General features: G+C 32.8%; 56 protein-coding genes (1 of these 56 running past the window's edge). 33 read left to right on the forward strand and 23 right to left on the reverse strand.

What is annotated here, in order from left to right:
- Positions 1-1,597: hypothetical protein (locus tag A8975_RS14015; protein WP_166667479.1), on the reverse strand; the 1,597-nt coding region annotated here is incomplete at its 3' end.
- Positions 1,598-1,993: 396 nt separating this feature from the next.
- Positions 1,994-3,505 (reverse strand): histidine ammonia-lyase, encoded by a 1,512-nt coding sequence (gene hutH / locus A8975_RS14020; RefSeq protein WP_134201283.1) that lies wholly within the window; start codon positions 3,503-3,505, stop codon positions 1,994-1,996.
- Positions 3,506-3,631: 126 nt separating this feature from the next.
- Here hutH and A8975_RS14025 point away from each other — a divergent pair, with 126 nt between their 5' ends.
- A complete protein-coding gene (locus tag A8975_RS14025) occupies positions 3,632-4,990 on the forward strand; it encodes a TlpA family protein disulfide reductase (protein ID WP_134201285.1) in 1,359 nt (452 codons plus the stop codon).
- 45 nt (positions 4,991-5,035) lie between these two features.
- Here A8975_RS14025 and A8975_RS14030 read toward each other — a convergent pair whose 3' ends face one another.
- Entirely contained in the window at positions 5,036-6,592 is a 1,557-nt protein-coding gene (locus A8975_RS14030) for an NAD(P)H-hydrate dehydratase (RefSeq protein ID WP_134201287.1), read from the reverse strand.
- Between the two features lie 278 nt (positions 6,593-6,870).
- Here A8975_RS14030 and thrA point away from each other — a divergent pair, with 278 nt between their 5' ends.
- The 4 genes from thrA to A8975_RS14050 all read left to right on the forward strand — a co-directional run bounded on the left by thrA (position 6,871) and on the right by A8975_RS14050 (position 11,906).
- Positions 6,871-9,312 carry a bifunctional aspartate kinase/homoserine dehydrogenase I gene (thrA, locus tag A8975_RS14035; RefSeq protein WP_134201289.1) on the forward strand — a complete coding sequence of 814 codons (2,442 nt, stop codon included), beginning with the start codon at positions 6,871-6,873 and terminating at the stop codon, positions 9,310-9,312.
- A 1-nt stretch (position 9,313) separates the two neighbouring features.
- Entirely contained in the window at positions 9,314-10,237 is a 924-nt protein-coding gene (locus tag A8975_RS14040) for a homoserine kinase (RefSeq protein ID WP_134201291.1), read from the forward strand.
- Positions 10,234-11,523 carry a threonine synthase gene (gene thrC / locus A8975_RS14045; protein ID WP_134201293.1) on the forward strand — a complete coding sequence of 430 codons (1,290 nt, stop codon included), beginning with the start codon at positions 10,234-10,236 and terminating at the stop codon, positions 11,521-11,523. The genes A8975_RS14040 and thrC overlap by 4 nt, the downstream gene beginning before the upstream one ends.
- Positions 11,524-11,639: 116 nt before the next feature.
- On the forward strand, positions 11,640-11,906 hold the full coding sequence (locus tag A8975_RS14050; RefSeq protein WP_134201295.1) for a DUF202 domain-containing protein: 267 nt from the start codon (positions 11,640-11,642) through the stop codon (positions 11,904-11,906).
- On the opposite strand, the gene A8975_RS14055 is transcribed toward A8975_RS14050, so the two are convergent.
- Positions 11,903-13,381, reverse strand: a complete 1,479-nt coding sequence (locus A8975_RS14055) for an aminopeptidase P N-terminal domain-containing protein (protein WP_134201297.1) — start codon at positions 13,379-13,381, stop codon at positions 11,903-11,905. The two genes, A8975_RS14050 and A8975_RS14055, sit on opposite strands and share 4 nt — an antisense overlap.
- A gap of 302 nt (positions 13,382-13,683) precedes the next feature.
- Here A8975_RS14055 and gcvT point away from each other — a divergent pair, with 302 nt between their 5' ends.
- The 5 genes from gcvT to A8975_RS14080 all read left to right on the forward strand — a co-directional run bounded on the left by gcvT (position 13,684) and on the right by A8975_RS14080 (position 17,859).
- A complete protein-coding gene (gene gcvT / locus A8975_RS14060) occupies positions 13,684-14,766 on the forward strand; it encodes a glycine cleavage system aminomethyltransferase GcvT (RefSeq protein WP_134201299.1) in 1,083 nt (360 codons plus the stop codon).
- A gap of 3 nt (positions 14,767-14,769) precedes the next feature.
- Positions 14,770-15,684 carry a glutaminase gene (locus A8975_RS14065; RefSeq protein ID WP_134201301.1) on the forward strand — a complete coding sequence of 305 codons (915 nt, stop codon included), beginning with the start codon at positions 14,770-14,772 and terminating at the stop codon, positions 15,682-15,684.
- Between the two features lie 22 nt (positions 15,685-15,706).
- Positions 15,707-16,549, forward strand: coding sequence for a sugar nucleotide-binding protein (locus A8975_RS14070; protein ID WP_134201303.1), 843 nt, complete (start codon positions 15,707-15,709; stop codon positions 16,547-16,549).
- 210 nt (positions 16,550-16,759) lie between these two features.
- Positions 16,760-17,050, forward strand: a complete 291-nt coding sequence (locus tag A8975_RS14075; RefSeq protein ID WP_134201305.1) for a 4a-hydroxytetrahydrobiopterin dehydratase — start codon at positions 16,760-16,762, stop codon at positions 17,048-17,050.
- 62 nt (positions 17,051-17,112) lie between these two features.
- Positions 17,113-17,859 carry a YebC/PmpR family DNA-binding transcriptional regulator gene (locus A8975_RS14080; RefSeq protein ID WP_129761865.1) on the forward strand — a complete coding sequence of 249 codons (747 nt, stop codon included), beginning with the start codon at positions 17,113-17,115 and terminating at the stop codon, positions 17,857-17,859.
- Positions 17,860-17,910: 51 nt separating this feature from the next.
- On the opposite strand, the gene A8975_RS14085 is transcribed toward A8975_RS14080, so the two are convergent.
- Entirely contained in the window at positions 17,911-18,744 is an 834-nt protein-coding gene (locus A8975_RS14085) for a tyrosine-type recombinase/integrase (protein WP_134201307.1), read from the reverse strand.
- A gap of 133 nt (positions 18,745-18,877) precedes the next feature.
- Between A8975_RS14085 and A8975_RS14090 the strand changes: the two genes are divergently transcribed.
- From A8975_RS14090 to A8975_RS14140, 11 genes are all read left to right on the forward strand, one after another.
- Positions 18,878-19,159 carry a hypothetical protein gene (locus A8975_RS14090; RefSeq protein ID WP_134201309.1) on the forward strand — a complete coding sequence of 94 codons (282 nt, stop codon included), beginning with the start codon at positions 18,878-18,880 and terminating at the stop codon, positions 19,157-19,159.
- 317 nt (positions 19,160-19,476) lie between these two features.
- On the forward strand, positions 19,477-20,061 hold the full coding sequence (locus A8975_RS14095; RefSeq protein WP_134201311.1) for a Crp/Fnr family transcriptional regulator: 585 nt from the start codon (positions 19,477-19,479) through the stop codon (positions 20,059-20,061).
- Between the two features lie 91 nt (positions 20,062-20,152).
- A complete protein-coding gene (locus tag A8975_RS14100; protein ID WP_134201313.1) occupies positions 20,153-20,506 on the forward strand; it encodes a SnoaL-like domain-containing protein in 354 nt (117 codons plus the stop codon).
- 11 nt (positions 20,507-20,517) lie between these two features.
- Positions 20,518-20,964 (forward strand): DoxX family protein, encoded by a 447-nt coding sequence (locus A8975_RS14105; RefSeq protein ID WP_134201315.1) that lies wholly within the window; start codon positions 20,518-20,520, stop codon positions 20,962-20,964.
- A 182-nt stretch (positions 20,965-21,146) separates the two neighbouring features.
- On the forward strand, positions 21,147-21,512 hold the full coding sequence (locus tag A8975_RS14110; protein WP_243832994.1) for a VOC family protein: 366 nt from the start codon (positions 21,147-21,149) through the stop codon (positions 21,510-21,512).
- Positions 21,513-21,751: 239 nt separating this feature from the next.
- Complete coding sequence (locus A8975_RS14115) at positions 21,752-22,477, forward strand: hypothetical protein (protein WP_134201317.1); 726 nt, start codon at positions 21,752-21,754, stop codon at positions 22,475-22,477.
- Positions 22,478-22,742: 265 nt separating this feature from the next.
- Positions 22,743-24,389 carry a serine hydrolase domain-containing protein gene (locus tag A8975_RS14120; protein WP_134201319.1) on the forward strand — a complete coding sequence of 549 codons (1,647 nt, stop codon included), beginning with the start codon at positions 22,743-22,745 and terminating at the stop codon, positions 24,387-24,389.
- A gap of 163 nt (positions 24,390-24,552) precedes the next feature.
- A complete protein-coding gene (locus tag A8975_RS14125; RefSeq protein WP_134201321.1) occupies positions 24,553-25,764 on the forward strand; it encodes a WG repeat-containing protein in 1,212 nt (403 codons plus the stop codon).
- A 202-nt stretch (positions 25,765-25,966) separates the two neighbouring features.
- Positions 25,967-26,416, forward strand: coding sequence for a hypothetical protein (locus tag A8975_RS14130; protein ID WP_134201323.1), 450 nt, complete (start codon positions 25,967-25,969; stop codon positions 26,414-26,416).
- Between the two features lie 72 nt (positions 26,417-26,488).
- On the forward strand, positions 26,489-27,178 hold the full coding sequence (locus A8975_RS14135; RefSeq protein ID WP_134201325.1) for a hypothetical protein: 690 nt from the start codon (positions 26,489-26,491) through the stop codon (positions 27,176-27,178).
- A 55-nt stretch (positions 27,179-27,233) separates the two neighbouring features.
- Positions 27,234-27,869 carry a hypothetical protein gene (locus tag A8975_RS14140; protein ID WP_134201327.1) on the forward strand — a complete coding sequence of 212 codons (636 nt, stop codon included), beginning with the start codon at positions 27,234-27,236 and terminating at the stop codon, positions 27,867-27,869.
- A gap of 124 nt (positions 27,870-27,993) precedes the next feature.
- Here A8975_RS14140 and guaB read toward each other — a convergent pair whose 3' ends face one another.
- The gene (gene guaB / locus A8975_RS14145) at positions 27,994-29,466 is read right to left on the reverse strand and encodes an IMP dehydrogenase (RefSeq protein WP_134201329.1); all 1,473 of its coding nucleotides are present in this window, start codon (positions 29,464-29,466) and stop codon (positions 27,994-27,996) included.
- A gap of 235 nt (positions 29,467-29,701) precedes the next feature.
- Here guaB and A8975_RS14150 point away from each other — a divergent pair, with 235 nt between their 5' ends.
- On the forward strand, positions 29,702-31,933 hold the full coding sequence (locus A8975_RS14150) for a TonB-dependent receptor family protein (protein ID WP_134201331.1): 2,232 nt from the start codon (positions 29,702-29,704) through the stop codon (positions 31,931-31,933).
- A gap of 57 nt (positions 31,934-31,990) precedes the next feature.
- Here the strand turns inward: A8975_RS14150 and A8975_RS14155 are convergent, their stop codons facing one another.
- Entirely contained in the window at positions 31,991-32,854 is an 864-nt protein-coding gene (locus tag A8975_RS14155) for a hydroxymethylglutaryl-CoA lyase (protein ID WP_134201333.1), read from the reverse strand.
- Between the two features lie 132 nt (positions 32,855-32,986).
- Here A8975_RS14155 and A8975_RS14160 point away from each other — a divergent pair, with 132 nt between their 5' ends.
- Positions 32,987-33,889 carry a spondin domain-containing protein gene (locus tag A8975_RS14160; RefSeq protein WP_134201335.1) on the forward strand — a complete coding sequence of 301 codons (903 nt, stop codon included), beginning with the start codon at positions 32,987-32,989 and terminating at the stop codon, positions 33,887-33,889.
- On the opposite strand, the gene A8975_RS14165 is transcribed toward A8975_RS14160, so the two are convergent.
- Positions 33,875-34,891 (reverse strand): quinone-dependent dihydroorotate dehydrogenase, encoded by a 1,017-nt coding sequence (locus tag A8975_RS14165; protein WP_134201337.1) that lies wholly within the window; start codon positions 34,889-34,891, stop codon positions 33,875-33,877. The two genes, A8975_RS14160 and A8975_RS14165, sit on opposite strands and share 15 nt — an antisense overlap.
- 96 nt (positions 34,892-34,987) lie before the next feature.
- Between A8975_RS14165 and pepT the strand changes: the two genes are divergently transcribed.
- The 4 genes from pepT to A8975_RS14185 are packed head-to-tail and all read left to right on the forward strand — an operon-like array spanning position 34,988 to position 38,432.
- A complete protein-coding gene (gene pepT, locus A8975_RS14170; RefSeq protein ID WP_131506574.1) occupies positions 34,988-36,229 on the forward strand; it encodes a peptidase T in 1,242 nt (413 codons plus the stop codon).
- Between the two features lie 9 nt (positions 36,230-36,238).
- On the forward strand, positions 36,239-37,129 hold the full coding sequence (locus A8975_RS14175; protein WP_134201339.1) for a hypothetical protein: 891 nt from the start codon (positions 36,239-36,241) through the stop codon (positions 37,127-37,129).
- Positions 37,130-37,181: 52 nt separating this feature from the next.
- Complete coding sequence (locus tag A8975_RS14180; protein ID WP_134201341.1) at positions 37,182-37,832, forward strand: hypothetical protein; 651 nt, start codon at positions 37,182-37,184, stop codon at positions 37,830-37,832.
- 3 nt (positions 37,833-37,835) lie between these two features.
- On the forward strand, positions 37,836-38,432 hold the full coding sequence (locus A8975_RS14185; protein ID WP_134201343.1) for a YdeI/OmpD-associated family protein: 597 nt from the start codon (positions 37,836-37,838) through the stop codon (positions 38,430-38,432).
- A 126-nt stretch (positions 38,433-38,558) separates the two neighbouring features.
- Here A8975_RS14185 and yajC read toward each other — a convergent pair whose 3' ends face one another.
- From yajC to A8975_RS14205, 4 genes are all read right to left on the reverse strand, one after another.
- Entirely contained in the window at positions 38,559-38,849 is a 291-nt protein-coding gene (gene yajC, locus A8975_RS14190; protein WP_129761827.1) for a preprotein translocase subunit YajC, read from the reverse strand.
- Between the two features lie 6 nt (positions 38,850-38,855).
- Positions 38,856-39,353: a DUF1573 domain-containing protein gene (locus A8975_RS14195; RefSeq protein WP_129761826.1), complete on the reverse strand. Its 498-nt coding sequence runs from the start codon at positions 39,351-39,353 to the stop codon at positions 38,856-38,858.
- A 74-nt stretch (positions 39,354-39,427) separates the two neighbouring features.
- Positions 39,428-40,372: a transcription antitermination factor NusB gene (gene nusB, locus A8975_RS14200; RefSeq protein WP_243832995.1), complete on the reverse strand. Its 945-nt coding sequence runs from the start codon at positions 40,370-40,372 to the stop codon at positions 39,428-39,430.
- 105 nt (positions 40,373-40,477) lie between these two features.
- Positions 40,478-41,581 (reverse strand): Glu/Leu/Phe/Val family dehydrogenase, encoded by a 1,104-nt coding sequence (locus A8975_RS14205; RefSeq protein WP_134201345.1) that lies wholly within the window; start codon positions 41,579-41,581, stop codon positions 40,478-40,480.
- A gap of 135 nt (positions 41,582-41,716) precedes the next feature.
- On the opposite strand from A8975_RS14205, the gene A8975_RS14210 reads away from it, so the two are divergent.
- The 3 genes from A8975_RS14210 (at position 41,717) to A8975_RS14220 (ending at position 46,532) form a co-directional block, all read left to right on the forward strand.
- A complete protein-coding gene (locus A8975_RS14210) occupies positions 41,717-43,477 on the forward strand; it encodes an ABC transporter ATP-binding protein (RefSeq protein WP_131506565.1) in 1,761 nt (586 codons plus the stop codon).
- Between the two features lie 71 nt (positions 43,478-43,548).
- Positions 43,549-43,947 carry a PUR family DNA/RNA-binding protein gene (locus tag A8975_RS14215; protein WP_131506564.1) on the forward strand — a complete coding sequence of 133 codons (399 nt, stop codon included), beginning with the start codon at positions 43,549-43,551 and terminating at the stop codon, positions 43,945-43,947.
- Positions 43,948-44,030: 83 nt separating this feature from the next.
- Positions 44,031-46,532 carry a M14 family metallopeptidase gene (locus tag A8975_RS14220; protein ID WP_134201347.1) on the forward strand — a complete coding sequence of 834 codons (2,502 nt, stop codon included), beginning with the start codon at positions 44,031-44,033 and terminating at the stop codon, positions 46,530-46,532.
- Here A8975_RS14220 and A8975_RS14225 read toward each other — a convergent pair.
- From A8975_RS14225 to A8975_RS14235, 3 genes are read right to left on the reverse strand one after another with little or no spacing between them, the layout of a single operon-like run.
- Positions 46,527-47,555, reverse strand: coding sequence for a 1-acyl-sn-glycerol-3-phosphate acyltransferase (locus A8975_RS14225; RefSeq protein ID WP_243832997.1), 1,029 nt, complete (start codon positions 47,553-47,555; stop codon positions 46,527-46,529). The genes A8975_RS14220 and A8975_RS14225 overlap by 6 nt on opposite strands.
- Positions 47,552-48,466 (reverse strand): bile acid:sodium symporter family protein, encoded by a 915-nt coding sequence (locus A8975_RS14230; RefSeq protein WP_134201349.1) that lies wholly within the window; start codon positions 48,464-48,466, stop codon positions 47,552-47,554. The genes A8975_RS14225 and A8975_RS14230 overlap by 4 nt, the downstream gene beginning before the upstream one ends.
- A gap of 1 nt (position 48,467) precedes the next feature.
- Positions 48,468-48,806, reverse strand: a complete 339-nt coding sequence (locus tag A8975_RS14235) for a tRNA-binding protein (protein ID WP_129761820.1) — start codon at positions 48,804-48,806, stop codon at positions 48,468-48,470.
- A 38-nt stretch (positions 48,807-48,844) separates the two neighbouring features.
- Here A8975_RS14235 and A8975_RS14240 point away from each other — a divergent pair, with 38 nt between their 5' ends.
- Complete coding sequence (locus A8975_RS14240) at positions 48,845-49,399, forward strand: thioredoxin family protein (protein WP_134201361.1); 555 nt, start codon at positions 48,845-48,847, stop codon at positions 49,397-49,399.
- A gap of 98 nt (positions 49,400-49,497) precedes the next feature.
- Here A8975_RS14240 and A8975_RS14245 read toward each other — a convergent pair whose 3' ends face one another.
- On the reverse strand, positions 49,498-50,532 hold the full coding sequence (locus A8975_RS14245) for a hypothetical protein (RefSeq protein WP_134201363.1): 1,035 nt from the start codon (positions 50,530-50,532) through the stop codon (positions 49,498-49,500).
- 110 nt (positions 50,533-50,642) lie between these two features.
- Here A8975_RS14245 and A8975_RS14250 point away from each other — a divergent pair, with 110 nt between their 5' ends.
- Complete coding sequence (locus A8975_RS14250; protein WP_129761817.1) at positions 50,643-51,110, forward strand: nuclear transport factor 2 family protein; 468 nt, start codon at positions 50,643-50,645, stop codon at positions 51,108-51,110.
- A gap of 133 nt (positions 51,111-51,243) precedes the next feature.
- Here the strand turns inward: A8975_RS14250 and A8975_RS14255 are convergent, their stop codons facing one another.
- The 7 genes from A8975_RS14255 to A8975_RS14285 are packed head-to-tail and all read right to left on the reverse strand — an operon-like array spanning position 51,244 to position 57,041.
- The gene (locus tag A8975_RS14255) at positions 51,244-51,792 is read right to left on the reverse strand and encodes a 1-acyl-sn-glycerol-3-phosphate acyltransferase (protein ID WP_134201365.1); all 549 of its coding nucleotides are present in this window, start codon (positions 51,790-51,792) and stop codon (positions 51,244-51,246) included.
- A gap of 1 nt (position 51,793) precedes the next feature.
- Positions 51,794-52,876, reverse strand: coding sequence for an iron-containing alcohol dehydrogenase family protein (locus A8975_RS14260; RefSeq protein ID WP_166667480.1), 1,083 nt, complete (start codon positions 52,874-52,876; stop codon positions 51,794-51,796).
- Positions 52,877-52,921: 45 nt separating this feature from the next.
- Positions 52,922-53,539 (reverse strand): CatA-like O-acetyltransferase, encoded by a 618-nt coding sequence (locus A8975_RS14265; RefSeq protein ID WP_134201367.1) that lies wholly within the window; start codon positions 53,537-53,539, stop codon positions 52,922-52,924.
- On the reverse strand, positions 53,540-54,241 hold the full coding sequence (locus tag A8975_RS14270) for an HAD family hydrolase (RefSeq protein ID WP_134201369.1): 702 nt from the start codon (positions 54,239-54,241) through the stop codon (positions 53,540-53,542).
- Positions 54,232-54,960 carry a 3-deoxy-manno-octulosonate cytidylyltransferase gene (gene kdsB, locus A8975_RS14275; protein WP_129761813.1) on the reverse strand — a complete coding sequence of 243 codons (729 nt, stop codon included), beginning with the start codon at positions 54,958-54,960 and terminating at the stop codon, positions 54,232-54,234. The genes A8975_RS14270 and kdsB overlap by 10 nt, the downstream gene beginning before the upstream one ends.
- A gap of 48 nt (positions 54,961-55,008) precedes the next feature.
- Complete coding sequence (locus A8975_RS14280) at positions 55,009-55,575, reverse strand: DUF4126 domain-containing protein (protein ID WP_134201371.1); 567 nt, start codon at positions 55,573-55,575, stop codon at positions 55,009-55,011.
- Positions 55,576-55,616: 41 nt separating this feature from the next.
- On the reverse strand, positions 55,617-57,041 hold the full coding sequence (locus tag A8975_RS14285; protein WP_131506555.1) for an ATP-dependent RecD-like DNA helicase: 1,425 nt from the start codon (positions 57,039-57,041) through the stop codon (positions 55,617-55,619).
- Positions 57,042-57,240: 199 nt separating this feature from the next.
- Here A8975_RS14285 and A8975_RS14290 point away from each other — a divergent pair, with 199 nt between their 5' ends.
- A protein-coding gene (locus A8975_RS14290; protein WP_238155778.1) for a hypothetical protein crosses the window boundary here: on the forward strand, positions 57,241-57,671 show its 5' portion. It continues 298 nt past the right edge of the window; the window shows 431 of its 729 coding nt (coding positions 1-431); the start codon lies at positions 57,241-57,243; its stop codon lies off the right edge, out of view.

Consider the following 57,671-nt stretch of genomic DNA (forward strand, 5'->3'; position numbering starts at 1 on the left):
CTATTAACTCTCCACCACATTCTGTGTAGCTTCCTGTAATTACTCCTTTTACTTTTCCTGAAATGTAGCAAGCGTCTGTTTCTGCTCCATTATTATATGTTAAGAATCCAGCTGAATAAGTTGCCGCTTCATCACAAGTGATTTCTTCGTCCTCTACTGGTGCAAATTCTGCAACTGGTGCTGGTAATACTGTTATTGTTTTTGTAGCTGTAATTTCTCTCTGGCAATCGTCCATAAACGTCCAAGTTACCATTAGCTCTCCACCACATTCTGTATAGCTTCCACTTAATTCTCCTTCAACTTCACCTGCTATTAAGCATGCTTCAGTCTCAGCATCATTAGTATAAGCTAAGTATCCTGCTTCATAAGATGCCGCTTCATCACAAGTAATTTCTTCATCAGATACTGACTCAAAAGCTGCCATTGGTGCAGGCTCAACAGTGATATCTTGAACATAGGTAATCTCTCTTTCACATTCATCTGTATATGACCAAGTTACTTTAAGGTATCCACCACACTCTGTATAGTTTCCACTTAATTCTCCTGCAACTTCACCATTTATAGCACAAGCTCCAGAGTCAACACCATTTGTATAAGCTAAACTTGAAGGTTGGTAACTACCAGCCTCATCACAACTTATACTTATGTTATCAGGAGTGTTTAAGAAATATGTTTCAGGTGTTGGCTCAACAGTTATTGTTTGAGACATACTTACAGTATGATCACACTCATCTGTTACAGTCCAAGTTCTAACTAATGTTCCACCATCACAAAAAGTTCCAAGGTTTGAATCGTCTTCCTCTAATGTTACTACCAAGTTGTCTGCACAATTATCTGTAGCAGTTACTTGTGGAGCATCCGGAATTTCATCAATACAACTTACAGTTTCATCTTCAGGAACTCCAACTAACACAGGGTCTTCTGTGTCGCCTCCACTATATGAAATATCAATAGGGCTAGCAGTATTTCCACATTCATCAGTGATTTCGTACTTATAAGTTACACTCCAAGCACAATCACTACCTGTTGGCTCTCCAGACTTTACAACAATTACATCTCCACAGTTATCAGAAAAAAGATCTCTAATATCTGACTCAGATGGTCCTTCTGGAATTTCGTCAAAACAAACGTTTAAGTCTGATCCACCTGAAGGAATAACAGCATCTTCATTTAAAGTTGGAGCTGTTTGATCTCCTCCTGTGTAGTGAATTTTAAACTGCTCTTCAAAATCTCCACAAACAATATCATAAGTGTGGATGATTTCCCAATCACAGTCTGTTGACGGTTGAACCCAAGCTGAAGATTTAGTTACAGTTGGCGTAATTCCGTCACATATTTCGACGTACACTCCACCCATTTCTGCAGCGGTTGGTCCTACAGGAGCTTCATCCATACATCTATTTAAGTATGTACTTCGCTCCATCAGTTCGTTAGATTGCCCTAACATTGAGCCTGAACTAAACACAAAAAGCATGATAAAAGCCAAAGCCTTCATGCTCTTAAAATGCCTAGTAAAAAAGTCAATGCTACAACACCATAAATTTGTAGTAGGTCGCCATTTTATAGCTGAACCTCTACTACGGGTAAAATTGCTCATAAACATAACATTTGGTATTAAAATTAAAATTATCTATACATTTATTTCTTGGCAAAATTGCCAACATAACATAGATGGAGGTTAATAGTTAAAATGTTAGGTTTGGGACCTAAATGATTAAGCTATTCAGTATCGCATAAATGAAATACAGAGTAACTTTTCCTTGAATGTAAACATTCAAAAAATCAATAAATGTGCTAATAATCAATTGTTCTGCTATTAAACAATTTTAGGTAAGATGCGTAAAATTTTCTTGTAAAAAGGGCTTATATTACGCTAAATAAACGATATGAAATACCATCTATTTACTTTCAAAAGTATATTTTATAATAGTGACTCACAAATAAAATTTGTTTTTTTTTAACAAATAAACAGTTAAACATTTCTTTTTTGCAGTTAATCGAAAAGCAGTTCATTTTCAATGCAAAAATCATCGATAAAATGCACAGACTTTTTTATCATTTCATGAAAAATTTGATCATGATCAACAAAATCCACTTCCTTTCTATAGGCTTTTAGGAATGCCTCAATTAAGCTAGATGATTTTTTAGGTTTTCTAAAAAACAGTGCTTGTGAAGCGTTGAAAAGTTCAATTGCCAAAATCCTTCCTACATTATCAACTAATGTATATGCTTGAGTTGCTGCGTTTGCTCCCATGCTTACATGATCTTCTTGACCATTACTAGAAACTATACTATCAATACTAGCTGGTGTTGCTAATTGCTTGTTTGCACTAACAATACTAGCTGCTGTATATTGTGGAATCATAAACCCAGAATTTAATCCAGGATTGTCAACTAAAAATGTTGGTAAACCTCTTAAACCAGATACAAGTTGAAATGTTCTTCGCTCTGAGATATTACCTAACTCTGACATTGCTATTTTTAGGTTATCAAAAGCTAATGCTAGTGGTTGACCATGAAAATTTCCTCCTGATATAATTTGATCTTCACCAATAAAAATATTTGGGTTATCTGTTACTGAGTTTATTTCAGTCTTAAATACTTTATGTACATACTCCAATGCATCTTTAGTTGCACCATGAACTTGCGGTATACACCTAAATGAATATGGATCTTGTACATGTTGCTTCTTTTGTTTTATCAGTTCACTATCCTCAAGAAATTCTCTAACTCTTTCAGCAGTTTTTAATTGTCCATTATGAGGTCTTATTAAATGAACCAATTCACTAAATGGCTCTATTCTACCATCAAAAGCGTCAATTGAGATACTACCTATTAAATCGGCTAAATATGAAATTTTATAAGATTTAATAAGGACATGTATTCCATAAGCACTCATAAATTGTGTACCATTTAAAAGCGCTAAACCTTCTTTTGACTGTAATTGAATTGGTTTCCAATTAAAATCTGAAAGCACTTTTTTAGAAGCTACTATGCTACCTTTATAATAAACCTCACCTTTTCCAAGTAAAGGCAATGCCAAATGTGCTAAAGGTGCTAAATCGCCAGAAGCTCCTAACGAGCCTTGAGTATATACTATTGGTAAAATATCATTATTATAAAAATCTACCAATCGGTTTACAGTTTCCAATTGCACACCACTAAAACCGTAGCTTAAAGATTGAATTTTCAAAAAGAGCATAAGTTTTACAACTTCATTTGGTACTTGTTCTCCAATACCACAAGCATGAGACATCACAAGGTTTTCTTGTAACTGCGTTAACTTATCTTTAGAAATTTTTACATTATATAGCGAACCAAATCCAGTATTAATACCATAAATAGGTTCGTCTTGTAAAGACATTCTATCATTTAAGTAGGTTCTGCATTTAGAAATTTTATCGATTGCTTCTTTAGAGAGTTCAATCTTTTTATGTAATTGTATTATATCATTAATATCTGATAATTGTAAAATATCAGAAGATATATAATGAATGGAGTCCATAATGAAATTTTAGTGCCTCAAAATTCAACATTCCTTATATATTATGCAACTAATGTTAATAATTAATAAAATATCATGAATTGTAGCTATATTCTGTTATTTTTGAGTAAACTAAAACAAACTCCCATGAAAAAAACACTAATTTTATTAAGTTCTGCTACTTTGCTTATGGCTTGTAATGAAGAACCTAAAGTTGACTATGCTCTGTTTTCTGGAAAAATTGAAAACAAAAATAGCGACAAACTAATTGTGCGTAGTGGAGATTTCACTAAAACTATTGCCGTTGCTGAAGATGGAACTTTTGCCGACACATTACGTGTAGATACAGGCGTATATATGTTTAATGACGGTAAAGAAATCTCTAACGTTTATTTAGCTCCTGGTTATGATTTAAATCTAACACTAAACACTAAAGAATTTGATGAAACAATAGCCTATACAGGTGTTGGCGCCGAAGTCAATAACTACTTAGCAAGCAAATCGTTACATGACGAAAAACTATCAGGCGAAATAGGAACACCAGAATTATATGCTTTAGAAGAAGAAGAATTTTTAAACAAAATCAATGAGTTCAATACTTCTAAAACTGAATTACTTAAAAACTCTGGAGTGTTAGATGAAGATTTTGTTGCTATGGAAACTAAAAACCTGAAGTACGATCATTTATCTAACATACAAAGATATCCAACATACCACGAGTATTTTGCTAAGAAAGAAGGTTTCAAAGCTTCTGACGACTTTATGAAACCATTAGAAGGTATAGACTTTACTAATGAAGAAGATTATAACAACATAGCAGCATACAAAGCCATGGTTCAAAACCACTATAGCACTAAATTAAATAGTGGTGAAAATGTTGAAGCTACTTTTAAAGAGCTAAGCGCTTTAAACGCACCTTCAATAAAAAAAGACCTTGCTAAAATGTTAGCTTATGAAGTTTCTCCTGGTAACGAAAATCTTGAAGCTTACTACAATGGAGTTTCTTCATTATCTGATGACCAAGAATTTAAAGATAAGCTTACAGAAAAGTACAACAAAGTTAAACTATTGGCAAAAGGAAACCCTTCTCCAGAATTTACTAAATATGAAAACCATAAAGGAGGTACTACATCTTTATCTGACTTAAAAGGTAAATATGTATACATTGATGTTTGGGCTACATGGTGTGGACCTTGCAAACGCGAAATACCTTTCTTAAAAGAAGTTGAAGCACAATTTCATGGTAAAAATATTGAATTTGTAAGCACATCAATTGACGTTGCAAAAGACCATGATACTTGGGTTGAAATGGTTAAAGAAAAAGAGTTAGGTGGTATTCAGTTATTTGCAGATAACGATTGGAAATCTCAATTCGTACAAGATTATGCTATTGAAGGAATTCCAAGATTTATTCTTGTTGATCCTGATGGAAACATTGTAAGTGCAGATGCACCAAGACCATCTAGTCCTAAACTAGTTGAGTTATTTAAAGAATTAAGTATTTAATACTTATTGTATAAAATGAAAAAGCCACTGATACAGTGGCTTTTTTTATGCGTTTTGGTCTTCTTCATTTTCTGCTTGTTGTGGCTGTTCAGGCTGCTTAAACAAATCAATATAAGCTTCACCTAAACCTTCAATAACATGACTTGCAATTAAACTTTGATAACCGTAATCCTGTAGAATAATATCAGCAGATTTACCATGTAAATACACTCCAAAAATAGAAGCAACCAACGGTTGATACCCTTGAGTTATTAATCCTGTTATAACTCCTGTAAGCACATCTCCTGTTCCTGCTGTAGCTAACCCAGGATTTCCAGTAGTATTTACATAGTATTTATCCTGAAAAACGGTTATTGTATTTGCTCCTTTTATGATTACAATTACGTTGTACTTTTTAGAGAATGCTTTGGTTTTTTCTAGTTTGTCAAAATCGTCTTTCCAAGTTCCTACAAGTCTTTCTAATTCTTTTGGGTGTGGTGTTAAAACGGTTTGCTCTGGCAGTAATTTCAATAAAGCTTTCTTCTTTGAAAGTATGTTTAATCCATCAGCATCAATAACCAAAGGTTTTGTATTTGCTTTTAAAAATGCCTCAAAAGCAGTAACAGTTTTATCATGTGCTCCTATGCCTACTCCTATTCCAATTGCTGTTGGCTCAATTTCAAAAGAGATATCAGAAATACATTCTTCCTCTTTATCAGTAATCACCATAGCTTCAGGAAATGAAGACTGTAATGGCACATAACCACATTTAGGTACAAAAGCAGTTACTAAACCAACACCAGAAGACAAGGCAGCTCTACTTGCCAAAGTTACAGCTCCAATTTTTCCATAACTTCCACCAATAATCAAAGCATGACCAAAACTTCCCTTATGAGAAAATTTTTCTCTAGGTTGATAAAGTGGTAAAACTTCTTGTTTACCTATAAGCTCAGTTTCTGTATTTAAATTATAAATGTATTCTAAATCAATACCTATATCTAATACTTCCCATTGTACTGTATATTTTGAAGTTTGCGGTAAGAAGAAAACCAATTTTGGTGTTTGAAAACTCAAGGTAAAACCAGCCCAAACCACATCGTTTTCATTTTCAGGGACTTTATCTGTAAGTAATCCTGACGGAATGTCTATAGACAAGGTAAACGCTTTTGACGCTCTAAAATGCTGAAACAAGTGTTTAACCCAGTCATCAATTGGTCTGTTTAAACCAATACCAAAAACAGCATCAACTATAATAGCTTCTGGAGTTATTGATGGAAAGTCTTTTTCAGAAGTTAATAATGTAGGCCACTCTTTAGTGGTTTGTTTTATTCTGTCATAGTTAATCAAAAAGTCTTTTGAACGCTTATCACTATAGTTTACAACATAAGTATAAACATTATAACCATGATTTATTAAATGTCTAGCCAATACCAAACCATCTCCACCATTATTTCCTATACCACAAAATACATGAATAGGAACAGGAGCTCCTTGCATACGCATATGTATCCAGTTAAAAATTTGGGTTCCAGCACGCTCCATCAACTCGGTTGAGGATATGTTTTGACGTTGTGCTGTTAGTTTATCTCCTTCGTATATCTGTTCTTTGGATAATATTTTCATTATTTGTTAAAAAGTCTTTATATTTTTTGTTAATTCCGTAAAAAGAATTAATTAGTTTTTTTATTAGAGTAAAAATAATACATTTGAAAGGTATATGAACACTAAGACAGTATTAAATACCAACTTTATATCATCAGCAATTTTTGTTGCTAGCACTTCTGTGTTCACATCTATTATTACAACCCGTTTGGGTTGCTATTAATATATTCTCTCCGGTCCAATGTGTTTTTTTAAACACAACAAATAAACAATATTATTTTTACTAAAGTCATTATAAAATGCACGTATTAAAATTTGGAGGAACTTCTGTAGGTTCTGTTGAAAATATAACAAAGGTTATTCAAATATTAGAAGACTATAAAAAAAGTCAACCTGTAATTTGTGTTGTATCTGCTGTTGGTGGAATAACTGATAAATTACTAAAAGCTGGTCACTTAGCTCAAACAAAAGATGAAAGTTATTTATCTGAATATAAAACTATTAAAGACATTCATTTAAATATATTATCTAGATTAATTCCAAATGTTGATAAAGCAGTTTCAGATAAACTAAACACTAAATTAGACAACCTAAAAAGCTTACTAGATGGTATTTATTTGATAAATGAGTTGTCACCAAAAACGTCTGATAAACTAGTAAGTTTTGGAGAATTATTGTCATCTTACATCATCACTGAAACCATGAAATCAAGAGGTATTGATGTTGTTAGAAAAAACACACAAGAGTTGATTATAACTAACGATAACTTTACTAAAGCCGAAGTCAATTATCAAATAACTTATAAGAATATTCAGGAGTATTTTAGTAGCACAACACAAGGTGTAACGATACTTCCTGGTTTTGTATCGAAGTCTCAACAAGGTGAAATCACAACCTTGGGTCGTGGAGGCTCCGATTTTACTGCTGCTTTGGTAGCTTCAGCCTTAGAAGCTGATACTTTAGAAATATGGACTGATGTAAGCGGTATGTATACTGCAAACCCTAAACTTGTAAAGCAAGCCTACCCTATCAAAAAGCTGTCCTACCAAGAAGCTATGGAGCTTTCCCATTTTGGTGCAAAAGTACTTTATCCACCAACTGTTCAACCTGTGTTGGATAAAAACATCCCAATAGTGATTAAAAACACCATGGAACCTGATGCTGATGGTACTTACATTGCCCATGAACAAACCAATAACCTTACCGTAAGAGGAATTAGTAATATTAACGACATCTCATTATTAACACTTGAAGGTAGCGGAATGGTAGGTATTCCTGGGTTTTCAAAACGTTTGTTTGAAGTGTTAGCTAATCATAAAATAAACGTGGTTTTTATTACGCAAGCATCATCAGAACATTCTATTTGTTTTGGTGTAAATAAAGCCGATGCTAATCAAGCTAAAGAAAAGATTAACCAAGCTTTTGAGTACGAAATCACTCAGCATAAAATTAACCCTATTGTTATTGAAACTGACCTTTCTATAGTTGCACTTATTGGTGATAATATGAAAAGTCATCAAGGTATTAGTGGCAAAATGTTCAGTACTTTAGGTAAAAACAACATCAACGTTAGAGCGATAGCACAAGGAGCTTCGGAAAAAAACATCTCTGCAGTAATTTCTGAGCATGATGTTAAAAAAGCTCTGAATACATTACACGAAGTGTTTTTTGAAGTAAAAACCAAACAGCTTAATGTATTTATTACAGGAGTTGGTAATGTTGGAGAACGTTTGGTGGAGCAGATTAAACAACAGAAAAAATACCTTAAAGACAATTTGAAAATCAATTTAAGAGTTATTGGATTATCAAACTCTAGACAAATGGTCTTTGACGAAGATGGTATTTCCCTTAAAAACTGGAAAGCGGTTTTAAACACTGGCGAAACAGCCTCTTTAGAAGGCTTTTTCAAAACTGCAAAAGCATTGAATTTACGCAACAGCATTTTTGTAGATGTTACTGCAAACAAAGACGTTGCAAATTTATACGCTAACTATTTAAAAGAAAGTATTGCTGTTGTAGCTTGTAATAAAATTGCCTGTTCAGATACTTTTGACAAATATAATCAGCTTAAATATCTATCAAGAAAATACAACGCACCATTTTTATTTGAAACTAATGTTGGTGCAGGTTTACCAGTTATTGACACTCTCAATAATCTTATCGCTTCTGGAGATAAAGTCACATCTATTCAAGCTGTATTATCGGGAAGTTTAAACTTCGTTTTTAATAATTTTAATGATACAACCAAGTTTCATGATGTGGTAAAACAAGCACAAGCTGAAGGTTATACCGAACCTGATCCTAGAATTGACTTAAGTGGTGTTGATGTTGCTAGAAAAATATTGATTTTAGCCAGAGAAAGTAGAACCGTTATGGAACTGGAAGACATTACAAACGATTCTTTTTTAACGAAAGCCAATTTAGAAAGCGATTCTGTTGATGACTTTTATAAGACTTTAATTGATGACGAAGCACATTTTCAAAAGCTATTTGCGCAAGCCAATGAAAAAGGTTCTAAATTGAAATATGTAGCCGAATTTAATGAAGGCAAAGCCAAAGTTGGTTTAAAGGAAATTCCGCAAGGTCATCCATTTTACAACCTTGAAGGAAAAGACAATATTGTGATGTTTTACACCCAACGTTACAAAGAGCAACCAATGATTATCAAAGGAGCTGGAGCTGGAGCAGATGTTACTGCCTCTGGTTTATTTGCTGATATTATAAGAATCGGAAATGACTAATATGGATTCAATAAAAATATTTTCACCAGCAACTGTTGCTAACGTGTCTTGCGGATTTGATGTTCTTGGGTTTTGCCTCGACAGTGTTGGTGATGAAATGGTAATTAAAAAGACAAGTTCCAAAGGCATAACCATTAGTAAAATTGAAGGTTATGATTTGCCTTTAGAGACCAAAAAAAATGTTGCTGGTGTTGCTGGTTTAGCCATTTTAGAAGCAGCAAATGTAAACTTTGGTTTCGATGTTGAAATTTACAAACATATCAAACCAGGAAGTGGTGTTGGTAGCAGTTCAGCAAGTGCTTCTGGAGTTGTGTATGCTATAAATGAATTACTAGGAAAACCTTTCAATAAAACGCAATTAACAGCATTTGCCATGAAAGGTGAAGCTGTAGCTAGTGGCAATGAACATGCTGATAATATTGCTCCAGGATTATTTGGCGGATTTACTTTGGTAAAAAGTTTAGAGCCTCTAGAAATTTTAGAACTCCCTACTCCTACTGATTTATATGCAACCATTGTGCATCCTCAAATTGAGGTAAAAACTTCTGAAGCAAGGGCTATTTTACCTAAACACATTCAATTTAAAGACGGAATTACACAATGGGCAAATGTTGGTAGTTTGGTTCATGGACTGCATACTTCAGACTATGATTTAATCAGTCGTTCATTGCAAGATGTTATAGTAGAACCTCACAGAAAACAGCTTATACCACAGTTTGATGTTGCCAAAGCTTCTGCAATGCAATCTGGTGCATTAGGTGTTGGTATTTCTGGTTCTGGACCTTCAATTTTTGCTTTAAGCAAAGGAGAAACAACAGCAAACCAAGTTGCCGAAGCCTTTGAAAATGTGTATAAAAACACAACAATAGATTTTAAAGTTTACGTTTCAAAAATTAATCCTAACGGAATAAAAACACTATCATGAACTACTTTTCACTAAATAAAAAAGCACCAAACACTACTTTTAAGGATGCAGTAATTAAAGGGCTAGCTCCAGACAAAGGTTTGTACTTTCCAGAGAGCATCACTCCTTTACCAGACTCTTTTTTTAAGTCTATTGATTCGCTTTCATATTCTGAAATTGCCTTTGAAGCTATCAAACAGTTTGTGACTCCTGATATTCCTGAAGCAATTTTAAAAGACATTATAGAAGATACATTGTCGTTTGATTTTCCTGTTGAAAAAATAACCGATTCTATTTCAACTTTAGAATTATTTCATGGTCCAACAATGGCTTTTAAAGACGTTGGTGCGCGTTTTATGGCTAGATGTTTGGGTTATTTCAATCAGAATAACACCAACGAAGTTACAGTTTTGGTAGCGACATCAGGAGATACTGGAGGCGCTGTAGCTAATGGTTTTTTAGGTGTTGAAGGTGTAAATGTGGTGATTTTATATCCTAGCGGAAAAGTGAGTGATATACAAGAAAAACAATTAACTACGCTTAAAAAAAACATTAAAGCATTAGAAGTTCATGGTACGTTTGACGATTGTCAAGCTATGGTAAAACGAGCATTTTTAGACGACACTTTAACCAGTAAAATGCAACTCACGTCAGCCAACTCTATTAATGTAGCACGATGGTTACCACAGTTATTTTACTTTATGTTTGCTTACAAACAACTTCACAAGAGTTATGACAATATTGTGTTTTCAGTACCAAGTGGTAACTTCGGAAATATTTGTGCTGGTATGATGGCACAACGTTTAGGCTTACCTGTTAAACATTTTATTGCTGCAAACAATGCTAATGCCATTGTATATAATTATTTGCAAACGCAACAGTACGAACCAAAACCTTCAGTACAAACCATAAGCAACGCTATGGATGTTGGTGACCCAAGTAATTTTGTACGTATTCAGGAATTACATAATAACGATTTTGAAACCTTAACAAAGCAATTAAGCGGTTATAGTTTTACTGATGAAGAAACTATTAAAGCTATTGAAGAGTTATACAATGAGTATAATTACATTGCAGATCCTCACGGAGCTGTTGGATATTTAGCATGTAAATCGCATTTAAAAAACAATCCAAATGACCACTGCGTGTTTTTAGAAACTGCTCATCCTACTAAGTTTTTAGATGTTGTAGAAGATACTATAAAAGAAAATATAGATTTACCTGAGCAAATCTTAAAAGTGATGAAAAAGAAAAAACGTTCAGTAGAAATTTCAACTTACGAAGATTTAAAGGCGTTTTTATTGTAAAAGTTAACTGTCTCAGCAAGCTCAGGAAGCATGAATGAAAAAGCAGTTTTGATTTCTAGGCAAGCCTTGGTGCATTTAAATCTCGATTATCGAGTAAATAGTGCTATCTTTAAATCATGAAAGAACAGCTTACACTAAAAACAACTGATACACTTGCGCTTGAACGCACTAGATTAGCAAATGAACGAACATTTTTAGCCTATTTTAGAACTTTTGTCGTTTTTGTGAGCTCTGGTGTTGCTATATTAAAGCTTACCATTTTACAAGAAATTACTCCTATTGGATATTCCTTGTTGATTATTGCTCCTGTGTTATTACTCATTGGAGCATTACGATTCTTTTATGTAAAGCGGAAACTAAAAAAATACTTTTACAAAGCTTAATCTAATTTAGGCAATTGTAAACCAGATAATACACTTTCTTCTTTCATTAAAGCTTCAATTTCATCAGATTTTCTTGGAGCTTCTGCTGATAAGTTGATTGGACCATTTTCAGTAATTAAAATATCATCTTCTATACGAACAGCAATTCCCCACCATTTTTCATCGCAATCGCTACCTTCTGGAATATAAATACCTGGTTCTACAGTAATCACCATATTTGGTACAAAAGCTCCTCTTAAATTGGTGTCATGAACATCAAGTCCAATATGATGTGAGGTTCCATGCGGAAAATATTGTCTAGCATCAGCTTCATTTTTAGCGATACCTAATTTCACCAAACCTTTATTAATTATTTCTCTAGAAGCAGCATCAGTATCTCTTGTTGAGTTTCCTACTATAGTAGCATTAATTCCAGCTTCTTGAGCTTCGTATACTAAATCGTAAATTTGTTTTTGTTCTTTCGAAAACTTACCGTTTGCAGGTATGGTTCTGGTAACATCTGCTGTATAACCATGATACTCTGCACCAAGATCCATAAGCACTAAATCATTACCGAGTTTCGTCTTATTGTTTTCAATATAATGTAGTACACAACCGTTATGACCAGCACCAACAATACTAGGGTAACCTTCATACTCGCTACCATACTTTTTATACACATATTCATGCACACCTTGTACTTCAGTCTCAGACATATTAGGATGCATTGCTTTCATAACCTCACGTTGTCCCATAGCTGAAATTCGCACAGCTTTCTTTAACAACACCATTTCTTCGTCAGTTTTAACTTCTCGCAATCCTGCCATTAATCTTCCTAAGGTTCGTGTATCTGTTTTTACTTTAGATTGCACTACTTGCGTGTCTTGCTCCTCTTCGATTTGATCTTTCTTGTTATCAATATCAAAAGCTTCTAGCACATGAATTTGCTGTTTAAACGACTGTATTAAACTGTACAAATCTGCTGTGTTTCGTTTAGAATCTCTATAGTCATCTTTAAAATCGAAATACAACACCGAATCAAAACTAGTAAAATCAATTCCTGACTCTAAAAACTCCTTTCCATTAAAAGCCATTTCAAACCCTAACTGCTCTTTTGCGCCTTCTACTCCTAGCCTGTAACCTGTCCATTGTTCTGCTCTAGCATTACGCTCTTGAACATATAGTATTTCGTTGTAGCGTTTTCCTTCGGAATTGGTTTGATACTCTGAGAATACCACCAAAACTGCATGAGGCTCTTTGTAACCTGTGAGGTAGTAAAAATTAGGATCCTGATGGTATACATAATCTACATCGTTAGCTCTGTTTCTAACAGGATTTGAAAAGAAAACAGCCACACTATTCTCTGGCATTTGTGTGCGTAAAGCTTCTCTTCTATTTTTATGAAATTCTGAACTTAAAAAATCTTCAGGCAACCCTTTTTGTGCTGTTACAGTTAAGGTTAACAACATCATACATACGGAAAATAAAATTCTCATGAGTTTGTTTAATTAGTCTTTAAAATTAAAAATAAATAATAATGTATTGCTAATATAATTATCGCTTTACATTAACATTTTTTTGTAAAACTTTTTAAGTGTTAAGGCGTTTAAATAAACAGATAATTTTATATACTTTTGCGAATAGATGAAGGAATTTTTACTACTAATAATCGAGTTTTTAGGTGGTAGTGTTGAAATACTATCCAATAGTAAAAATCCAAAAAAAGCAATAGTTTCAGTTATTTTGGTTTTAGCTGTTGTTTTTCTAATAATTTATTTACTAACCAAAGATTTTTAAAATGAAAGATACCGCCTTAACAGCAACACATCAAGCTCTTGGAGCAAAAATGGTTCCTTTTGCAGGATACAATATGCCAGTACAATATGAAGGTGTAAACATTGAGCATGAAACCGTAAGAAATGGTGTTGGTGTTTTTGATGTGAGCCATATGGGAGAATTTTTAATTGAAGGACCTCATGCGCTTGAGCTTATTCAAAAAACATGTAGCAATGATGCTTCAAAACTTACTGTTGGAAAAGCGCAATACAGCTGTATGCCTAATGATGATGGTGGTATTGTTGATGATTTAATTATCTATCGTATTAAGGAAGACACGTATTTATTGGTAGTAAATGCGAGTAATATTGAAAAAGACTGGAACTGGTTACAATCTAAAAATGATGTAGGTGCAGAACTACGTGATTTAAGCGAAGATTATTCGTTATTAGCCATTCAAGGACCAAAAGCTGTTGAAGCTATGCAATCCTTATCTAGTCATGATTTGTCAGACATTAAATTTTACAATTTTGTAGTTGGTGATTTTGCAGGTATTGAGCATGTTATCATTTCTGCAACAGGATATACAGGAAGTGGTGGATTTGAAATTTACTGCAAAAACAGTGAAGTTAAACAAATTTGGGACAAAGTGTTTGAAGCTGGAGCAGATTATGGCATTAAGCCAATTGGTTTAGCAGCAAGAGATACGCTACGTCTAGAAATGGGTTATTGCCTTTACGGAAATGATATAGACGATACAACCTCTCCTATTGAAGCTGGTTTAGGCTGGATTACTAAATTCACTAAAACCTTCACAAACTCTGAAGCTTTAGAAGACCAAAAGCGTCGTGGAGCTGAACGTAAACTTGTGGCTTTTGAGCTAGACGAAAGAGGAATTCCGCGTCAAGGATATGACATTGTAGATTCTCAAGGAAAAGCAATAGGTAATGTAACTTCTGGGACTATGTCACCTTCATTAAATAAAGGTATTGGATTAGGATATGTACCAACTGTATTTGCTGATGCTGGTAGCAAAATCAATATTCAAATTAGAAAAAATGCTGTTCCTGCAACCGTAGTGAAATTACCATTTTACAAAGGTTAAAATATGATAGATTACCAAAACATTTTAAATCAAATAAATCAAAAAGTTACCAAGGATAAAAACAAAGGCAAAATTGCAAGTTATATTCCAGAATTGGCAACTGTAGATTTGAATAGTTTTGGTATTCATTTACAATTAGTCTCTGGTGAGCAGTTTGCGGTTGGAGATGCGCACAAGTCCTTTTCAATTCAAAGTATCTCTAAGGTATTATCCTTGGCATATGCAATGTCAATTATTGGTACAGACTTATGGAAACGACTAGATGTTGAACCCTCAGGAAACCCATTTAATCATCTTTCGCTTTTAGAACTAGAAGAAGGTATTCCAAGAAATCCTTTTATTAATTCTGGAGCCATTGTAATTGCTGATATTCTCGTGTCTAATTTAGAAAATCCAAAATCTGATTTTTTAAATTACATACGAGATATTACTGGAGACAACACTATTGATTACAATTACAAGGTCGCTCAATCTGAAAAAGAAACAGGTTTTAACAACTATGCTGCTGCTAATCTATTAAAATCATTCAACAACTTAAATAATGATGTTGAGGTGGTTTTAGACTTTTACTTTCATCAATGTGCATTACAAATGTCTTGTGCACAACTCTCAAAGGCTTTTCATTTGTTTGCTAATAAAGGAAAATGTCTTGCTAATAAAGCACGACTTACTAAAAGTCAAGCCAAACGTATTAACGCTATAATGCTTACCTGTGGTTTTTATGATGAAGCTGGAGAGTTTGCTTTTGAGGTTGGCTTACCAGGAAAAAGTGGCGTTGGTGGTGGTATTGTAGCCTTACTTCCTAATGAGTTTGTAATTTCAGTTTGGTCTCCTGGATTAAATGAACGCGGAAACTCTAAACTTGGCATGAAAGCCTTAGAGCAATTTACTACACTCGCCAACCAATCTATATTTTAAAACGTTTAGTTTATAAGTATAAATGAAAAACGAAAACAAACATACTGTTTTAATTCTTGGTGCAAGTGGTTTTTTAGGTAACGCCATTTACAAAGAGCTATGTGCATATTTTAGAACATTTGGTACCTACCGAACTGCTAAACGTGAGTTTGAAAAGAACCAACATTTTTTTCAGTATGATGTTGAAGAAGACGATGTTGTTGAAATTATTGAAGCTGTAAAACCCACCATTATTGTTTCAGCACTTAGAGGCGATTTTCATGCACAAGTAACAGCGCACAAACACATTTCTGAGTATCTTCAAACTAACAAAAACTGTAAAATCATATTCATTTCTTCAGCAAATGCATTTGATGCTTATAGCAAATTTCCAAGTTATGAGCTCGATAAAACCTTTAGTAACAGTATTTACGGACACTTTAAAATTAAAGTTGAAAACATGCTCTTGCGACTTCCAAAGCAGCAAGTAGTAATCTTAAGACTTCCAATAGTATTAGGCGTACAATGTCCTAGAATAAAGGAAATTCAACAGCACATTTTAGAAGGGACTTCAGTAGAAATTTTCCCTAATGTTATCATGAATGTGACTACTGACAGTAAAATTACCCAACAAGTACATTATATTATCAATCGTAATAAATATGGCATCTTTCATTTAGGAAGTACCGATTTAGTGCATCATGATGAGTTCATAAAAGACATTGTAAAACTTCACACCCAAAAGCGTGTTAACTACAAGCATGTTTTTACCACTAATGAAGATAGATACTTAGCGGTATTACCTAAATACAATTTGCTACCAAAGCACTTACAAATATCAAGTACGCAAGTTTTGCAAGAGTTGGAAAAACAACACAATAGTTAACGTGAATAACGGATAAAAAATTTTCGTCAGTTAGAGTAAATTTTACTATTAAAATGAGTGGAATTTGTATCGAAAACAAGAAAATTTCTATCAAAAACGTACTTCTAGACACAAAATTCTTGCAGAATTTTACTCGAAGTGACTCATATTATTCACGTTAATTAACCAATAATTTATTACCTTTAAGGGTAACCAAATTATTTAACTTTTATGACACTCCTTACCCAAGATGCTATAGAAAAAAAACTATTGCGTTTCCCTGACTGGGAATATTACGAAAACGCTATTCATGTAGAGTTTGAATTCGATAATTTTAAAGACTGCTTTAGTGCCATGAGCCGAATAGCTTTTGAATGCGAAGCGCAAAACCACCATCCAAACTGGACCAATGTGTACAACATACTTACCATTTCACTTTCAACACATAGTGCCAATGGCGTTACCGAAAAAGATTTTAAACTAGCCGAAGCTATTGAAGCAATTGTAGAAGTTCAAGAATAGTTGTTTTTACAACGCTACATTTTTATTACATTTGGTCAAAATTTTAAATTAAGTAACAATTTATGGGAAGAGCTTTTGAATTTCGTAAAGCGCGAAAAATGAAACGTTGGTCTGCAATGAGTAAAGCCTTTACACGTATTGGAAAAGATATTGTAATGGCTGTTAAAGAAGGTGGTCCTGATCCAGACAGTAACTCCAGGTTAAGAGCAGTAATACAAAATGCCAAATCGGTAAACATGCCTAAAGATAATATTGAACGTGCTATAAAACGTGCGTCCGATAAAAACCAAGGCGATTATAAAGAAGTATTATTTGAAGGCTATGCACCACATGGTATTGCTATTTTGGTTGAAACTGCAACTGATAATAATACACGTACAGTAGCAAACGTAAGAAGCTATTTTAATAAATGTGATGGTAGTTTAGGCACATCAGGTTCGGTAGTGTTTATGTTTGACCATACCTGTAACTTTAAAGTAAAAAGTGACGGAATAGATCTTGAAGAACTAGAATTGGAGCTCATTGATTTTGGTGTAGAAGAAGTATTTGAAGACACTGACCAAGATGCTGATGGAAACGAGCAAACCAGTGTAATGATTTATGCTCCATTTGAAAGTTTTGGAAAAATACAAGCCTATTTAGAAACCAATAACATTGAAATTTTATCTTCTGGGTTTGAGCGTATACCACAAGTTACCAAAGCAATTACTGCAGAACAAGCTGAAGATGTAGAAAAACTTTTAGAAAAGCTTGAAGAAGATGACGATGTACAAAACGTATATCACACTATGGAAGAAACTGCTGAGTAAAAGTAGTTAATAAAAAGCATTAAAAAAGAGGAGTTCAACTCCTCTTTTTTATTACAATAAATCCAAAGGACTTTTTACACTTTCAATAGTAGTTTGAGCCACTTGTGTGTACTGTAATGTAGTATTAATGTTGTTATGGCCCAACAACTTTTGTATAATCCTTACATCAGTTCCATTTTCAAGCAAATGAGTAGCAAAGGTATGTCTTAAAGTATGTACAGTAGCTGGTTTTTTTACTTGTGCCTTAGCCAAGGCATTTTTAAATATTTTCCGTATACTAGATGCACTATACTTTCCTTTATTTTGTCCTTCAAATAAGTAAACCTTTGGATGGAACTCTACAAAATAAACGCGCAATAATTTAAGTAGTTTAACAGGCAGCATAACTACTCTATCCTTTTTTCCCTTGGCATTTTGTATATGAACAATCATTCTTTTGCTGTCAATATTTTCAATTTTCAAATCGATAACCTCACTCACCCTAAGTCCCAAACCATAAATAGTTGCCAAAACAGCTTTGTGTTTCATATTGTCAACACTCTGCAAAATATCCTTAACCTCTTCTTTGGATAAAATATGCGGCAAATAGTGCTCTCGTCTAGTAGGATAAATACTTGAAAAATCAATAGTTCTACCACACAGCTCCTTATAAAACAAACCAACCGCACCTATTAGTTGTTTTTGCGAAGACATGCTATATACAGACACCTTAACCATTCTTACAATAGTATTTATGACATCAATATCGCTTAAGAGCTCAAGTTTTTCATCTTGGACATTTAAAGTTTCCTTAAACTTTTTCATAAAATTAATATACACCTTAATTGTATTATCACTATAGCGTTTTAATTCTAAAATAGTTTGAAACTTTACAAGGTACGACATAACCTTAATTTAAATAGTTATACACAAATATACTAAAAGGTGTAGATAACCATTTATATTTAATTGAATAACAGTACTTTTTTTTATATTTGTGTATATACTAACGTTGTGTTTAATTTAAAAACCACGATAGATGAAAGATAGTGAGAAAAAGAGAATTGAAATTTACACGGAAAAAGAAATTGATAGTCTTATTCGGTATTATTCAGACAAAATAATCGGAAAGAATTTTGGAGAAAATTATCCGTATAAAATTGAAAAATTTGAAGCAACTAAAATTAAGGTAAAATATCAATTACAATGTGTGGGGTTCCTATTAAGACAATCATCAACAATAATAAAGATAGATATATCTACTCTTTGTAAAGAGAACTCATTGTTGTCTCCTTTGGAAGTCCTAAAAGATCAAAGTTGATTTCTAAAAGCCATTCACCTTTATCTGACTGAATAAACTTGAATGTATCTTTTGGATGTTTAGTAATTACAGACTTGAAATTTTCCCAAAGAGGACTTATTTCATCTAAATAACTATCGAATGATTGACTTTTGGAATCTGACATAAATAAATAAAAACTAAACACAACACAGGCTATAAATCATTGCTATTTTGGGCATACTTTTAAAAGCCTATGTTTTAAATTACGTCGTTGCAAACCAAATTTTAACAGTCTCGAACTACGCAACGACTTAATAGCCGAAACCGTTAGGCACAAGCTGAAAAAACAACCGACATTGAACAATAATCCACTCATAGAATACATCAATCGATATGTACGTTTAACACAGAACGAGATAAATCTATTATTGGAGAATACGACACACCGAAAATATTTAAAAGGACAATATATTGTTCAACAAGGCGACATTTGCCGTTTTGAAAGTTTTGTTATTAAAGGTTGTCTAAAAACATTTTACGTAGATAACGAGGGACAAGAACACGTAGTGCTATTCGCGATAGAAAATTGGTGGACTGCCGACCTAGGTAGTTTTCTGACCCAAAAACCAGCGGATTACAACGTACAATGTATCGAAAACACCGAGGTCATTCAATTCTCGTTCGAGAAAATGGAATTTCTGTATCAAAAAATCCCTAAACTTGAACGGTTTTTTAGAATTATCATACAAAAGGCTTTTGTGGCATCCGAAAAACGTATAGTTAGAAATTTCAGCCTTCCTGCAAAAGAAAGGTATTTGGAATTCAAGAATACCTATCCGCAAATCGAACAAAGAGTTCCGCAATATCTGATTGCTTCGTACCTAGGAATCACCAAGGAATTTTTAAGCAAGATTCGAGGTCAAATTATTGCAGAACAATAGTAATCTAGATTAACCTTCTTTTTTAACCTACCTTATTTTTATTCGCTAACAAGTCATAGAACTTTGTGTTATTAATTTAAACATAAAAATTATGGCAAGTTTATTAGAAAAAATCAGCGACCTGAACGATTTAGTTCTTCAAGGAAAAGCAATGGACGCTTTTGAGAAGTATTATCATCAAGACGTTTCAATGCAAGAAAATGAAAATCAACCAACTCTCGGAAAAGAAAACAATAGAGAACGGGAAAAGGAATTTTTTTCCTCTATCGTGGAATTTCGAGGTGCAAAACCACTAAACGTCAGCGTAGGAGAAGGTGTCTCAATGGTAGAATGGCATTACGACTATAATCATAAAGATTGGGGAGAAAGAAACTACACTCAAGTTTCCGTTCAAGAATGGAAAGACGGTCAAATCATCCGTGAAAAATTTTACTACAACTCTTAAAATTCAAGATTATGAAAAACAAAATATTTAAGACAAACGATTCTTACATTGGACTTATATTAAGAGCTACACTTGCAATAGTCATTTTTCCACACGGAGCTCAAAAATTATTTGGTTGGTTCGGAGGTTATGGCTTTTCCGGTACAATGGGCTTTTTTACTGAAACGGTCGGACTACCTTGGATTATCGGATTTTTGGTAATCGTACTTGAATCTATTGGTGCGATAGCATTATTAGCAGGTTTTGCGACAAGAATTATTGCACTCTTCTATATTCTATTGGCACTTGGAATTACATTCACTTCTCACATAGAAAATGGGTTCTTTATGAACTGGTTTGGTAATCAAGCTGGAGAAGGCTACGAATATTTCATCTTATGGATTGGAATTGCATTAGCCCTTACAATTATTGGAGGAGGTAAATATTCAATGGACAGGAGTATGAAAGTGAACGCATAAAGCCAGTGCCTAACACCGTATATAATTTATTGCTGGCTTATCGCCTACTTACGAAAGTCCTCGCGGACTTTCTTGGTCGGTAATTATTTACTAAATTAGTTGCTTAAACCACGCAACAAACCATATACAAACACGTTGGCAACAAGCTGAAAAAAAGACGAAACTAAAACAATAAGCAAAAGATGAAACCATCAAAATTAACACCGATGCTCTGGACTGAAAATATAGAGGAAACAATAAAATTCTATACTGAGAAACTGAAATTTATTTGTGGTGATAAAAATGATGAATGGAATTGGGCAGGTATTTATAATGGAGACGTGGAAATAATGATTGCCAAACCAAACGAACACACACCTTTTGAAAAACCGAATTTTACAGGTTCTTTTTATTTTAGAGTTGAAAACGCAGACGAGCTTTGGAATGAATTAAAGGATAAAGTAAAAATAGCATACGAAATAGAAAATTTTGAATGGGATATGAGAGAATTTGCTATTTATGACAATAATGGATATATGTTACAATTTGGACAAGATTTGAAAAAATGAAAGCCAGTTGCCAACAATGTATAACCGCAATTACGGCGGATTCGACTACGTCCGAATCCACTCGGAATTGCTAACGTCAGTGCTAAACCGAAAAATTTGCGTACTTTAACCCGTAACTGACGGTTATACGAGACCGTTGTAAGTAATTTTGACCAACCTAAGAAAAATAGAACTAAATTTTCTATCTTCAAACTAAAATAGCAAATAAGCACAATCTAAATCATCAATAAAACACACAAATGAAACTTCTATTACTTCTCTCTTTTCTTCCAGGATTATTATATGCTCAACAAGCACAATCTGGAAAAGACATTTATTTGAATGCTAAAGCAAATTTTATATGTCAACAGATTGAACAAAGTGAAACCGCTATAGAAGACATGCATTCTAGACAAGCAACTATGTTAACAATAAAAAAAGGCCTCGAGCCAGCTAATGAAAGTATTAGACATCAGAAAAAATTGGAAAAGAAAGGTATTAAAAATCATTTATACGATGGATATCTAAATTTATATCTATCCCAAGCCTGTTCAGATTATAACCGTTTATTTGCTGTTTTTAATATTCAGCATTTAGAAAATAAGCTAAAACGTAAGCGATTTATTGAGTTGCATGACTTTATAAGAGACCTTATGCAAGCAGACTCAATCTCTAATATTCAAAATTACGTTAATGATAGTAAATGGGATACTTTTAAAAATAAGTTACAACCGAATTTCAATAAGTTACAAAATTTACGTTGGACTGCAGCATTAAAAATAATACCAGAATGGCGTACAATAAATCGTTACACGATTCAATTAGTTGACATAAAAGACACCAATCATATATTTGAGCTGGAGATTGTTTATAACTTAGATAAGGCCTCAAAAATAAGTGACCTAATAATTAATGAATACACTAAAGAACATCCTAAAGTCGAAATTGTTGAAACTACGTATGAAGTTCCTAGTGGAAAACAATAAGTGGAGCTTAAGGAAAAGAGAAATATTATTTGAACTGAATAAAAAACTACTTACAACAACGGCTATAATCCATTGCGGCTGAAATTCCTATCGGAATTTCATTGCAATTTGCTATCTTTCAGCTTCGGCGGAAAGAATCCTGCGGATTTTTTCCGCAACGTATCATAGCCAAAAACGTTGGGTTTAATGCAAGAGATAGCCATAATAAGAAACACCAACTGTAACAACAGAAAATATATTCAGTCTTTACAGCAAAAGAATTTAAATGAACATAACACGAACTGCACTTATTTTACTTACGCTACTACCAACATTTGGATTTTGCCAAAATCTAGATTCACAAGTAGACAAAATTTATCAAGTAAAAGATAACGCACCTGGTATTTCAATTCTAATATCTAAAGGCGAAAAAATCTTACTGGAAAAACAATACGGAATTTCAAATTTGGATTATGACATACCAATTACAAACAAAACAGTTTTTGACATCGGTTCAATTGCTAAACAATTTACTGCATACGCAATACTTTTGCTAGAAAAACAAGGTAAAATATCTATTAAAGAACCTGCTTATAAATACATCTATAACCTGCCTCGATACCAAAAAGGAAATCCGACCATTGAGCAATTATTAAATCAAACAAGTGGCATCAAAGAAGTAGATGGTATTGCTGGAATGGCGGATTTAACTAAGAATGATTTACTTACTCAATCGCAAATGATTAATTTTATTACAAAAATAACATCATTAAACTTCAAACCAGGAGAGTACTTTCAATACACCAATTCAAACTATATTTTACTTGCTGATATTATAACCAAAGTTTCAGGTAAACCGTTTGCGGAATTTATGCAAGAAGATGTTTTTGAACCATTCGGAATGGAAAATACCATAAAGAAATCAAGTTCTTATACTATAATTAAAAACAGGGCAATTGGATATATAGAAGATGAAGGCGATTTCTACAAAACACACTTACACGCTTTTATTTACAATGGAGACGGGCAAGTACTTACAACCCCAAAAGATATTTTTAAGTGGCATCTAGGTTTACAGAAAGTAAAAATTCAACATCCTGAATTATATAAAAAAATGCATACCAAAGCCAAGTTAAATAATGGTAATATTATCGATTATGGTTTAGGCGTAGAGTTTGAAACTCATAATAACTATCAAGCATTTGGTTTTGACGGAATGATTTTAGGCGGCTTTGTATCAAAATACCTTTATTTTCCTGATTTAGATATGATGTTTTTTACTACACAAAATACCTTTGATTCAGATTTTGAAGAACAGTTTTTTCAGTTAGTTGATTTATACATTCCTAACAATAATTTCAATAATCAAGCAAAAAATAACGAAAGGGAGAAAAAAGTAAAGCTTTCAAAAAAACAGCTAAAATTGTATGAAGGAAGCTATCTCTTTACTGGTAGCGATGTCGAGTCAATCAAAATAAACACGATACAACTTAAAAATGATGAACTTACTGTATTTACGACTGATGGAGATGAAATAACAAAATTAAAGCCTATTGGAAATCATCAATTTATGTTTAATGATAAGCTAGTTATATTTGACTTAAAATATGATAGAAAGAGTTATAAATACTATGATTCTGAAAACGAATTACCTTGGTTATTTAAAGAATATAATCCTACTACTTACAACGAAAAGCAATTAAAAGAATTTGAAGGACAATACTTTAATGCAGATTTCCAAATCAGTAAAAAAGTCAAATTATTAGACGGTATACTTTTTGTTTTTGGTAGAAATGGTGCTTGGAAAAATGATATAGAGCCACTATACAAAGATGCCTTTAACTATTCATCAGACCTATTAACTTTTACGAGAGATAACAATGAAAAGATAATTGGTTTAAAAATTAAGGGAATTGTATTTGAGAAAGTATAATTACAAAGGCTTACAATGAGAATCTTCAATGCCAAGGTTTGGGTGTTGAAACTATCCCGAAGCTTTTGTAGGGATTTATTTTCTAACTTTGCGATTAAAAACTAAGGACTATACTTCTTTGGTATCCACTGAAAGATGCACTTCCCAAAAGACAACATAGAATATGAGAAAGATTTTTATTATGACGTTTACATTTTTACTTGTTCTTATACAGCATGTATTAAGTCAAGAAAATGATATTAGGCTTTACAAATTTCAAAAGACTACAGCGAATGGAAGGTTCTATGGTTTGATTAATGCTAATGGAGATGTAGTAGCCGAACCCATTTTTGATGAAATAGGTTTCTTTAGTGAAGGCTTAGCTTATGTAAAAGTTAGAGAAGAAAAAGATGTTAAAGCAGGCTATATTGATACATCAGGGAAAATAGTAATTGAAGCAAAATATCAACCATCCAACGACAAGTCTCGGGATTTTTATGAAGGTCTGGCTTCTGTAAGGATTGATGGTGAATTTGGATACATTAACAGGAAAGGAGAATTAATAATTGCTTCTCAATACGCCAAGACTCATCCTTTTAACGAAGGATATGCCGTTGTTGAACCAATTTTTGGGGAAAGAATTATAATTGACCAAAGCGCCAATGTTATACTTGATCCTGTCTCTGTTTACAAGAAAAATGCCTATCAAATATCAAAAGGTGAAACTGTAAATTTAGATGAGCGAGTAAACAGTGGAACCATAACCATGTACGTTCACCGTTATAACCATCCAACAAGAAGTACATTGGTAAATATGAATGGTAATTTTTTATTTTCATTAAAACCATCTATAATCCATGAAATGAGCGAAGGTTTGATTAGAGCTCAATCCAATAGTAATGGAAGCACAGGATACTTAAACAAAAAAGGTAAAACTGTTATACCATTTGACTACTTATCAGGTACTGACTTCAATAATGGTCATGCTAAAGTAAAAGACAAGAATACAAAAATGTACGGAATAATAGACCTAAACGGAAATTATGTTGTGCCACCTGAATACACCTACATTTCAGATGATTATTATAAATCTGATTATATTTTTGCCAGAAAACCCAATAGTAATTTTGGGTATATAGATTACAAGGGTAATCAGGTAATTGATTTTAAATACGCTTATGGTGGTTTGTTTTCAGAGGGCTTAGCGGTTGTAAGTACACCTTTAAATAAAAATATGTACATTGACAAAAATGGTAAAAAAGCTTTCGAATTAGAATTTAATATTTCCCAGTATGACAATGAAAATTTTAAAGGTGGAATTGCCAAAGTAAATCTAAATGATGGTCATTCTGCATATATCAATAAAAAAGGAGAGGTTATATTTAAATTCAAGTAACATAAGAGATCCTCATTATTGAAAATTAGTATTCTTATCGTGAATTTAGATAGTAAAAGCACTAAAACCCAACAACGGCTATAATCCATTGCTAGTGAGAGCCTACTTACGAAAGTCCTCACGGATTTTCTATTCGGTTTTTATTTGCTAAATTACTTACTAAAACACAACACAAATCATACACAAAACGGTTTAGTTCATTATGAAACACCTCATACTAATCATTTTAATACAATTCTCATTTATTTGCTTCGGTCAAGAATCAATTGAAAACAATGGTGAAATGTGTCGATTGTTGAATGAAATGATTAATAATGATCAATTATATAGAAGTGGAGAAATCTTAGGTGGTTCTTTTGGTACTGAAAATAATAGTTCAAAAAAAGAAATTGATTCGGTTTGGTCTTTACAAATTGAAATTGATAACAGAAACACAGAAAAATTAATTGAACTGACCAAAAAATACGGATGGATATCTGATGAACGAATTGACTGTCCAAAACTTAACATTTGGCTTATATTTAGACATTCTCAAAAAAAATATTTTCCAGAGATTTTGGAACTAATTACAAAGGAACATGAAGCTAAAAGACTGAATGATTTTCATTACAGACTTATAAAAAATCATTTGGAAGGAAGACCAAAAATGTAATTTGCTATTAGTAAATGTGACAAAACAACGTGTATAGTTCATTTCATTTTTACAACACACAAACACTCAACTATGAAAAAAATACTACTACTAATTGTAACTGTTATATTATTTAACTGTACTAATGACGATTCTGACTCAATAGATACCAACAATAGCATTGAAATGGTTTCTGAATTTAACAAGTGGTATCATAGAGGCGAATATGAATATTTTAATGGTGCAACAGCAACAATTGAATCTACCAAAATATATTTAACCTATTTTTTTGATGGAGATACGCTTATTAACAATGTTGAGTACAAAAAGATGTATACAAATCAGTTAGATTCCATTTTTCATTTACCTTCTTCTTCTAGTGCTTATCAATTTATATCTACAAGTACAAGTTTAAATTATAGATGCGCAATGCGTCAAGATGCAAGTATGGTGTACTTTGTTAATAAAAATCAAAATAACGAAGAGTTATATGCTGATTTTAACATTAGCCTTGGAAGTGTTTTAAACTATAAATGGAGCTCAAATAATGAAGTGGTTACCGAAATTGATTCAATACCTATAGGAAGCAGCTATTTAAAAAAATATAAACTAAGTAATGATCAATATTTTTATGAAGCTATAGGTGGATCATATGGGTTGTTTAAAGACTGGAGTATTGGTTTTGAAGGAGGGCATTATTTAAACTGTTTTAGGCATAGCAATGACAAAATAAGTGTTGATGAGAGTTTAAGTCCTACAAACAACTACTGTCCTGAATATTAAACTTACAACAACGTTTTACTCATAAAAAGTTAAAAAAAGCTGCTATATAATGATAATGCATCGAAAAATAAGAGGTGGTAATCGTATTTTAAAATCTATTGAAGAATGGAAAAACTACAATATAGAGTTAGACTTAGATTATCTTAAATCTAGTAAGCGAAATTACTGTAAAATATGGGTAAGTCCTTTTGCCAACATCTCTATTACAGGTTCCAATATACCATCACCTAAACTCAAACACAGACAAGAAATTATAAAAGGTTTATTGGATATTTATAACCATTGGGAACAGCAGCTAAACACATTAAACAAGCCTTACTATTTGGCCATTTGGTTGTTTGAACCTCGATTAAAAAAGTCTCAAGTTGTTTGTGCTATTGATGAAATGGTAAATTTTTATGACATCACATTTTATAAACCAAAAGACCAGCACAATTTTCCGTCTCAAAATTACGGTAAATTTCAAGAAGAATTAAACACTTTTAATTGGGCTTATGCGTTGGATGAAGATCATTTTTTTCAGTCTGATATCGATTTAGAAGAAGATAGTTATGCTAGCAAGCAAGACTATATTGGCATGCAAAAATGGTATAATAGAAAACTAAAACAGGGTTTGCGAACCGACACTTCTTCAAAAGACACCTTTTATGCTATAAAAATGGGTGCTACTTGGATTGGTACTAAAAATTAAATAATAGATCCTATAATGGTACAATAAAAAGTACCTTCTGAAAAGTATAATGCTAATACAAATCCTAAATTATCTAATTTATAATCTTTCCCATTAAAATGAGTAACCCAATAACAATCTAAATCTATCTTGAATAATTAGGAGCTTCTTTAGTAATAGTGACATCATGCGGATGACTTTCGTTGATTCCGCTAGCTGTGATTTTTACAAACTGTCCAGTTTCTTTAAGTGTTTCAATATCTTTGGCACCACAATAACCCATTCCAGCACGTAATCCGCCAATAAACTGATGGATACTTTCTACCAATTCGCCTTTGTATGGCACACGACCTACAATACCTTCAGGTACTAGCTTCTTGATGTCATCTTCTACATCTTGGAAATAACGGTCTTTGCTACCTTGTTTCATGGCTTCAACCGATCCCATTCCACGATACGATTTAAATTTTCTTCCTTCGTAAATAATGGTTTCACCTGGAGATTCTTTAGTTCCTGCTAAAAGCGATCCTAACATTACACTATCAGCTCCTGCTGCAATGGCTTTAGGGATATCACCTGTGTAACGAATACCACCATCAGCAATTACTGGTACTCCACTACCCTTTATTGCTGCAGCAACTTCTAATACTGCTGAAAATTGAGGAAAACCTACACCTGCAACTACACGTGTTGTACATATTGACCCTGGACCAATACCTACTTTTACAGCATCAGCTCCTGCCTCTACTAAGTATTTTGCAGCTGCTGCAGTAGCTATATTACCTACTACTACATCCAATTCAGGGTATTTAGTTTTTACTTCTTTAAGCACTGAAACCACACCTTTGGTATGCCCATGAGCTGTATCAATAATAACAGCATCAACACCTGCACTTACTAGAGCAGATACTCTATCTAGAGCATCTCCTGTAACACCAACAGCAGCAGCAACACGTAATCTTCCGTATTTATCTTTATTTGCAATAGGTTTTTGGGTGAGTTTAGTAATATCTCTAAATGTTATTAACCCAATAAGTTTATAGTTATCGTCAACTACAGGTAATTTTTCAATTTTATTGTCTTGCAAAATAACTTCAGCATCCATTAAAGATGTGCCTTCACCAGCAGTTACTAAGTTTTCAGAAGTCATTACTTCAACAATGGCTCTGTCATTGTCTTTTTCAAATCTTAAATCACGATTGGTAACAATTCCTTTTAATGTTCCGTTTTCATCAACAATAGGAATTCCACCTATACTGTGCTCTGCCATATTTTGCTTAGCATCAATTACTTTGGCAGTAAGCGGTAAAGTTACAGGGTCTATAATCATACCACTTTCGGCACGTTTTACACGCCTTACCTTTATAGCCTGCTCCTCAATGGTCATGTTTTTATGCAATACACCAATACCTCCTTCTCTAGCAATGGCAATAGCCATTCTACTTTCGGTAACGGTATCCATAGCTGCAGAAACTATAGGAACGTTAAGTGTAATGTTACGCGTGAATTTTGTTTGGATGTTAACCTCTCTTGGTAATACTTCGGAATAGGCTGGGACTAAAAGTACGTCGTCATAAGTTAATCCTTCTCCTAGTATCTTATTTTGATGTGCTGTCATGTTGCAATTAAAATTAATTGCGCGTAAAGGTACGATTTATATATGAAATTACACTTAAATTTTAATATTAAAAGTATTATTGCTGATATAATTTACGAGCTATTTCATAAGCTAACTCTAGAAGAGTATTCAATTGAAATTTATTTTTAATTATTCTAAATAAAATTTGATAAACTAAAAATGAGTAGTAATTTTGCAGGCTGAAAACCAAATTATACTTAATCAGTCTAAATAAATGAAAACTAAGTTATTATTACTTTTATTAATAGTTACAAGCAGTTTAACTGCACAAAATGCTATTGATAGTACAAAAACTAACCTAGATTCTATTCAAAGTCTAGAAGAAATTTTAATTAAAACTAATGTTATTTTTGGGAATAAATATTTAGCTAAAAACCGTACAGGTTCTGCTTATTATATTTCCCCATCTGAATTAAAAAAACTGGGTTATACAGATATTAACCGTGTTTTAAAAACCGTTCCTGGTGTTACTATTGTAGAAGAAGATGGTTTTGGACTACGTCCAAATATTAGTTTAAGAGGAACTTCTGCAGAGCGCAGTGCTAAAATTAGTTTAATGGAAGACGGAGTACTAATAGCTCCTGCTCCTTACAGCGCATCAGCTGCTTATTACTTTCCTTCTGTAGGACGTATGGAAGCTGTTGAAATTTTAAAAGGTAGTAGTCAAGTACAATATGGTCCATTTACAACTGGTGGTGCTATAAACATGGTCTCTACACAAATACCTGATAGTTTTTCTGGACGAATAAAAGCCTCTTATGGTAGTTTTAATAGTGGTCAAATATATGCAACTGTAGGAGATAGCCATGAAAACTTTGGGTACAATATTGAGTATTTAAATTTTAATTCTGATGGTTTTAAAAACTTATTAAACGACCTTAACACAGGATTCGACAAAAACGATGTTGTTGCAAAATTTCGACTAAATACAGACAAGGAAGCAAAGATTCAACAAAGCTTTGAAACTAAATTTCAGTTTGCTGATGAAGTATCAAATGAAACCTATTTAGGGTTAACTGATGCTGATTTTAATAATAATCCTTTTGATAGATACGCAAGTTCTCAAGAGGATAAAATGACCAATGAGCATATTCAACTGTTATTAACTCACAATATTGAATTTTCTAAAAAATTTGCTATAACCACCAATGGGTATTTTAATAGATTTGAAAGAAACTGGTATAAATTAAACGATATTACCGCTAATGGTGATAATGTAAGTATTGCTAACATTGTATCTAACCCTGAATTATATCCTACACATTTTAATTACATGACAGGTTTAGAAAATGCACCAGAAGATGCATTAACAGTCAAAGCTAACAATCGTAAATATATTTCAAAAGGTGTACAAACTAAATTAGATTATCATTTTTATGGAGAAAACACTTTTCATGATATTGAGTTAGGATTAAGATACCACTACGATGAAGAAGATCGTTTTCAATGGAAAGACTACTATAACATTGTAGACAACACTATGCAATTAACTACTAAAGGTATACCAGGAACAGATGCAAACAGAATTAGTAGTGCTAAAGCTTTTGCCTCTTACGTTATGTATAAATTTAAGTACAAAAACTTAACATTAACACCAGGTTTGCGTTATGAAAACATTGTACTTGAGCGTGAAAACTATGGTACAAACGACGTAAACAGAACAGGAAGTGATTTATCGATAAGAGAAAATAAGGTAGATATTTTTATTCCTGGGATTGGTTTTAACTATAAATTCAACAATAACTATTCTGTTTTTGGTGGTGTACATAAAGGGTTTTCACCTCCTGGAAATGAAGACGGACAAAAACCTGAAGAAAGTATCAACTATGAGTTAGGAACCAGATTTAACTATAATGGTATACAAGGAGAAGTTGTTGCGTTTTACAACGATTACAGTAACTTATTAGGAAGTGATCTTGCTGCAAGTGGTGGCACTGGAAGTCTAGATGTATTTAACGCTGGAGAAGTGGCTGTAAAAGGTATTGAAGTGCTGCTAAACTATGATGTTTTAAAAAGCAATACAGCCTTTGATTTACCAATTACTATAGGTTACACTTTTACAGATACTGAATTTTTAAATAGCTTTGGTAGTGATGATGGTATTTGGGGAACAGTTACTGAAGGCGACGAAATACCTTACATAGCAAAACACCAATTAAATGCAAGTGTTGGTTTTGAACATAAAAAATACTCAATTAACTTAAACGGTAGATATAATGGAGAGTTTAGAACAGTTTCTGGTAGCGGATTTATACCTGAAAACCAAAAGGTTGATTCTGCTATTGTTTTAGATCTTGCTGGTCGCTATAATATTACTTCTAAGTTAAGTACAACATTAAACATTATTAACCTATTAGATAACGAGTATGCAGTATCAAGAGTACCTGCAGGATTAAGACCTGGTCATCCTTTTGGAGTGTATGCTGGTTTAGAATTTCAGTTTTAATCTAGACAAAACAATAAATAAAGAAAAGAGTTTGTAAATAATACAAACTCTTTTTTATTAATGATAAAAATTAAAAATTTTACTCGCTTCGTTATAAGCGCTTTCAAAACTCATAGCGTTAAGGTCGCTACTTTTTTGAGATGTAAAGTAAGATAATAGCTTTTCAGTAGGCATATTACCAGTAAGTTCGTCTTTGGCCATAGGACAACCACCAAAACCTTGCATAGCTCCATCAAAACGTCTGCAACCTGCTTTATATGCTGCATCTACTTTTTCGAACCATGTAGTTGGTGTAGTATGTAAATGTGCCCCAAACTCTACATGAGGATATTTAGGAATAAGGTTGGAAAATAAATAATCAATACTTTCAGGATTAGAAGTTCCTACAGTATCACTTAACGAAAGAATCTTCACTCCCATTGCTGCAAGTTTTTCGGTCCATTCACCAACAATATCCACATTCCATGGGTCTCCATAAGGGTTACCAAATCCCATAGAAATATAGACAACCACTTCTTTGTTTGACTTATCTGCTATTTCCAGTATTTCATTTAAGGTCACTACAGATTCTGCAATGGTTTTATGCGTGTTTCGCATTTGGAAGTTTTCAGAAATTGAAAACGGATAGCCTAAATAGTTAATTTCCTTGTGTTGTGAAGCATCATTTGCTCCTCTTGTATTTGCAATAATTGCCAATAACTTGCTAGTCGTTTTGCTTAAATCTAATTGCGAAAGGACTTCTGCAGTATCCACCATTTGCGGAATAGCTTTAGGTGACACAAAGCTTCCAAAATCAATAGTATCAAAGCCTACACGTAGTAAAGACTGAATGTACTGTACTTTCTTTTCGGTAGGAATAAATGCCTTAATACCTTGCATGGCATCTCTAGGGCATTCAATGATTTTTACTGGATTGCTCATTAGCTTCAAAGATAGAAAAGAATATTGTCATCGAAAACGATTTCATAAAAATCTATTTTCAACAAACAGCTAATACTTTGTAAGTTATTAATATAAGTTTTCGACTTAACAAATAATTATCATTTGCACGCTATGAAAAACTTTACTTTACTGTTTCTTTTCCTCTGTTTTAACCCTCTTCTATTTTCGCAAACTACTGCTGTTTACGATGTTGTATTTAATAGTATATGGAATGAAGCCGATCATGGTACGTTTCCTAACAATCCACATTGGTCAAAACTTGTAGGCGTTAATCACAATGCTAACATTACATTTTTAGAACTTGGTGGTATTGCTTCACAAGGTATTGAAGACGTTGCTGAACTAGGTATTAATGATGCTTTTGAATCAGAAGTACAAACAAGCATTACTAATGGAGATGCTCAACAGTATATTGATGGTGACCAACTTGCTACAGCTACAGGTAACATTGAGGTTTTAGGCTTACAGATAAGTGAAGATTATCCGCTGCTTACTTTGGTTTCAATGATTGCTCCTAGTCCTGACTGGATGATTGCAGTAAATGGTGTTAACTTAAGAGCAAGTGGTACTTGGGAAGATTCAATAGTTATAGACTTATACGTTTATGATGCTGGTACTGATAGCGGAATGAATTATTCATCACCAAATGCCGATATTACTCCTCATGTTCCTATAACAAGTCTATCTGGTGTAGCGCCTTTTAATACCGAAAAAGTAGGCACTTTAACCATTACGCTTCAACAAGTACTTGGCGTAAATGATATTGAAACGACTAATCACATCCAGCTCTTTCCTAATCCAGCAACTTCGGTAGTGCAAATCTCAACAGAAACAACTAGTCTATCAAAAGTAGTGTTTTATGACGTTCTTGGAAAAAAGGTTAAATCTTACAAAAACACCTCAAACAGTAAACAACTATATATTGATATCAACAGCTTAACAACTGGTGTGTATCTTGTAAAATCGATTGCTAATGATGGCTCTAGCAACATCCAGCGACTACTTGTTAAGTAATGCTTTATTGATGTCTTTAATAAGTTTTGGTCCTTCGTAAATAAACCCAGTATAAAGCTGAACTAAATCTGCTCCAGCCTCTAGTTTATCAAGCGCATCTTGAGCTGTATGAATGCCTCCTACTCCAATTATTGGAAATGCTTTTTGGCTTTTTTCTGATAAGAAACGAATCACATCAGTAGAACGTTGCGTTAATGGCTTACCACTTAAACCGCCAACTTCTGTTTTATTATCAGACTGTAAACCTTCTCGAGAAATGGTCGTGTTGGTAGCAATAACACCATCTATTTTAGTTACTTTAACAATATCAATGATATCTAATAATTGCTCATCGGTTAAATCTGGAGCAATTTTTAATAAAATAGGCTTAGGATTCGACTTTTTAGCATTTTGAAGTTTTAACTCTTGTAAAAGCTTAGTCAGAGGTTCTTTGTCTTGTAACGCTCTTAAATTAGGTGTGTTGGGAGAACTTACATTTACCACAAAATAATCGACATAATCATATAAAGCGTTAAAGCAGTATACGTAATCATCAGTTGCATTTTCGTTAGGTGTTACCTTATTTTTACCAATATTACCACCAATAAGCACACCTTTGTTTTTCTTTAATCGTGTTACAGCCTCTTCTACACCTCCATTATTAAAACCCATTCGGTTAATAATAGCGTTATCTTCTTTTAATCTGAATAATCGCTTTTTAGGGTTTCCTGGTTGCGGCTTAGGAGTTAGCGTTCCTATTTCAATAAACCCAAACCCTAAGTTACCCAGTTCGTTAAACAGTTTAGCATCCTTATCAAAACCAGCAGCAAGACCAACGGGATTTTTAAATGTTAATCCAAATAATTGTCGCTCTAGCGATTTGTCTTTCACCAAGTATAAGCTTTTAAACAACGAAGGAACCAAAGGTATTTTGTTTAAAAATCGAATTAATGAAAACGTAAAGTGATGGATGCGCTCTGGGTCGAAACAGAATAGTAATGGACGAACAATGATCTTGTACATGAAATTATGTTTGCGCAAAAGTAATTTTAAATAAAAAAACCTACAATTCAAAAACCAAAAAAATTATAAATGTTATTTTTGAATAAAATAAAAAACATGATCGAAAAACAACATATTATTGACCGCTTTATAAGCTATGTAACCGTAGATACTGAGTCTGACCCAAACTCTGATACAACTCCAAGTACAGCTAAACAATGGGATTTAGCACACGCACTTGTAAAAGAACTTATAGCTATTGGGCTTAAAGACGTTACCATAGACAATAACGCTTATATTATGGCAACCTTACCTAGCAATGTTGAGCACGATGTACCAACAATTGGGTTTATATCGCATTTTGATACTTCACCAGATTTTACAGGAGCCAATGTAAAACCTCGCATTATTGAGAACTACGATGGTAAGGACATTGCTTTAAATGCAGAAGAAAACATTATCCTGTCTCCTAGTTATTTTGAAGATCTGTTGCTTTACAAAGGTCAAACCCTAATCACTACTGATGGTACTACGCTTTTAGGTGCTGATGATAAAGCAGGTATTACCGAAATTGTTTCGGCAATGGAATACCTTATTCAGCATCCTGAAATAAAACATGGCACGATTAAAATTGGGTTTACACCAGATGAAGAAATTGGTCGTGGTGCGCATAAGTTTGACGTTGAAAAATTTGGAGCAGATTGGGCTTACACTATGGATGGAAGTCAAATAGGTGAATTGGAATATGAAAACTTTAATGCTGCAGGAGCAACTGTAAAAGTAAAAGGTAAAATTGTACATCCTGGTTATGCCAAAGGAAAAATGGTAAACTCTATGTATATCGCTACCGAATTTATTAATGCCTTACCACGATTAGAAACACCAGAGCACACTGAAGGTTACCAAGGCTTTTTTCATTTACACTCTATACAAGGCGAAGTTGAAGATACTGTTTTAAAATACATTATTAGAGACCATGACAAAGCACACTTTGAAGCACGTAAAGAAGTGATGCAAAAACTTGCTTTTGATATCAATACTGAATATGGTAGAGAAGTTATTGACATTGACATTAAAGACCAATACTTCAACATGAAAGAAAAGGTTGAACCCGTAATGCATATTGTTGATATTGCCGAAGAAGCCATGAAACAACTTAACATTGAACCTTTGATAAAACCTATACGAGGTGGTACTGATGGATCTCAGCTGAGTTATATGGGGTTACCTTGTCCAAACATTTTTGCTGGTGGACATAACTTTCATGGACGTTATGAGTATGTACCAGTTGAAAGCATGATAAAAGCAACCGAAGTAATTTGCAAGATTGCTGAATTGACTGCTGAAAAGTATAAGTAATTATTAGTTATGCTACATTATGACAGAAATATCAGATATGGATGTTGGCTAATAGATAATGTTAAATTTTCAGGCAAAGATTTTACCAAGAAAATTAATTTCGATAATAGAGAAATTGAACTATTAATAACAAACTACGAAAACTCAAAAAATATTGAAGAACCATTTCAAGACTGGATTTATAATAAAATCATAAATGATGGAATGATGAATTCAAGAAATAGTCCTTTACCTATTGAATCAATATTTGTCATAACTAAGAATGGATATGAAAACAAAAATGCCTCGGAATTTTCATTGCTCTTTAAGTTGTGTTTAAAGCTTGTTTATTTTCGACCAACATTAGTTTCGCACACATCTGAATTTATTCCAAATGTTGCCATTACTATGCCTAATTGGGAAGATTTTAAAAGTGTTACAATATCTTCTCAAACCGAAATAAATCCTAAGACTTTTGATAAAGTTTTATTTTACTTTGAAACACTAAATAATTTAAATATCAAACATAATAGTATTCTTGAGGAAATTTATAAGATATCAGGAATTAATGATGTTTTAATTGAGTTATTAAGTCTTTACTCCTTTATAGAAGGATTTTGGTGGAACAAAAAAGGGAAATCTAATCTTACAGATAGTTTTTCAGCAATGTTAGGACAAGATTATGCTCCTGGACGAGAAAATAAAACAAAAAGGGAAAGTATTAAAAGAGTTATAGAAAGTCAAAACGGATTGTTGAGAAACCCTAAATTAGATGATATGCGACATATTTTGGCTCACGGAATGTATAAGCAGGAAGAAGATTCTTGGGATGAAAAACAATGGAAAGCTATTTACGAGCAAAGAAATCTATTATTAGAAATTGTGATTGATTCATTAATAAATAAAATTAAAAAAACGTAGCATAACAATCCGTAACCACAATTACTATTTACAAATTTTAAAAACCAAACTCATGAAAAAAACAATACTATTTCTAGCTTTAATCATCAGTTTTTCAAGTTTTTCGCAAAGTATGTGGAAAAAAGAAGCTGATAGATATAAACAAAATGGAATAAAAGAAGTTAAAATCTACTTGTTGGATCTTGAGCATCAAAATGAAAAAAGATTATGGGATTGGGAGCTTTATGACAAAAATGGACGTATGATTGAGAAAAAGCGATTTCAACCCAATGGAACCTTAGAATCTCATTACAAGTTTGAATATCCTAATGATGCATCCCGAATTTTAATTTCATATAATTCCAAGGGAAAAGAAATTAAGCGAGTAGACCAAGAATTTGACTTATCTGGTGATAAAATCCCACAGAATCAATACAGTAAAAATGGTGCTTTTGAGTACGAATATAACAAAGCAGGTGACATTACTAAAGTTTGGAGAGTTAAAGACAATCCTAAACGACTTCAAACTGAAAACGTATATGATGAAAAAGGATTTTTAATTGAAAGCAAAAGCTTAGTGTTCACAAATAATCAAAAAAGCAATTACATATCCACAAGTACCTACTGTGTGGATAACACTGGAAATATTTCAAAAATAACTACAGAAGCCAATGGAACAATAACCAGTGTCGCTATTTATGAATATGTAAAACATAAGAACTAAACCATGAAAAAAGTATCCTCAGTAGAAGAATATATAGAAGTCAATAGCCATTTTAGTGATGCCTTAACCTTATTGCGTGACCTTATAAATTCCACCCAACTCAATGAAAGTTTAAAATGGAGTGCTCCTGTGTATTCCCTAAACGGCAAAAATGTTGTGGGTTTAGGTGCTTTTAAACAGCACTTTGGTATTTGGTTTTTTAATGGTGTGTTTCTTAAGGATGAACAACAACTACTAGTTAATGCTCAAGAAAAAACAAAAGCTTTACGACAAATGCGTTTTGAGTCTATTGAAGATATTGACAAAGCTGCTGTATTAGCCTATGTAAAAGAAGCTATAGAAAACCAAAAACTTGGTAAAGAATTAAAACCAGAACGTAAAGGTAAAACTGTGGTTATCCCAAAAGAACTAAGTACAGTTTTAAAAGCCAATGGTGAGCTTAATACTAGTTTTAAAGCTTTAACTCCTGGTAAACAACGAGAATACTGTGAGTATATTGAAAGTGCTAAAAGAGAAGCTACCAAACAAACCCGATTAGACAAAATTACACCAATGATTTTAAAAGGTGTTGGCTTACATGATAAATATAAGAATTGCTAATTGGTGTTTGGTGTTTAGTGTTTAGTGTTTAGTGTTTAGTGTTTAGTGTTTAGTGTTTATAATAAATACATAAAAAAACTCCGAAGGATTACTTCGGAGTTTTTTATTTTATACTGTTTAAGCAAGTTACTTAGTAGTTGCAGGAGCATTTAACTTTTTGCTCATTTCCATTGAAATGGCAGAACGTTCAAACTTTATTTTTCCTGCTAAGGTTTCAATGACACAGCTATTGTCTTTGTCGTTTAATTCAACAACTTTACCGTGCATACCACTTTTGGTAATAACCTTATCTCCTCTTTTTAATTCGCTTGCAAACTTTTTTTCCTGTTTAGCTCGTTTCATTTGAGGTGCAATCATAAAGAAATACACCACAACAAACATGGCTATAAAAGGTAAAAAACCAGAAATTCCTTCCATTAATTATTAGTTTACTTGCTTAATACTTGCACTACCTGCTGCTTTTTGAGGAGCGTTTGGATCTGGCTCAATAAAAGCTTTAATTTTAACTTGCTCTGAACCTTTTTCAGTATTTGTAGTTAAAGTAATAGTTTTAGTGATTTGGTTTTTTCCTTTACCATTGAATTTTACAGTAAATTCAGATGACTCACCAGGAGCTAAAGGTTCTCTACTCCAATCTTGAGGTACAGTACATCCACAAGTACTTTTAATGTTACTAACTACTAATGGTGCTTTACCTGTATTAGTATATTTAAATTTTGTTTCAACTGGAGTTCCATCAACTATGGTTCCAAAATCGTGTTCTGCTTCTTCAAAAGAAATCACTGGAAGTTCACCAGCAACTGCATCTCTTTCAGCAGCTTGAGCTACATTTTCAGATTTCACTTTGCTTGCTGCATCTTCCTTACATGAAGTAAAAGCTACCATACATAATGCGCTTAAACTTAAGATCACTTTTTTCATAGGGTTAAATTTTTAAAAATTATTATTTAAATGTTTTACATTTTTCAGCAGATAAAGGTACTAATAATTTCTTATTACATCAATCCTCTGCCTATTTTATTTAGTTTCCCGTCGGTTTTGTATTCTTTAACAATTTTGTCTAAAACACCATTTATAAAGATGCTACTCTTAGGTGTTGAGTACTCTTTAGCAATCTCTAAATACTCATTTATAGTTACTTTAACTGGAATAGATGGAAACTTTTGAAACTCACAAATTGCCATTCTTAACAATACCGAATCTAAACTCGCGATACGCTCAGCATCCCAGTTTTTGGTTTTGTTTGTTATTTCGTCGTTATAAACAGTAGTGTTTAAAACGGTTTTTTTGTACAACTCTGTAGCAAAATCTTTATCGTCTAAATCTTTGTACAAGCTTGGTGTAAAGAATGCTTCTGGAGCATCTGGCTTACATTTTTTAAGCAACTTTAATATGCTAGTGTTTACTATTGGTAAATCATCTACCCAAGTAAGCTTTTTGTCTTCAAAGTAATCAAATAGCTTTTCGTTAGGCGCTATGATTTCAGTAAACAAATCAACTATTACAGCTTTATCTTCATTAAAACTAGAAGTTTTAGTAGCCATATAGTCTTTGTAGATTTTACTTTCTAAAATGGCTTTAAAAATGATTTCGATGTACTCAAAATCTAAATACCAATAGTTTAGTTTACGATTTTCTAGTTCGTCCTTTAGGGTTTCGTTGTCTCTTAAAGCACAAAGTATACTATTGTTTACAAACTTTGAATTAGGATTTTTTTCTTCTTGTGTAGCTAAAAACTTCTTTTGTGTTTTGTCTAAGTGGTCTTCAGCTCTTTTTTGAACTTCAATAAGTAATGATAGAATAGCCAAGTACAAATCGTACATACTATCTAAACTTTGAAGCAGGAATTTTTCATCTTTTTTGAGGTCAGAACTTTCTGAACCATTAAATGCATAAATGGTTTGCATGACCTTGATACGAATATGTCTTCTGTTAAGCATATTATAAAGAACGTTAAAATTAAGAGGCGAAAAGCTTTACCTTTTCGCCTCACAAAAATAGTATTATTTATTCATTACCGAAACTAAATGCTGGTAACTGTTAAATTATTTTGCGTTTTCTCTTTTTCTAGTCTCGATACGCTCTTGAGCGATATCTAAAGCAGCTCTGTTGGTTGTGATACCATCGTGTTCTGCTTTTTTAAGAATTTCTAAAGTGGTATTGTAGATATTCTCTGTTTTACGCATAATTTCTGGTTTTCCGTAGTTTTCCAATTCTGCGTAAACATTAATAATTCCACCAGCATTAATTAAGAAATCTGGAGCGTACACAATACCTCTTTCTTGAAGTATTTTACCATGAACCTCTTCAATCTCTAATTGGTTGTTTGCTGCTCCTGCAATTACTTTAGCTTGTAATTTATGAATAGTATCATTGTTTATAGTAGCTCCTAAAGCACAAGGTGCATAAATATCCATAGTTTCACTATACAAATCGTTACCGTTGTAAATAGTTACACCATATCTGTCTCTAATACTTTCTAAACGCTCTTTACTAATATCACTAATAGTTACGTTAGCTCCTTCGTTAACCAAATGCTCTACTAAAGCTTCACCAACATTCCCAATTCCTTGTACAAAGATGGTTTTGTCTTCTAAAACATCTGAACCAAACTTAAACTTGGCAGCTGCTTTCATTCCCATAAATACACCATAAGCTGTAATTGGTGATGGGTTACCTGCTCCTCCAATACTTTCAGAAATTCCAGTTACGTAAGGTGTTACTTCTCTTACTGTATCCATGTCTGAAGTTTCCATACCTACATCTTCAGCAGTAATATAACGACCACTTAAAGAGTGAACAAACTCACCAAACTTTTTCATAAGTTCAGGAGTTTTTTGGGTTTTAGCATCTCCAATAATTACTGCTTTTCCACCACCAAGGTTTAAACCAGTAATTGCCGATTTAAAGGTCATACCTCTAGACAATCTCAACACATCGTTAAGTGCTTCCCACTCGTTGTTATAATTCCACATTCTAGTTCCACCAAGTGCTGGACCTAAAACTGTGTTATGAATTCCAATTATTGCTTTTAAACCAGTATCTTTGTCGTTGCAAAACACAACTTGCTCGTGATTGTCAAAAGATACTTGACCAAAAACAGGATCAACCTTTGAAAGTTCTTTAGAACTTATGACGTCTGATATCATTATATTTTTATTAATTTTATAGCTTTTTTAGTTTGTCTAAAAACAGCGTGCAAAAATAACTTAATATTAAAGTATTCGCAAAATTATCCGACTAAAATTACATAGTAACGATTATTAAATCTTTGCAATCCTTAAATGAAAGAATTACAACATCTCAATAAATACTTTTATAAATACAGATACAAACTTCTATCAGGAGTTATAATTACTATAGTTGCTCGTATCTTTCTATTGTTTACACCAGAGCTTGTAGGTTCATCGGTTGATGTTATTGATGAATACCGAAAAGGCATTATTACTGATATGGCTGTTGTAAAACGAGAACTTCTCATCAACATTCTTTACATTGTTGGTGCTGCGGTTATTGGAGGCATTTTTACGTTTTTAATGCGACAAACCATTATCAATGTATCAAGATATATTGAGTTTGATTTAAAAAACGAAGTTTATCAACAGTATCAACGCTTGTCGTTAGACTTTTATAAATCCAACAGAACAGGCGACCTTATGAGTCGTATAAGTGAAGATGTTGGTAAAGCTCGTGAATATGCAGGACCAGCAATTATGTATAGCATCAATACGCTAACATTATTTGTTATTGCCTTGTTTTTAATGTTTAAGTCTGCGCCATTACTAACACTATATACTATTATTCCACTACCAGTTTTATCCTACCTCATTTATGTTTTAAGTAAAACCATACATAAACGTAGTACAATTGTACAAGTATGGCTTTCAAAATTATCAACCTTTACACAGGAATCGTTTAGTGGTGTTAGTGTTATAAAGTCGTATGGTATTGAAGAGCAAGTAAATGCTGATTTTGACACCTTATCTACCGAAAGTAGAGAGAAAAACATAAACCTTACCAAGGTACAAGCATTGTTTTTTCCTTTAATGATTTTTTTAATTGGATTAAGTAACATCATTGTAATTTATATTGGAGGTAAACAATATATCGATGGAGAAATTGAAAGTTTAGGTGTCATCGCTAAATTTATTATATATGTAAACCTTCTTACTTGGCCTGTTGCAACTGTAGGTTGGGTAACTTCAGTAGTACAACGTGCTGAAGCTTCTCAAAAACGTATAAATGAGTTTTTAAAGCAAGAACCAACCATAAAAAACAAAACACAAGAGCATACTACTGTTGAAGGAAATATTGAATTCAGTAATGTATCTTTCACGTATCCTGACACCAATATTGAAGCATTAAAAGGCATTAGTTTTTCGCTCAAAAAAGGTGAAACTCTTGCTATACTTGGTAAAACAGGATCAGGAAAATCAACTGTTTTAGACCTTATTGGTCGTTTGTATGACATCAATCAAGGTAGTATTACTATTGATGACAAACCTATTGATATGCTCAATCTTAATGATTTAAGAAACAGTATAGGTTACGTGCCACAAGATGCTTTTTTATTTTCTGATACCATTAAAAACAATATTATGTTTGGTAAAGAAAATGCTACTGACGAAGACGTTATTAATGCTGCAAAAAATGCTGATGTACACAAAAACATTAAAAAGTTTAGCAAAGGATACGATACAGTTTTAGGCGAAAGAGGTATAACGCTTTCTGGTGGTCAAAAACAACGTGTTTCTATTGCTAGAGCTATTATAAAATCTCCAAAAATTTTATTGTTTGATGATTGCTTATCTGCTGTAGATACTGAAACTGAAGAGAAAATACTTAAAAATCTTAGTAAAGTTTCAGAAGGTAAAACCACAATCATAGTAAGCCATAGAATTTCTTCTGCTAAAAACGCTGACAAAGTTATTGTCTTAGATGATGGTAAAATTATTCAATCTGGCTCACATGAAACACTCTTAAACTCTGACGGTTACTACAAAGAGCTCTATTTAAAGCAGCTTACAGAAAAAGAAATATCATAATTTGTTGGTTACTATTCTTTTTTTTTAGATTTTTGAAACGTTAACATAACTAATTTATTAATTTAAAATCTATGAGTGACCACGGAATGATGGAAAAAGAAGAAATTTTTTCTAAAGTATTAAGAGCAGGAAGACGTACTTATTTTTTTGATGTGAGAGCTACTAAAGCAGGAGATTACTACTTAACAATAACTGAGAGTAAAAAATTCACTAATGACGACGGTTCTTTTCACTACAAAAAACACAAAATCTATTTATACAAAGAAGATTTTGCTGAGTTCAATGAAATATTAAATGAAATGACCTCATACATCATCGACGAAAAAGGGGATGAAGTTATAAGCGAGCGTCATCAAAAAGATTTCAAAAAAGACGATTACAGCAATGCTGATATTGAAGAAGGTGGAGAAACTATAAATGTTTCTAAATCTACAGAAAGCTTTACAGATGTGAACTTTGAAGATATATAAACACAATATCTTTTGTTAAAATACATTAAACCGTTACTAATACAGTAGCGGTTTTTTTATATTTATACACTAACACAATCCTTATGAAATTTTTATACTCACTCCTCTTTTTTGTTTTAGCATTTAACCTACAAGCACAAACCAATTTAGACTATTATTTACCACAAAACACAACTTATAATCCTGTTATACCTACACCACAATCGGTAATTGGGCACGAAGTTGGCGAATGGCATGTAACACATGATAAACTTGTGCAGTATATGTATGCTTTAGCAGAAGCTTCAAATAGAGTGCATATAGAAAATATAGGCTCTACTTATGAAGACAGACCTTTACTCCTACTTACTATAACTTCTCCTGAAAATCACAGTAATCTTTCAGAAATACAGAACGCTCACATTGCAGCTACTGAAAGTAACACTGTAAGTACTGCAAACAGACCAATAGTAGTGTATCAAGGGTTTTCAATACATGGTAACGAACCAAGTGGTTCTAATGCTGCGCTTTTGGTTGCTTACTATCTTGCTGCGGCAGAGAGTGATGCTGTAAAACAGCTATTGAATGAAAGTGTTATTTTGTTTGATCCTGCTTTTAATCCTGATGGTTTACAACGCTTTGCCTATTGGGCAAATACCAATAGAGGTAAAAACTTAAATCCAGACCCAAACGACAGAGAGTATCGCGAAGTATGGCCTGGTGGAAGAACCAACCACTATTGGTTTGACATGAACAGAGATTGGTTACCAGTTCAGTTACCAGAATCGAGAGCGCGAATTGCTACATTTCATAAGTGGTTACCAAATATTTTAACTGACCATCATGAAATGGGAACTAACTCTACCTTCTTCTTTCAACCAGGTATCCCTTCGAGAACACATCCTTTAACACCTAAATTAAATCAAGAGCTTACCAAAAAAATTGGAAATTATCATGCTAAAGCTTTAGATAAAATAGGCTCATTATACTATACCGAAGAAAATTTTGATGATTTTTACTATGGAAAAGGATCAACTTTTCCTGATATAAATGGAGGAATTGGTATTTTGTTTGAACAAGCCAGTTCGCGAGGACATATACAAGAAAGTGCTAACGGATTGTTGACTTTTCCGTTTACTATAAGAAATCAATTTACTGCTGCTTTATCTACTCTAGAAGCTGCTGAAAGTATGCGAGAAGAATTATTGACCTATCAGCATAATTTTTATAAAAACGCACGAGAAGAAGCTGCTAAAAAAAATGGTAAAGCCATTGTGTTTGGTGACGAAAAAGATGCTGCAAAAACCTATCATCTAGCTGAAATTTTAAAACGCCAAAACATAACTTTTTACGATATAAAATCTGATTTTAAAGCCAATGGAAAATCGTTTAAAAAAGGCTACAGTTATATTGTTCCTAAAAATCAAAAAAACACACGTTTAATTAATGCAATGTTTGAAAAGCGAACTACATTTACCGATAGCTTGTTTTATGATATTTCGTCATGGACATTTCCTTTAGCTTTTAATGTAGATTATGCTGAAAATGTTTCAACCTCATACTTAGGAGAAGAAGTTACTCAACTCACTATGAAACCAGGAAAGGTTACAGCTAAAAGTAACTATGCTTATCTGATGCAATGGCATGAATACTATGCTCCAAAAGCACTTAACGCTATTTTAAAATCTGGTATTAGAGCAAAAGTTGCTATGCAACCTTTTTCATTACAAAACACTGATTATGATTATGGAACCATACTTATTCCTGTTCAAAATCAATCTAAAGATGCAGATGAGTTGTATTCGTTTTTAAATGAAATTGCCAAAGAAAGTCATGTAACTATTGATCCTGCTTCAACAGGACTTACCGAAGGAATTGATTTAGGTAGTGGTAAATTTAGAACTTTGGAACAACCTAAAATAGCACTAATCGTTGGAGATGGCATCACTTCATATGATGCTGGAGAATTGTGGCACTTATTTGACCAACGCTTTGATATGACTGTAACAAAACTAGACACAAGGTCTTTACAACGCACCAATCTTGATCGTTACAATACTATAATTTTACCAAGTGGATCTTTAAATGGTGCTGATGCTAAAGCTTTAAAAACTTGGGTGGAAAATGGAGGAACTTTAATTGGTTACAGATATGCTTTACGTTGGTTGAACAACAACGAATTTTTAAAACTAAACTTTAAAACTGTAGAACGTACTGCAACAAACATTTCGTTTGAAGAACGTAGTGATTATAATGGTGCTCAGGTTATTGGAGGAGCCATTTTTGAAACAAAATTAGATCGTTCGCATCCAGTGAATTTTGGTTATAAAAATGATAAGCTAGCAATGTTTAGAAATACGACGTTGTTTGTTTCAGCTGATAAACAGAGTTACAACAACCCGATTCAATACACAAAAAACCCTTTGTTGAGTGGTTATATTTCACAATCTAACCTAGATAGTTTATCGTTAACAGTTCCTTTTAAAGTACAACGTTTAAGACGTGGTAATGTGGCAGTTTTTACAGACAACACTAATTTTAGAGCGTTTTGGTATGGTACAAATAAGCTGTTGTTAAATACTATCTTTTTTAGAGAGCAACTATAGTTTAACTGAAAAAAGGGCTATTCCTAAAACAAAGAGAAACCAAGATATTGCTAGTTTAAAACTCAACATTGATAATAAAACAACAACTATTACCATGTAAATTGGCACTAAAGTTATAGCAATAGCAAAACGAAAGGTGTCTATAAATTCTGCTTCTTTGATTTTTGGTTGTATTGCGAACTTCCAAATGAGGTAAGGTGGAAATAGATGAATAATTAAAAGCAGTTTAAAAAACGATTTAAAGATTGAAAATCGGTTAGGTTTTGCTGGTTTACAATTTTCAAAATGACTAGCTATACAAGCATTAACGCTTATAGGTTGTAAAAAGTCAACTTGTAAATCATTTAATGTCTTTATGTCGTTTTCATAGTTTGCTTCTGGGATATGAGTGGTAAGCTCACAAAGTTGATTAAACACTTTTGCTTTTAGAGCTTTAGTGCTTTCATCTACACTTTTTATAACTTCAGAAGTCACTAAAATTGGAGCTCCAAAGTTTAATGATACACTGCTACCAAAATATGTTGGATTGGAGTAATTAAAACCTACAGGAAGCATTTTAACTTGTAACTCAGGATTATGCTGTAACGCTTCAAAAACCATTCTAGTAAACCCTTTGCTCAAAGGTCTAACACGTCGTTTTAAGCTATGATTTCCTTCAGGAAAAACAGTAATGGCTTCTCCTTTATTCAATAAATTAGCACACATTGAAAAAACCGAATTGTTTTTAGAAATATTGCTCCAACCATCTCTAACCCTATACACAGGAAGCATCAATAAACTCTTTAAAATGCTTGCAATCATTTTCTTTTTAAATACACTTGCTCGCGTTAAAAAGTACGAGAAACGTCTACTTTTTACAGCAATTAATAGCGCATCCAATAAGGCATTTTGATGGTTTCCCAAAAATAAAATAGCTCCATTTTTAGGCACATTTTCAGCGTGTACAACTTTAATGGTCTTGAAATAAAAGAACAAGCCCAAACTTAAATAAGCCCTAACAATATGCAACCATAATATTTTCAAACTGCTGTTGCTTTAGAAGGTTTGTAAGACCAAAAGAAAGCCAATAATAACCCTGAAACAATATGCCAAATTCCCCAGAAGGCTGCCATAATAGCCATACCTCCTAACCCACTAAAAAAGGTAAAGATGAGTAACAATCCTAACCCTGAGTTTTGGATTCCTGTTTCAATAGCAATTGTTTTTTGATCTCTAAATGTTAGTCTGAATCCTTTAGCTATTAAAAACCCTAAAAGTATTGCTAATAAATTATGGGCAATCCCAATGAGAAGCACGTAATGTATATAGTTATTAAAGACTTCTAGATTATTTGTAAAGGCAATAACCACAATTGCAGCAAATACAAGTATTGATATAGGTTTTAACAGTTTTGATAATCTATCAGCTAAGGCTTTATTTTTGTACCTTAAAAACATTCCTAAGACTAAAGGTATTCCAAGAATTAACAAGACTAGTTTTACCAACTGAAATGGTTGTAGCTGAACACTTTTTAGTATTTCGGCAGTTGGCTGATATAAGTTTCCGTAGAGTTGAAAATTAATAGGTGTAATCACAATAGCCATCAATGTTCCAAAAGCTGTTAAACTCACTGATAATGCTGTATTCCCATTAGCCAAATGCGTCATAAAGTTTGATATATTTCCTCCAGGACATGCAGCTACCATCATCATTCCTAAGGCAATACTAGGTTGTGGTTTTATGCAAATAATAATCAAAAACGTTAGTAATGGTAAAGCTACAAATTGAGACAATAGCCCTACCAATACTATTTTTGGCTGTTTTAACAAACGCTTAAAATCACTTACTGAAATGCCTAAAGCCACACCAAACATTACCACAGCTAAGGCTAGGTTTAAAACCCAAAGCTCATTACTATTAAATTGTATTTGTACGTCGTCTAGCTGCTTTATCATATTAGGCTACTGTTTCGCCATTTTTTACCTTTTGTTCGGGATTTAATAAAATGACATCCTTTCCATTAACAGCTCCCAACAACAAACATTCACTCATAAAGTTTGCGATTTGCTTTTTTGGGAAGTTAACTACGGCTAGAATTTGTCGGTTAAGCAATTCCGATTTTGTATATAATGTTGTAATTTGTGCGGAAGACTTTTTAATACCCAAATCACCAAAATCAATGGTTAATTGGTATGCTGGTCGTCGTGCTTTAGGAAAATCATTAACCTCAATTATGGTTCCCACACGAATATCCACTTTGGAAAAGTCTTCAAAAGTTATTATAGTATTATCCATAGGTTAAAAATACGTTATAAAACTAAAATCACAAATAAATGGCAAGAACTCCATCAAATATGTTACCCTTAGGAACCAAAGCTCCATATTTTAAACTACAAGATAGTGTAAGTGGTTTGCAAATGTCACTCGATGAATTAAAAGGTGTTAATGCTACTTTAATAATGTTTATATGCAACCACTGCCCTTTTGTAAAGCACGTGAATCCGCAATTATCTCAATTGGCAAAAGATTACATTTCTAAAGGTGTAAACTGTGTTGCCATTTCCAGTAATGATATTGAAAACTATCCACAAGACAGACCTGAACTTATGAGAAGTAATGCCATTGAGCAAGACTTTATTTTCCCATATTTATTTGACCAGACCCAAGCAGTCGCCAAAGCTTATGATGCTGCATGCACTCCAGATTTTTATGTATTTGACAAAGATTTAAAATTAGTTTACAGAGGACAACTAGACGACTCTAGACCAGGAAATGACATTGAAGTTACAGGTAGTGACATTAGAGCTGCTCTAGATGCGCTTTTAGCTCAAAAACCTATTAATGAGCTGCAAAAACCAAGTATAGGCTGTAATATTAAGTGGAAGTAGTAGATAAAAAAACATAACAAAAAAAAAGGCTATCAAAATATTGATAGCCTTTCGTCTTTCTCATAGCAATTTTAACCAAAAGTTAATCAAAGAAAGATTTAGTTTTTATAAAGATATACTGAAGATGCAGCAGCTAAACTATTGTTTAAAACAGGTGCTATATTTCCTCCTGTACCAATATTATTAAATGCTAAAATACGTCCACCATTATTACCAGCTTCAGCAATATAAACTGTTTCTGTTTCACTATCATAAGCTACATCAACAGGGTTACCTAGCATTGTTGCACTACCAGCAACTCTAATTTGTTGACTCATAGCCAATGTTCCTCCATTAGACACACCATTAAACTTAGATGTAAAGTTTTCAATAATATGAAACCCTCCATCATCTTGACCATTCATAGCCGAAGCAATATCTGTCATTACCATAGTATCTGTAGCAGCATCATAAGTTAAACCGTGTGTTCTTACAATACCTTCAATAACTACTCGCTTTGATGCTGATAACATAGCATCAGTAGTGTTAGATAAAAAGTTTGTAAATACTGCTAACTCACCTGTAGCATCAACTACAGCATATAAATCGTTGTTATAAAATGTAATTCCCCAAAGTTTAAAATCGGTTGTAATTACATTTCTTAAAGTAAAACTACTTCCGTTTTTAGAATAGATATACAATCTACCATCAGGAGTGTTGGTGTCACCATCAACATCAGCATTATCAGCCACAACATAAAAATTTCCATTTACAGCAACCTCTCTAGGACTAGACATATCTTGAGTTCCCATAATATCTATACCTACTGAAGTGCCACTAGTAATAGTTGAAATATTAGTCACACCTTCTAATCCTAAATTAGAACGTGAAGCCTGAATAACTGCATCATCAGATTGATCATAGTAAATACCATCAGCCGCTACAGAAGTTGTAATAAGTGTTTTTGTAGTAACGTTACTTCCATCAGTAACATCGTAAATGTTTATGTTTCCATCAGAATTATTTGAAGCTAATAAATATACTGACGTTTCCATTGGAGGATTACTATTGTCATCATCATCACTACATGAGAAAACAAAAGTTGACAAAGCAGTGATTAAGACTACTAATTTTAATGAATTAAATCGTTTCATGTGTTTAAAATTTTATTGTTATTAGTATACCTACGTAATTTTATAAAGAGCGGTTTTAAAATTTTTTAAAAAATTAAAGATTACATTTACTAAAGCTTAAAACTGATTGTATGCAACACACAATAGAAACATTTTATAAGGCATTCAATAACCTAGATGCAGAAACCATGGTGTCTTGTTACCACGACGATATTACTTTTGAAGATCCTGCTTTTGGAGTGTTACAAAAAAACAGAGCAAAAAACATGTGGCGAATGCTTTGTGCTTCACAAAAAGGGAAAGACTTTAAAATTGAATTTTCAAACATTGAAGCTAATGAGCAAACTGGTAAAGCGCATTGGGAAGCCTATTACACTTTTAGTAAAACAGGTAGAAAAGTACATAATAAAATTGATGCTGAGTTTGAATTTAAAGATGGAAAAATCATACGCCATATTGATACATTTAATCTTCATAAATGGTCGCAGCAAGCTATGGGTTTTAAAGGCTTTTTATTGGGTAGTACTGGGTTTTTCAAAAAGAAACTACAACTGCAAACCAATAAATTGTTAGATAAATTTGAAAGTAATGTTAATTAAAAAAAAGCTACTCCATTTACTGTGAAGTAGCTTTGAATTAATAGCAAAAACTGTTTCTTTTTAGGGACTTGAATAGTTTACTTTATGTTTCAGCTTGACTATTGCTTAGTTATATTCAAATTTTATGCCAAAACTAAGAGTATTCAGGCTTCTTACCTACTACACCTTTGTAAAAATTATGCATAAACTCAAAGTCAGCTTCCATATTATCAGTAGGATAAAACGGTTCTGAAATTCTATTCTCTTTCTTACCAAAATCTAGTGTAAACATAATAATAGGTACTTTGGCTTCTTTAGCTATGTAGTAAAAACCTGTTTTCCATTTATCTACTTTTTTTCTGGTACCTTCTGGAGCAAGAGTCATTCTAAACTCTTCTTTTTGAGCAAAAAGTTTTGCAATAGCTTCAACTTTATTTTCTTTAGTTTGTCTATCAATTGGAGCACCACCAATGGCTTTTAAGTACCAACCAACAGGACCAACAAACAATTCTTTTTTAGCTATAAAATTGGTTTTTATATTTAAAACCTTACGAAGTAAAACACCTATATAAAAATCATGCCAACTGGTATGAGGTACAGCAATAATAATTGCCTTTTTTACTGTATCTCTAGACATATTAACATTACCAACTACTTTCCAGCCAAGGAGTTTAAAATATATAAATTTGGCTAGCCAACGCATATTACATCTTTTCGTATAGAGCCCTTAGTTTTTCTCTGGTAATGGTTTGTTTCCAGTTTTTTCCTAAAGCATTTTCCCATAAAGGTTCTAGGCTAATTGCAACGTCTATCATAGTATCAAATTGCTGTTCGTCAAGATTAGCACAAAGTCCTTGAGGAAGTTTTATATCAAACTTCTTTTTCATTTTTTTAAACAAAGCAACACCTTCTGGATAAAATTCTTCTAAATGGTCAAAAACAATACAATTTCCTATACCATGTTTTGTTCCTAATAAGAAAGATAATCCATAACTCATAGCATGAGCTACACCTACTTGAGAATAGGCAATACTCATTCCTCCATGCCATGACGCCATCATAAGTTTATCTTGCGATTCTTCTTCAGATAAATCATTATCTAAAAATATTTCTTTACAAAGCTCAAAAGCCTTTTCTCCATAACTTTGACTAAACGCATTTAAGTATGTACCGTTAAGCGATTCAATACAATGAATATAGCAATCCATACCTGTGTAAAACCACTGTTCTTTAGGAACATCTTTAGTAAGTTCGGGATCAAGAATAACTTGGTCAAAAGGTGTATAATCAGAGTTTATCCCTAGTTTTTTTTCTGGTCCTGTAAGAACAGTCGTTCTAGAAACTTCGGCTCCTGTACCTGAAATTGTTGGCACACCTACATGATATATTGCTGGATTTTTGACTAAATCCCAACCTTGGTAATCTCTAGATTCTCCCTCGTTTGTAAGCATAACAGCTACTGCTTTAGCAAGATCTAGCAAAGTTCCTCCTCCAATACCAATAATCCCTGAAGGTCTATCTTTGTGGGTTAGTATAATTTGCTCAACAAGCTCATCAACTTGGGACGTTTTTGGTTCTTCTTCTGCAGAAATATAAATTAACTGATCGTCATATGCTAAAGGAATACGAGAGTTTAACCATGCATCTCCTTTAAACACATCATCTACCAAAAATATAAATGGTGCTCTAGTGTTCAACCGCTTAGGCGAAATAATATCTGCCAACTGATTAAAACAGCCTCGTCCAAAAACTACTCTGGACACCATTGGATAATTTTTATAACTCATTTATTTTTATGTCTTTAACAAAAGTAATAACAAACTTTGTATTACCTAAGTATTTAAATTATTTTGAAACTTTTCAGCAAATAAACCTACATGATAACCGTCTATCAATGCATGATTTACATGTACTGAAACATTCATTATCAACTTACCATTAGTTTCTTCGACTTTTGAAAAAGCCAATTCAGGAATTGATTCTAATTGACCTGATGAAGGCTCTTTATGTCCTGAAAAACTAAACCATGGCAACGCAGAACAATGTATACAATCCTGACCATTTAAAGGTGGATACAATTCGTCTGAGTTTTGAATGCGCTCTTTTTCTTTATTGAAATTAATTACAAATTGTTCTAAATTTTCATTAAAAGTGATGTATGAAAACCCATAAGTATTATCTTCTCTAGCTATAGTTGCAGAAGCGTGAATAACATCAAAATCTACTACTTTATCATCGATAATACGATAACGAAAATTATCTACCGCATTTATAGCTTTCATACAATCGTGTAAATATTTCACAAAAAAACTTACATTTTGTGCTTTAGAAAATTTATATGCTTTGGTAACATCAAAAGGTATTACAACACCAAAATAAGGGTCTTTAAGTTGCCTAAAATGTGTGTAAAGTCTTTTTCTATTCCAAGATTCTATATTAATTTCTTTCATCTAAAGTTCTTCTAAAATGTGAATTAGACTTTCAACAGTTTTATACCCTTTACCATTAGCCTCTTTACTAGAAACAGTTTCATGTTGCCAAGTTGTATGAAATGGCACATGAATAGCTTGAGCTTTAATATTTACCAGTGGTAAAATATCGGATTTTAACGAGTTACCAACCATTAAAAACTCTGAAGGTTTAATATCTAAATGGTTTAATAATTTAGAATAGTTAGCTTCCTGTTTATCACTCAAAACTTCTATATGATGAAAATATTTTGTTAATCCTGATTTTTCTAGCTTTCGTTCTTGATCTAGAAGATCACCTTTTGTTACTAAAATCAATCGATAATTTTTTGATAACTCAACTAAGGTTTTTTCAACACCTTTCAATAATTCTACAGGCTTGTTGAGCATATCTTTACCTATTTTCAGTATGGCATCAATTGTAGCGTTAGACACATCATTATTAGATAACTCTAAAGCCATTTCAACCATAGAAAGTACAAACCCTTTAACTCCATAACCGTATAATGGAAGGTTTTTCATCTCCATTTTAAACAGTTCTTGGTCAATTTTATTAACAGTTTCGTACTGAGATAGCAGTTTTGCGAATTCCATTTCGGCATCCCTAAAATAGGTTTCGTTTACCCAAAGTGTATCATCAGCATCAAAGCCAATAACTTTTATGTTACTATAGTTTACTTCCATAAGCGCTTTGCTCTTTCAAGATCTTCAGGTGTATCAATTTCAACACCTTCCACAGTGGTTTCAACCATTTTTATTTTTTTACCATATTCCAAATACCTGATACATTCAATCTTCTCGGTAGCTTCAATAAATTGCATTGGTAATTTTTCAAAATCTAAAAGTGCTTGTTTTCTAAATGCATAAATACCTTTATGTTTAAAATACCTAGCTCCTGCTTCTTTATCTCTTGGATAAGGAATTGGGCTTCGCGAAAAGTATAATGCAAAGTTATTTTGATCTACAATAACCTTAACTGTATTTGGGTTGTTTATCTCATCCCAATCGTGTATTTCAACCATTAATGAGGCTAAATCAATTTCCTTTTTATCGTCATGTTTAAAAACCTCAATAACTTTTTGTAAGCTTTCGCGTTCAGTAAATGGTTCGTCTCCTTGAACATTTACAACAATATCCACATCTAAGTCAGCAACTGCTTCAGCAATCCTATCACTTCCTGATTGATGCTCGCGTTTACTCATTATGGCTTTTCCTCCATTATTGACGATTTCATCAAAAATAATTTCGCTATCGGTTACTACATAAACATCATCAAAGAGATGTGTAGCTACTGTAGCTTCGTATGTTCTAAGTATTACTGACTTACCTGCTAAATTTTGCATAAGCTTAGCAGGAAAACGTGATGCACTGTAACGTGCTGGAATCATTGAAATTATTTTCATAAATGGAAAGTCGAATTTCTTTTCAAAAATAAAACTTTTAAGGGATAATTAAGGTCTACTTGGTTTAATCTTTTTGTAAACTTTGAATATTACATACATTACCACAATAACAAGAATAAAACCTATAATTGGTACAAATACAGACAAAATTGACATTACTACTGATGTTCCTGTTTCTACAGTTGATACTACAGGATTAGCAAAACCAGCTGTGGATACTGTTGAGGTTAACCGTGTTGCTCCTGCTGTACTTTTTATGGCTGCAGCAGTTCCTCCTCCTGCAATAATTGCTAAAGCCCAAGTTATTACTGGACTCAAATCGGCTACTGTTGATACCATAACTGCTGTTCCTGCTACAGTTGCCAACGGAATTGCGATAGAGTCTAATAAATTATCTACATAAGGAATATAATACGCAGTAATTTCTACCAAAGTTGCAACACCCAATGTAATTACTGCTGCTAAACTACCTATCCATTGCCACGACTCATTGAGTTCCCAAAGATTAAAATAAGCTGCTAAGCTAAGTACAAATAAGGGTACAAATACTCTAAAACCAACTGATGCGGCAAGCCCAATCCCTAAGAAAATACTGATAATTGTTTCTACTGTCATTTAGTGTTTTTATATTGATGAAAGCATAAAGCTTGCCAAACTTAATTTTGAAAAAATTCGTCCTTAAAGCCAATAAGATACAACTTTTCTTTGGCTCTTGTAACAGCAGTATACAACCAACGTAAATACTCTTTATCTATTCCGTTTGGAAGATAGGGTTGCTCAACAAATATTGTATTCCATTGTCCTCCTTGAGATTTATGACAGGTAATAGCATAGGAGAATTTAACCTGTAATGCATTAAAATGTTTGTTTCCTTTAATCTTTAAAAACTTTCGGTAGTTAGAGGTTTCGTTTTCATAGTCTTTTTGAACCTCTTGATACAGTCTATTGGAATCTTCATAAGGCAACGAAGGTGACTCAGCATCAATAGTATCTAACAGCAAAACCGTTTCAAAAGGTCGCATTTTTGGGTAATCAACCATTTTTACTTTTACTTCGGCAAAACGAAATCCGTATAATTCTTGAATATTGAAAATTTCCAAAACTTGAATAATATCACCATTTGCAATAAATCCTGCTTCACTAGTAGGTTTAATCCAAAAGTAATTGTTCTTAACCACCATTAAAAAATCGCCAGTTGTTAATTCATTTTCATTAAATAAAATTCTACTTCTTATTTGCTGATTATAAAGATTTGCACGCTTATTACTTCTAACTATAATTGCAGTTTCTTCATGACCATTAGCAGTGTATGAATCATTGATAGCATCCATAATTTCATGTCCATCAACAAGCCTTACAATATCCTTATAGTTTCCTAAATTAAATGTAAAACTCTCATAAAAGCCATCTTGCAAGACTTCTCTTAGCTGTGTGGCATTCTCAAGTATTCCTGAATCTTGTTCTTGTCTTACAACTTCGTCCAATTCAATTGAAGTCACTTTCTTATTGTAGTTTAAATCTAACTGTTCGCCATCTAAAGCAGGACTTAACTCTGATTTTACAGGAGGCAATTGTGCTTTGTCTCCTATAAGTAGTAGTTTACACTTATGTCCTGAATACACATATTGCATTAAATCGTCTAGCAACGAGCCATTTTCAAACAGTTTAGAATCTGCAGGAGCATCAGGAATCATAGAAGCTTCATCCACAATAAAAATAGTGTTGCGATGTTTATTAGGCTGCATTACAAACTTAACACCCCCTGCTTTATCCTTTTTAGGGAAATATATCTTTTTATGAATAGTAAAGGCTTCTTTGCCTGAATAATTTGAAATCACCTTTGCTGCTCTACCTGTTGGTGCCATTAATACAGCACTTTTTTTAGTTTGCCAAAGGTTAGACACTAAAGTTCCAATAATGCTAGTTTTACCTGTTCCTGCAAAACCTTTTAGTAAATAAAGAGCATTAGGAGTATCGTCAAAAACAAACTCAGAAAGCTGTAATAAGACAATTTCTTGCTTACTAGTTGGTTGAAAAGGGAATTTTTGTTTTAAAAGTTTATAAAATTCTGAAGCAGTCATTTTTTTATTTAAGAGTGGCAATATAATACTTATATAACATAGCCTTAAAACATTAATACTAAATTTAAGACTTAATTATGTGAAACAATTTTTATATCTTTCTTTTTTTTAGTCTAATTTTATTTGCATTGGTTTTTGTGAATAAAAAAAAATTGTAGATTTGCGTATCACCTTTAATAAAAAATAAAAATAACTAACTATGTTAACAATAATTATTGCTGCTATAATTGTTATTCTTCTTACGATAGGAATCGTATGGTTGATTGATAAATTTGTACCTAAAAAATTAAAACCTGTAATCAACATTGTACTTTGGGCTGTAATTGCTTATCTAGCCTACTCTACATTTATGTCTGTTTACGGAGAGATTCAATTCAATCAACTAAAAGAAAAACGCTATGCGGTTGTTATTGAAAAACTAAAAGATATTAGAGATGCTGAGTTAGCTCACAGAACTGTAACTGGAAAATTCACTGATAACTTTGATGATTTAGTGAAGTTTATTGACACTGCTCAATATACTATTACTCAACGAAGAGATTCTACTGTTATTGATGAAGAATTAACAAGACGTTATGGTGGAGTAGAAACTACCAAGGATATTGTTATCATTGACACTTTAGGTTTTGT

It is taken from the genome of Meridianimaribacter flavus, from assembly GCF_004366715.1.
GTDB lineage: Bacteria > Bacteroidota > Bacteroidia > Flavobacteriales > Flavobacteriaceae > Gaetbulibacter_B > Gaetbulibacter_B jejuensis.

Coding starts and splice junctions, on each gene's coding strand:
- A8975_RS14065 (WP_134201301.1), top strand. CDS start 14,770: ATGATAGATTACCAAAACATTTTAAATCAAATAAATCAAAAAGTTACC.
- A8975_RS14115 (WP_134201317.1), top strand. CDS start 21,752: ATGAAACTTCTATTACTTCTCTCTTTTCTTCCAGGATTATTATATGCT.
- kdsB (WP_129761813.1), bottom strand. CDS start 54,960: ATGAAAATAATTTCAATGATTCCAGCACGTTACAGTGCATCACGTTTT.
- A8975_RS14175 (WP_134201339.1), top strand. CDS start 36,239: ATGCTACATTATGACAGAAATATCAGATATGGATGTTGGCTAATAGAT.
- A8975_RS14245 (WP_134201363.1), bottom strand. CDS start 50,532: ATGAAACGATTTAATTCATTAAAATTAGTAGTCTTAATCACTGCTTTG.
- A8975_RS14210 (WP_131506565.1), top strand. CDS start 41,717: ATGAAAGAATTACAACATCTCAATAAATACTTTTATAAATACAGATAC.
- gcvT (WP_134201299.1), top strand. CDS start 13,684: ATGAAAGATACCGCCTTAACAGCAACACATCAAGCTCTTGGAGCAAAA.
- A8975_RS14160 (WP_134201335.1), top strand. CDS start 32,987: ATGAAAAACTTTACTTTACTGTTTCTTTTCCTCTGTTTTAACCCTCTT.
- A8975_RS14075 (WP_134201305.1), top strand. CDS start 16,760: ATGACACTCCTTACCCAAGATGCTATAGAAAAAAAACTATTGCGTTTC.
- A8975_RS14280 (WP_134201371.1), bottom strand. CDS start 55,575: ATGACAGTAGAAACAATTATCAGTATTTTCTTAGGGATTGGGCTTGCC.
- A8975_RS14030 (WP_134201287.1), bottom strand. CDS start 6,592: ATGAAAATATTATCCAAAGAACAGATATACGAAGGAGATAAACTAACA.
- A8975_RS14120 (WP_134201319.1), top strand. CDS start 22,743: ATGAACATAACACGAACTGCACTTATTTTACTTACGCTACTACCAACA.
- yajC (WP_129761827.1), bottom strand. CDS start 38,849: ATGGAAGGAATTTCTGGTTTTTTACCTTTTATAGCCATGTTTGTTGTG.
- A8975_RS14080 (WP_129761865.1), top strand. CDS start 17,113: ATGGGAAGAGCTTTTGAATTTCGTAAAGCGCGAAAAATGAAACGTTGG.
- A8975_RS14265 (WP_134201367.1), bottom strand. CDS start 53,539: ATGAAAGAAATTAATATAGAATCTTGGAATAGAAAAAGACTTTACACA.
- A8975_RS14220 (WP_134201347.1), top strand. CDS start 44,031: ATGAAATTTTTATACTCACTCCTCTTTTTTGTTTTAGCATTTAACCTA.
- guaB (WP_134201329.1), bottom strand. CDS start 29,466: ATGACAGCACATCAAAATAAGATACTAGGAGAAGGATTAACTTATGAC.
- A8975_RS14155 (WP_134201333.1), bottom strand. CDS start 32,854: ATGAGCAATCCAGTAAAAATCATTGAATGCCCTAGAGATGCCATGCAA.
- A8975_RS14040 (WP_134201291.1), top strand. CDS start 9,314: ATGGATTCAATAAAAATATTTTCACCAGCAACTGTTGCTAACGTGTCT.
- A8975_RS14150 (WP_134201331.1), top strand. CDS start 29,702: ATGAAAACTAAGTTATTATTACTTTTATTAATAGTTACAAGCAGTTTA.
- A8975_RS14055 (WP_134201297.1), bottom strand. CDS start 13,381: ATGAGAATTTTATTTTCCGTATGTATGATGTTGTTAACCTTAACTGTA.
- A8975_RS14230 (WP_134201349.1), bottom strand. CDS start 48,466: ATGATAAAGCAGCTAGACGACGTACAAATACAATTTAATAGTAATGAG.
- A8975_RS14165 (WP_134201337.1), bottom strand. CDS start 34,891: ATGTACAAGATCATTGTTCGTCCATTACTATTCTGTTTCGACCCAGAG.
- hutH (WP_134201283.1), bottom strand. CDS start 3,505: ATGGACTCCATTCATTATATATCTTCTGATATTTTACAATTATCAGAT.
- A8975_RS14250 (WP_129761817.1), top strand. CDS start 50,643: ATGCAACACACAATAGAAACATTTTATAAGGCATTCAATAACCTAGAT.
- A8975_RS14255 (WP_134201365.1), bottom strand. CDS start 51,792: ATGCGTTGGCTAGCCAAATTTATATATTTTAAACTCCTTGGCTGGAAA.
- A8975_RS14270 (WP_134201369.1), bottom strand. CDS start 54,241: ATGGAAGTAAACTATAGTAACATAAAAGTTATTGGCTTTGATGCTGAT.
- A8975_RS14180 (WP_134201341.1), top strand. CDS start 37,182: ATGAAAAAAACAATACTATTTCTAGCTTTAATCATCAGTTTTTCAAGT.
- A8975_RS14090 (WP_134201309.1), top strand. CDS start 18,878: ATGAAAGATAGTGAGAAAAAGAGAATTGAAATTTACACGGAAAAAGAA.
- thrC (WP_134201293.1), top strand. CDS start 10,234: ATGAACTACTTTTCACTAAATAAAAAAGCACCAAACACTACTTTTAAG.
- A8975_RS14285 (WP_131506555.1), bottom strand. CDS start 57,041: ATGACTGCTTCAGAATTTTATAAACTTTTAAAACAAAAATTCCCTTTT.
- A8975_RS14185 (WP_134201343.1), top strand. CDS start 37,836: ATGAAAAAAGTATCCTCAGTAGAAGAATATATAGAAGTCAATAGCCAT.
- A8975_RS14085 (WP_134201307.1), bottom strand. CDS start 18,744: ATGTCGTACCTTGTAAAGTTTCAAACTATTTTAGAATTAAAACGCTAT.
- A8975_RS14125 (WP_134201321.1), top strand. CDS start 24,553: ATGAGAAAGATTTTTATTATGACGTTTACATTTTTACTTGTTCTTATA.
- A8975_RS14240 (WP_134201361.1), top strand. CDS start 48,845: ATGGCAAGAACTCCATCAAATATGTTACCCTTAGGAACCAAAGCTCCA.
- A8975_RS14140 (WP_134201327.1), top strand. CDS start 27,234: ATGCATCGAAAAATAAGAGGTGGTAATCGTATTTTAAAATCTATTGAA.
- A8975_RS14135 (WP_134201325.1), top strand. CDS start 26,489: ATGAAAAAAATACTACTACTAATTGTAACTGTTATATTATTTAACTGT.
- A8975_RS14100 (WP_134201313.1), top strand. CDS start 20,153: ATGGCAAGTTTATTAGAAAAAATCAGCGACCTGAACGATTTAGTTCTT.
- nusB (WP_243832995.1), bottom strand. CDS start 40,372: ATGCTTAACAGAAGACATATTCGTATCAAGGTCATGCAAACCATTTAT.
- A8975_RS14105 (WP_134201315.1), top strand. CDS start 20,518: ATGAAAAACAAAATATTTAAGACAAACGATTCTTACATTGGACTTATA.
- A8975_RS14050 (WP_134201295.1), top strand. CDS start 11,640: ATGAAAGAACAGCTTACACTAAAAACAACTGATACACTTGCGCTTGAA.
- A8975_RS14070 (WP_134201303.1), top strand. CDS start 15,707: ATGAAAAACGAAAACAAACATACTGTTTTAATTCTTGGTGCAAGTGGT.
- A8975_RS14260 (WP_166667480.1), bottom strand. CDS start 52,876: ATGAGTTATAAAAATTATCCAATGGTGTCCAGAGTAGTTTTTGGACGA.
- A8975_RS14215 (WP_131506564.1), top strand. CDS start 43,549: ATGAGTGACCACGGAATGATGGAAAAAGAAGAAATTTTTTCTAAAGTA.
- A8975_RS14205 (WP_134201345.1), bottom strand. CDS start 41,581: ATGATATCAGACGTCATAAGTTCTAAAGAACTTTCAAAGGTTGATCCT.
- A8975_RS14130 (WP_134201323.1), top strand. CDS start 25,967: ATGAAACACCTCATACTAATCATTTTAATACAATTCTCATTTATTTGC.
- A8975_RS14110 (WP_243832994.1), top strand. CDS start 21,147: ATGAAACCATCAAAATTAACACCGATGCTCTGGACTGAAAATATAGAG.
- A8975_RS14195 (WP_129761826.1), bottom strand. CDS start 39,353: ATGAAAAAAGTGATCTTAAGTTTAAGCGCATTATGTATGGTAGCTTTT.
- thrA (WP_134201289.1), top strand. CDS start 6,871: ATGCACGTATTAAAATTTGGAGGAACTTCTGTAGGTTCTGTTGAAAAT.
- pepT (WP_131506574.1), top strand. CDS start 34,988: ATGATCGAAAAACAACATATTATTGACCGCTTTATAAGCTATGTAACC.
- A8975_RS14025 (WP_134201285.1), top strand. CDS start 3,632: ATGAAAAAAACACTAATTTTATTAAGTTCTGCTACTTTGCTTATGGCT.
- A8975_RS14235 (WP_129761820.1), bottom strand. CDS start 48,806: ATGGATAATACTATAATAACTTTTGAAGACTTTTCCAAAGTGGATATT.